The organism is Ignavibacteriota bacterium (genome assembly GCA_016212665.1).
Classification (GTDB): Bacteria; Bacteroidota; Ignavibacteria; order UBA10030; family SZUA-254; genus FW602-bin19.
Genome location: JACREZ010000008.1, coordinates 1 through 57,671, shown reverse-complemented (window position 1 = coordinate 57,671; position 57,671 = coordinate 1). Strand labels below are relative to the sequence as shown.

The 57,671-nt window shown below is 40.1% G+C and carries 61 protein-coding genes, 1 tRNA gene and 1 other RNA gene (1 of these 63 running past the window's edge); 15 read left to right on the top strand and 48 right to left on the bottom strand.

Annotated elements, in window-relative coordinates:
- From HY960_02785 to HY960_02735, 11 genes are all read left to right on the top strand, one after another.
- Window positions 1–179, top strand: partial view of a hypothetical protein gene (locus tag HY960_02785; GenBank protein MBI5214657.1) — the 3' portion only. The gene continues 1,177 nt to the left of window position 1, outside the view; the window shows 179 of its 1,356 coding nt (coding positions 1,178–1,356); its start codon lies off the left edge, out of view; the stop codon is at window positions 177–179.
- Window positions 180–216: 37 nt separating this feature from the next.
- Complete coding sequence (locus tag HY960_02780; protein ID MBI5214656.1) at window positions 217–1,236, top strand: zinc ABC transporter substrate-binding protein; 1,020 nt, start codon at window positions 217–219, stop codon at window positions 1,234–1,236.
- Window positions 1,237–1,414: 178 nt separating this feature from the next.
- Window positions 1,415–2,917, top strand: a complete 1,503-nt coding sequence (locus tag HY960_02775) for a metal ABC transporter permease (GenBank protein MBI5214655.1) — start codon at window positions 1,415–1,417, stop codon at window positions 2,915–2,917.
- Between the two features lie 119 nt (window positions 2,918–3,036).
- Window positions 3,037–3,441, top strand: coding sequence for a hypothetical protein (locus HY960_02770; GenBank protein ID MBI5214654.1), 405 nt, complete (start codon window positions 3,037–3,039; stop codon window positions 3,439–3,441).
- A 396-nt stretch (window positions 3,442–3,837) separates the two neighbouring features.
- Entirely contained in the window at window positions 3,838–4,530 is a 693-nt protein-coding gene (locus tag HY960_02765; protein MBI5214653.1) for a hypothetical protein, read from the top strand.
- Window positions 4,531–4,816: 286 nt separating this feature from the next.
- Entirely contained in the window at window positions 4,817–5,497 is a 681-nt protein-coding gene (locus HY960_02760) for a restriction endonuclease (GenBank protein ID MBI5214652.1), read from the top strand.
- A complete protein-coding gene (locus HY960_02755; GenBank protein MBI5214651.1) occupies window positions 5,494–7,311 on the top strand; it encodes a hypothetical protein in 1,818 nt (605 codons plus the stop codon). Before HY960_02760 ends, HY960_02755 begins: the two co-directional genes overlap by 4 nt.
- 312 nt (window positions 7,312–7,623) lie before the next feature.
- On the top strand, window positions 7,624–8,166 hold the full coding sequence (locus HY960_02750) for a peroxiredoxin (GenBank protein MBI5214650.1): 543 nt from the start codon (window positions 7,624–7,626) through the stop codon (window positions 8,164–8,166).
- A 37-nt stretch (window positions 8,167–8,203) separates the two neighbouring features.
- The gene (locus HY960_02745) at window positions 8,204–9,247 is read left to right on the top strand and encodes a PD40 domain-containing protein (GenBank protein ID MBI5214649.1); all 1,044 of its coding nucleotides are present in this window, start codon (window positions 8,204–8,206) and stop codon (window positions 9,245–9,247) included.
- 36 nt (window positions 9,248–9,283) lie between these two features.
- On the top strand, window positions 9,284–9,583 hold the full coding sequence (locus tag HY960_02740; protein ID MBI5214648.1) for a hypothetical protein: 300 nt from the start codon (window positions 9,284–9,286) through the stop codon (window positions 9,581–9,583).
- A gap of 10 nt (window positions 9,584–9,593) precedes the next feature.
- Window positions 9,594–11,396 (top strand): M28 family peptidase, encoded by a 1,803-nt coding sequence (locus HY960_02735; protein ID MBI5214647.1) that lies wholly within the window; start codon window positions 9,594–9,596, stop codon window positions 11,394–11,396.
- 83 nt (window positions 11,397–11,479) lie between these two features.
- Here HY960_02735 and HY960_02730 read toward each other — a convergent pair whose 3' ends face one another.
- From HY960_02730 to HY960_02535, 40 genes are all read right to left on the bottom strand, one after another.
- Window positions 11,480–11,959: a hemerythrin domain-containing protein gene (locus HY960_02730; protein MBI5214646.1), complete on the bottom strand. Its 480-nt coding sequence runs from the start codon at window positions 11,957–11,959 to the stop codon at window positions 11,480–11,482.
- Between the two features lie 8 nt (window positions 11,960–11,967).
- Complete coding sequence (locus tag HY960_02725; protein ID MBI5214645.1) at window positions 11,968–12,264, bottom strand: hypothetical protein; 297 nt, start codon at window positions 12,262–12,264, stop codon at window positions 11,968–11,970.
- Between the two features lie 93 nt (window positions 12,265–12,357).
- Complete coding sequence (locus HY960_02720) at window positions 12,358–12,729, bottom strand: metallopeptidase family protein (protein ID MBI5214644.1); 372 nt, start codon at window positions 12,727–12,729, stop codon at window positions 12,358–12,360.
- A 1-nt stretch (window position 12,730) separates the two neighbouring features.
- On the bottom strand, window positions 12,731–13,438 hold the full coding sequence (locus tag HY960_02715; protein MBI5214643.1) for a YIP1 family protein: 708 nt from the start codon (window positions 13,436–13,438) through the stop codon (window positions 12,731–12,733).
- 98 nt (window positions 13,439–13,536) lie between these two features.
- On the bottom strand, window positions 13,537–14,910 hold the full coding sequence (locus tag HY960_02710) for a tryptophanase (protein ID MBI5214642.1): 1,374 nt from the start codon (window positions 14,908–14,910) through the stop codon (window positions 13,537–13,539).
- A gap of 127 nt (window positions 14,911–15,037) precedes the next feature.
- Window positions 15,038–15,178, bottom strand: coding sequence for a hypothetical protein (locus tag HY960_02705; GenBank protein MBI5214641.1), 141 nt, complete (start codon window positions 15,176–15,178; stop codon window positions 15,038–15,040).
- Between the two features lie 14 nt (window positions 15,179–15,192).
- On the bottom strand, window positions 15,193–16,260 hold the full coding sequence (locus HY960_02700) for a cytochrome bc complex cytochrome b subunit (protein MBI5214640.1): 1,068 nt from the start codon (window positions 16,258–16,260) through the stop codon (window positions 15,193–15,195).
- A complete protein-coding gene (locus tag HY960_02695; GenBank protein ID MBI5214639.1) occupies window positions 16,260–16,703 on the bottom strand; it encodes a Rieske (2Fe-2S) protein in 444 nt (147 codons plus the stop codon). Before HY960_02695 ends, HY960_02700 begins: the two co-directional genes overlap by 1 nt.
- 4 nt (window positions 16,704–16,707) lie before the next feature.
- Entirely contained in the window at window positions 16,708–17,637 is a 930-nt protein-coding gene (gene dapF / locus HY960_02690; protein MBI5214638.1) for a diaminopimelate epimerase, read from the bottom strand.
- A gap of 182 nt (window positions 17,638–17,819) precedes the next feature.
- Window positions 17,820–18,194: a transfer-messenger RNA gene (gene ssrA, locus HY960_02685) on the bottom strand.
- Between the two features lie 85 nt (window positions 18,195–18,279).
- Window positions 18,280–19,638 carry a glutamine synthetase gene (locus HY960_02680; GenBank protein MBI5214637.1) on the bottom strand — a complete coding sequence of 453 codons (1,359 nt, stop codon included), beginning with the start codon at window positions 19,636–19,638 and terminating at the stop codon, window positions 18,280–18,282.
- A gap of 89 nt (window positions 19,639–19,727) precedes the next feature.
- A complete protein-coding gene (locus HY960_02675) occupies window positions 19,728–20,180 on the bottom strand; it encodes an Lrp/AsnC family transcriptional regulator (GenBank protein ID MBI5214636.1) in 453 nt (150 codons plus the stop codon).
- 791 nt (window positions 20,181–20,971) lie between these two features.
- On the bottom strand, window positions 20,972–22,513 hold the full coding sequence (locus HY960_02670; GenBank protein ID MBI5214635.1) for an AAA family ATPase: 1,542 nt from the start codon (window positions 22,511–22,513) through the stop codon (window positions 20,972–20,974).
- Window positions 22,503–23,216, bottom strand: coding sequence for a toll/interleukin-1 receptor domain-containing protein (locus HY960_02665; protein MBI5214634.1), 714 nt, complete (start codon window positions 23,214–23,216; stop codon window positions 22,503–22,505). Before HY960_02665 ends, HY960_02670 begins: the two co-directional genes overlap by 11 nt.
- A gap of 125 nt (window positions 23,217–23,341) precedes the next feature.
- A complete protein-coding gene (locus tag HY960_02660) occupies window positions 23,342–23,551 on the bottom strand; it encodes a DUF2283 domain-containing protein (protein ID MBI5214633.1) in 210 nt (69 codons plus the stop codon).
- 2 nt (window positions 23,552–23,553) lie between these two features.
- Complete coding sequence (locus HY960_02655) at window positions 23,554–23,814, bottom strand: DUF4258 domain-containing protein (GenBank protein ID MBI5214632.1); 261 nt, start codon at window positions 23,812–23,814, stop codon at window positions 23,554–23,556.
- A 71-nt stretch (window positions 23,815–23,885) separates the two neighbouring features.
- On the bottom strand, window positions 23,886–24,053 hold the full coding sequence (locus HY960_02650) for a hypothetical protein (GenBank protein MBI5214631.1): 168 nt from the start codon (window positions 24,051–24,053) through the stop codon (window positions 23,886–23,888).
- 59 nt (window positions 24,054–24,112) lie between these two features.
- Window positions 24,113–24,490, bottom strand: coding sequence for a hypothetical protein (locus tag HY960_02645; GenBank protein MBI5214630.1), 378 nt, complete (start codon window positions 24,488–24,490; stop codon window positions 24,113–24,115).
- Window positions 24,491–24,620: 130 nt separating this feature from the next.
- Entirely contained in the window at window positions 24,621–26,654 is a 2,034-nt protein-coding gene (locus tag HY960_02640; GenBank protein MBI5214629.1) for a (Fe-S)-binding protein, read from the bottom strand.
- Window positions 26,655–26,673: 19 nt separating this feature from the next.
- Window positions 26,674–27,579 carry a PhzF family phenazine biosynthesis protein gene (locus tag HY960_02635; protein ID MBI5214628.1) on the bottom strand — a complete coding sequence of 302 codons (906 nt, stop codon included), beginning with the start codon at window positions 27,577–27,579 and terminating at the stop codon, window positions 26,674–26,676.
- A 57-nt stretch (window positions 27,580–27,636) separates the two neighbouring features.
- Window positions 27,637–28,485, bottom strand: a complete 849-nt coding sequence (locus HY960_02630; GenBank protein ID MBI5214627.1) for a DUF4905 domain-containing protein — start codon at window positions 28,483–28,485, stop codon at window positions 27,637–27,639.
- A gap of 90 nt (window positions 28,486–28,575) precedes the next feature.
- Entirely contained in the window at window positions 28,576–29,166 is a 591-nt protein-coding gene (locus tag HY960_02625; protein MBI5214626.1) for an XTP/dITP diphosphatase, read from the bottom strand.
- Between the two features lie 24 nt (window positions 29,167–29,190).
- Window positions 29,191–30,543 carry a DNA repair protein RadA gene (gene radA / locus HY960_02620; GenBank protein MBI5214625.1) on the bottom strand — a complete coding sequence of 451 codons (1,353 nt, stop codon included), beginning with the start codon at window positions 30,541–30,543 and terminating at the stop codon, window positions 29,191–29,193.
- Window positions 30,540–31,433 carry an NAD(+)/NADH kinase gene (locus HY960_02615; GenBank protein MBI5214624.1) on the bottom strand — a complete coding sequence of 298 codons (894 nt, stop codon included), beginning with the start codon at window positions 31,431–31,433 and terminating at the stop codon, window positions 30,540–30,542. Before HY960_02615 ends, radA begins: the two co-directional genes overlap by 4 nt.
- Window positions 31,430–31,735 (bottom strand): DUF1844 domain-containing protein, encoded by a 306-nt coding sequence (locus HY960_02610; GenBank protein MBI5214623.1) that lies wholly within the window; start codon window positions 31,733–31,735, stop codon window positions 31,430–31,432. Before HY960_02610 ends, HY960_02615 begins: the two co-directional genes overlap by 4 nt.
- Before the next feature lie 12 nt (window positions 31,736–31,747).
- Window positions 31,748–32,515 (bottom strand): glycosyltransferase family 2 protein, encoded by a 768-nt coding sequence (locus tag HY960_02605; protein ID MBI5214622.1) that lies wholly within the window; start codon window positions 32,513–32,515, stop codon window positions 31,748–31,750.
- Between the two features lie 2 nt (window positions 32,516–32,517).
- Window positions 32,518–33,708 carry an O-antigen ligase family protein gene (locus HY960_02600; GenBank protein MBI5214621.1) on the bottom strand — a complete coding sequence of 397 codons (1,191 nt, stop codon included), beginning with the start codon at window positions 33,706–33,708 and terminating at the stop codon, window positions 32,518–32,520.
- Window positions 33,709–33,731: 23 nt separating this feature from the next.
- Window positions 33,732–34,856, bottom strand: a complete 1,125-nt coding sequence (locus HY960_02595) for a glycosyltransferase family 9 protein (GenBank protein MBI5214620.1) — start codon at window positions 34,854–34,856, stop codon at window positions 33,732–33,734.
- 5 nt (window positions 34,857–34,861) lie between these two features.
- Window positions 34,862–36,706, bottom strand: coding sequence for an ABC transporter ATP-binding protein (locus HY960_02590; protein ID MBI5214619.1), 1,845 nt, complete (start codon window positions 36,704–36,706; stop codon window positions 34,862–34,864).
- A gap of 3 nt (window positions 36,707–36,709) precedes the next feature.
- On the bottom strand, window positions 36,710–37,528 hold the full coding sequence (locus HY960_02585; protein MBI5214618.1) for a glycosyltransferase: 819 nt from the start codon (window positions 37,526–37,528) through the stop codon (window positions 36,710–36,712).
- An 87-nt stretch (window positions 37,529–37,615) separates the two neighbouring features.
- The gene (locus HY960_02580; protein ID MBI5214617.1) at window positions 37,616–40,192 is read right to left on the bottom strand and encodes a leucine--tRNA ligase; all 2,577 of its coding nucleotides are present in this window, start codon (window positions 40,190–40,192) and stop codon (window positions 37,616–37,618) included.
- 330 nt (window positions 40,193–40,522) lie between these two features.
- Window positions 40,523–40,939, bottom strand: a complete 417-nt coding sequence (locus tag HY960_02575) for a putative toxin-antitoxin system toxin component, PIN family (protein ID MBI5214616.1) — start codon at window positions 40,937–40,939, stop codon at window positions 40,523–40,525.
- Window positions 40,920–41,150: a hypothetical protein gene (locus HY960_02570; protein ID MBI5214615.1), complete on the bottom strand. Its 231-nt coding sequence runs from the start codon at window positions 41,148–41,150 to the stop codon at window positions 40,920–40,922. The genes HY960_02575 and HY960_02570 overlap by 20 nt, the downstream gene beginning before the upstream one ends.
- 239 nt (window positions 41,151–41,389) lie before the next feature.
- Window positions 41,390–42,088 (bottom strand): amino acid ABC transporter ATP-binding protein, encoded by a 699-nt coding sequence (locus tag HY960_02565; protein ID MBI5214614.1) that lies wholly within the window; start codon window positions 42,086–42,088, stop codon window positions 41,390–41,392.
- Between the two features lie 6 nt (window positions 42,089–42,094).
- Window positions 42,095–42,760, bottom strand: a complete 666-nt coding sequence (locus HY960_02560; protein ID MBI5214613.1) for an ABC transporter permease subunit — start codon at window positions 42,758–42,760, stop codon at window positions 42,095–42,097.
- Between the two features lie 12 nt (window positions 42,761–42,772).
- The gene (locus HY960_02555) at window positions 42,773–43,624 is read right to left on the bottom strand and encodes an amino acid ABC transporter substrate-binding protein (protein MBI5214612.1); all 852 of its coding nucleotides are present in this window, start codon (window positions 43,622–43,624) and stop codon (window positions 42,773–42,775) included.
- Window positions 43,617–44,930, bottom strand: a complete 1,314-nt coding sequence (locus tag HY960_02550) for a transporter substrate-binding domain-containing protein (GenBank protein ID MBI5214611.1) — start codon at window positions 44,928–44,930, stop codon at window positions 43,617–43,619. Before HY960_02550 ends, HY960_02555 begins: the two co-directional genes overlap by 8 nt.
- Window positions 44,930–45,376, bottom strand: a complete 447-nt coding sequence (locus tag HY960_02545) for a nucleotide-binding protein (GenBank protein MBI5214610.1) — start codon at window positions 45,374–45,376, stop codon at window positions 44,930–44,932. The genes HY960_02550 and HY960_02545 overlap by 1 nt, the downstream gene beginning before the upstream one ends.
- 10 nt (window positions 45,377–45,386) lie before the next feature.
- Window positions 45,387–46,115, bottom strand: coding sequence for a class I SAM-dependent methyltransferase (locus HY960_02540; protein MBI5214609.1), 729 nt, complete (start codon window positions 46,113–46,115; stop codon window positions 45,387–45,389).
- Between the two features lie 330 nt (window positions 46,116–46,445).
- The gene (locus HY960_02535; GenBank protein MBI5214608.1) at window positions 46,446–46,835 is read right to left on the bottom strand and encodes a hypothetical protein; all 390 of its coding nucleotides are present in this window, start codon (window positions 46,833–46,835) and stop codon (window positions 46,446–46,448) included.
- A 1,112-nt stretch (window positions 46,836–47,947) separates the two neighbouring features.
- On the opposite strand from HY960_02535, the gene HY960_02530 reads away from it, so the two are divergent.
- Genes HY960_02530 through HY960_02520 form a run of 3 tightly spaced genes read left to right on the top strand, consistent with a single transcriptional unit; the run spans window position 47,948 to window position 50,414 of the window.
- Complete coding sequence (locus HY960_02530; GenBank protein ID MBI5214607.1) at window positions 47,948–48,295, top strand: DUF4296 domain-containing protein; 348 nt, start codon at window positions 47,948–47,950, stop codon at window positions 48,293–48,295.
- Entirely contained in the window at window positions 48,292–48,981 is a 690-nt protein-coding gene (locus HY960_02525; GenBank protein MBI5214606.1) for a response regulator transcription factor, read from the top strand. The genes HY960_02530 and HY960_02525 overlap by 4 nt, the downstream gene beginning before the upstream one ends.
- Complete coding sequence (locus HY960_02520; GenBank protein MBI5214605.1) at window positions 48,978–50,414, top strand: HAMP domain-containing protein; 1,437 nt, start codon at window positions 48,978–48,980, stop codon at window positions 50,412–50,414. The genes HY960_02525 and HY960_02520 overlap by 4 nt, the downstream gene beginning before the upstream one ends.
- Window positions 50,415–50,489: 75 nt before the next feature.
- Here the strand turns inward: HY960_02520 and HY960_02515 are convergent, their stop codons facing one another.
- From HY960_02515 to folP, 7 genes are all read right to left on the bottom strand, one after another.
- Window positions 50,490–51,857 carry an FAD-dependent oxidoreductase gene (locus HY960_02515; protein ID MBI5214604.1) on the bottom strand — a complete coding sequence of 456 codons (1,368 nt, stop codon included), beginning with the start codon at window positions 51,855–51,857 and terminating at the stop codon, window positions 50,490–50,492.
- 10 nt (window positions 51,858–51,867) lie between these two features.
- Complete coding sequence (gene der / locus HY960_02510) at window positions 51,868–53,178, bottom strand: ribosome biogenesis GTPase Der (GenBank protein ID MBI5214603.1); 1,311 nt, start codon at window positions 53,176–53,178, stop codon at window positions 51,868–51,870.
- 85 nt (window positions 53,179–53,263) lie between these two features.
- Window positions 53,264–53,686, bottom strand: a complete 423-nt coding sequence (locus tag HY960_02505; protein ID MBI5214602.1) for a response regulator — start codon at window positions 53,684–53,686, stop codon at window positions 53,264–53,266.
- 376 nt (window positions 53,687–54,062) lie between these two features.
- Window positions 54,063–54,137 (bottom strand) — tRNA-Pro (locus tag HY960_02500).
- Between the two features lie 49 nt (window positions 54,138–54,186).
- On the bottom strand, window positions 54,187–55,161 hold the full coding sequence (gene miaA, locus HY960_02495; GenBank protein MBI5214601.1) for a tRNA (adenosine(37)-N6)-dimethylallyltransferase MiaA: 975 nt from the start codon (window positions 55,159–55,161) through the stop codon (window positions 54,187–54,189).
- Between the two features lie 19 nt (window positions 55,162–55,180).
- Window positions 55,181–55,831: a protein-L-isoaspartate(D-aspartate) O-methyltransferase gene (locus HY960_02490; protein ID MBI5214600.1), complete on the bottom strand. Its 651-nt coding sequence runs from the start codon at window positions 55,829–55,831 to the stop codon at window positions 55,181–55,183.
- The gene (gene folP / locus HY960_02485) at window positions 55,809–56,693 is read right to left on the bottom strand and encodes a dihydropteroate synthase (GenBank protein ID MBI5214599.1); all 885 of its coding nucleotides are present in this window, start codon (window positions 56,691–56,693) and stop codon (window positions 55,809–55,811) included. The genes HY960_02490 and folP overlap by 23 nt, the downstream gene beginning before the upstream one ends.
- A 386-nt stretch (window positions 56,694–57,079) precedes the next feature.
- On the opposite strand from folP, the gene HY960_02480 reads away from it, so the two are divergent.
- Entirely contained in the window at window positions 57,080–57,244 is a 165-nt protein-coding gene (locus HY960_02480) for a hypothetical protein (protein MBI5214598.1), read from the top strand.
- 123 nt (window positions 57,245–57,367) lie between these two features.
- On the opposite strand, the gene HY960_02475 is transcribed toward HY960_02480, so the two are convergent.
- Window positions 57,368–57,671: hypothetical protein (locus tag HY960_02475; GenBank protein MBI5214597.1), on the bottom strand; the 304-nt coding region annotated here is incomplete at its 5' end.

The window sequence follows — 57,671 nt, the reverse complement described above, 5'->3', positions numbered from 1 at the left end:
TCACACAATCATTTGCCGCGTACGCAAGTTACTACACATCCGAATATTTTCGGTTGCGGCTCGGCTACGAACAACGGTGGAGCGACATCGAACAGGTCAATGCGCTTGGCTCGCTCTTGTTTGAAGTTAATTTTGTCTTCGGTTCGCATCCAACAGAACCGTATTGGGTGAATCGTTGAATCGTTATCAGTTATTAGTTATTCGAAAGGAAAAAACATGAAGAGTTATTCACTTGTATTAATTTGTCTTTTGATTTTTGGAAGTTCAATCGGTGTTTGCCAAAATAAATTGAATGTGCTGACAACGCTGAACTATCTCAGGTATGTTACACAACAAGTTGGCGGAGAGAAGGTTGAAGTCTCTGCGCTTGCGAACCCGAAGCAAGATCCGCATTATGTTACTCCGACGCCTCGCATGAATCAAGCGGCGAACGGCATTGACTTATTTATCGAAAGCGGATTAGGACTTGATTCATGGGCGAAGAATGTCATTGATGCTTCCGGCAATCCGAAAATTCAGCCGGGGAATCCGGGACATTTGGTTGCCACAATCAATGTTCCTGTGAAAGAACTTCCGACGGAAGTATCGCGTGCGTGGGGTGACATCCATCCTCAAGGAAATCCCCACGTTTGGCTCGACCCGTTGAACATGAAGATTGTTGCAGAAAATATTGCAGAACGGTTATCCAAACTTGATGGGACAAATTCGGCATACTATCAACAGCAACTTGAATCCTTCAAACATAGAATTGATGTAGCACTGTTCGGAGATGAATTGCTGAACACAATCGGAAAAAAAGCAGGAGATATTTTATCACGGAAAGCAAAGAACGGTGATTTGCAATCATGGCTGAAATCGAAAAAACTTGATACAAAGTTAAACGGTTGGTTCAAGAAAGCAGAACGATTGAACGGGACAAAAGTCATGTCGTATCATAAAACGTATGTCTATTTTTCCGAACGATTCGGATTGAATATCGTCGGTGAGTTGGAAGAAAAACCGGGAATTCCTCCGCCGCCGAAACACCGTGATGCAGTTGTTGAACAAATCAAACGAGATAATATCAAAGTTATTCTTAACGACAATTTCTACTCAACTGAAGCGGCTGATTATATCGCAAGTAAAACTCAGGCAAAAGTGTTTCTCACATATATTGATGTCGGCGCAGCTCCCGAAGTTGACACGTACGAAAAATTAATCAATTATCTTCTTGATAAATTGCTCACAACAAATTAATCTGATGGATTGATGGAGTTTTGGAGTGTTGGAGTACTATGCTCATTGGAGTAATGGATTGCCGGAGTATTGGAGTGTTTCACAGTACGATAATATCTCAACTACTTAACTACTCCAAAACTCCGCTACTCCATTACTCCTCATGTAGTAGAAAAATGAACAAAGTAAGGAACGAATAATGAACGAACTGTTTTATCTCCCACAGAGTATGCTATGGCCACTTGTGTCATGCCTCGTCCTTACGGGGATTCATGTATATCTTGGAGTTCATGTAATAGCGCGTAAAGTAATCTTCGTTGATTTGGCGCTTGCACAAATTGCGGCACTCGGTACGGTTGTTGGAGTGTTGCTTGGGTACGAAGTCGGGAAAGATGCGAACGCGTTGTATCTGTATTCATTAGCGTTCACCATTTTCGGAGCGTTTGTTTTTTCCATTACACGAATGAAGGCTGAGCGTGTTCCGCATGAAGCAATCATCGGAATTGTTTATGCGGTAACATTTGCAACAACGATTCTTGTCCTCTCCAAAAGCGCTCTCGGTCCGGCGGAACTTGACCACATCATCAAAGGCGAACTGCTGTGGGTGCAACCTCCGACCGTCATCAAGACGGCAATCATCTACGCTCTTGTCGGTTTGTTCCATTTTATTTTTCGAAAGAAGTTCATGGCAATTTCCGTTAATCATGACCACGCGGAAGCATCGGGAATGAACGTGCGGCTTTGGGATTTTCTTTTTTACATGTCGTTCGGATTTGTCATCACAAGTTCGGTAGCGATTGCTGGAGTGTTTCTTGTTTTCAGTTATCTCGTCATACCGTCTGTTGGCGCGATGCTTCTTTCAGACAAACTCAGCACTCGACTTACCATAGGATGGGTTGCAGGTTCCATCATTAGTTTTATTGGAGTAAAACTTTCGTGGAATACCGGCTTGCCGACAAGTCCGCTTGTTGTCGTATTACTTGCGTGTGCGTTAGTCGTTGCAGGCTTGTATGATTATTTCAAACATACAAAACCGCTTTTCCGCGCTGTTAGAAATCTTGCCGGAGCAGTTACCGTCGTCCTCCTCTTTCTTGGCGGAGTGTATTTCTTCCGCGCTCATCAGGAAGACCCGCTTGAACATACGCTTCACATGCTGGCAAGTCCGCTTGGAACTGACCGCTTGTCTGCTCTCTCCTATCTCGAATCATTCCACTCAAATAAGGAACAATGGATTCCGCTCGTGATTGAAAAGTTGAAAGATGAAGATGCGCAAGTTCGGAAATCGGCAATTGTGTTGCTTCAACATGCTAATGCGCAATCTGCCTTCAGTGAAATCCTCTCCATGCTTCATGACAAATCAGACGAAGTGAAGAATGCATCGCTCGATGCAATCAAACTCATGGGTGATAGTTCCTCCGCAACGTTGCTGATTGAAAAAGCACAAACAGAGGACGACCCGGAATTGCAACTTCAATTACTTACTACATCGCTCAGTCTGGGAAGTGTATCAGCCCTTCCTCCGCTTCTCCATATTATTCAGGAAGATGGGATTTTTGCTGAAGATGCTTGGGAGATTCTTAAAGAAAGAATTCCATTTGATTTTGATGAGTTGAATGTTGTAAAGATAGAAACGTGGTTAAAAAATAATTCTCAATATTTGAAATGGAATGTTTCAACTAAGGTTTTTGAATTGAACCGTTAGCCATAGAGTGTTCATTTTCAAATATTATGATGTCTGCTTCGGCTCATAATCATTATTGAAGTTGGGCGAAGAGAGTCCGGTATTTCGTCCCTCGCAGATAACTGAAAGGGAGCATGGGAATGAGAGTGAATCTCGATGCAGGAAAAGTGTGTTTCCGACCTAAAATAGTGTTTCTCCCTGTTGGAAAAATGGGTCTTCTCGTTGGGAATATTTCTCTCCTCGTTAATAGTATGTTTCTCCGGTCTGATACAATGCTTCTCCGAGTTGGAAAAGTGTTTCTCCACGTCAGGAAAATGTTTCTTCTCGTTGAGAATATTTTTCTCCTCGCTAATACTATGTTTCTCCAGTTTGAAAAAATGTTTCTCCGCGTTGGAAAAGTGTTTCTCCGGTTTGGGAAAATGTTTCTCCTTGATGAAAGTGAAGTTCTCCGAGATGAGTGGTTGTTGGAAACTGAGTGTCCCTATTGCATTCCCACGCTGATAACTGATAGGGAAAGTTCTTATAACTACCGAGAGCAAATTTGATTCACAAAATGAATGATGTATATTTACAGGAAATAATACGGTACCTATTTTACTTTATCTCAAGTTCGATTCAGAAGACAAAACTTAATCACACAGTAAATTATTATGATGATAATAACCGCTATTCATTTCATCGTAAACCTGCGTATTCCTGCAATATGGATGCTGGATTTGCGCTTCTTAGGTTAACATGGATACGTATATTTAAATGTTATGCCCAATTTTAAAACGACACGACAAAGAAGAAAATAAGTAATGATTAAAAGAGACTATTATTCAGTAAGGACAGGGAAAATCACACCCGACCAACAAGTAAACTTTGAAGTGTTGAAGAAACTTTTTTTCGTAACTTATAACAAATTAAATGCTGACGGCTATTTTCAAAAGTATTTCGGTATAGACTGCACTGACGGATTTATTTCTGGAGAATTGGGAGAAGAAGTTGAAGCGATAATTTTCGTGAATTTAAGGAAAGACAATTTATATCCTATTTACAAAAATTTGCCCAACTACTCCGAAGACGATTTCTTTGACGTAATTGAATTTCTTCACGACCATTGCTCAAAAGGACTCAACGGACACTTTCACAGTTGGAACAATTGTGGCTACCACTATGAAGAATTTAATGACATTGAAGGTCAAAAACGCTTTAGAGAATTATTAAACCCAATTTTGAGAGAATATAAAGACGGCTTTGAAATTTCTGAAGACGGAGAAATACTAATTCTTTCCGACAATGGACTTTCAAACTTGTTTGAAGCGGACATTCCCACAAATGACAAGGACAATATCTCAAACAAAATAAATTCTGCAATTCTGAAATTTAGACGACATAAATCAACACTTGATGACAGACGAGAAGCAATTAGAGAATTGGCGGACGTTTTAGAATTTCTTAGACCCGCAATTAAGGAACATTTAAACAGGAAAGACGAAAGCGACTTATTTAATATCGCTAACAATTTTGGAATTAGACACCACAATAAAGACCAACAAACAGAGTATGATAAAGCAATTTGGTATAGTTGGATTTTCTATTACTATTTAGCAACATTACACGCTGTATTGAGAATGACGAACAAGAAATGAAAAGTAAAATTGGGCATAACCCGGGTTTTGCGTCAGGCGGGGTTACGTGCAAACTTGGAGTTTTGTGCTTCTATTCGAGTTCGGTGAAAGTGTACAGTTTCGTGCTCCAAAACCCGCCCGAACGCAAAGCCCCAAAACGTTATCCGCGACCCTATGGCGACCTTGTGTCAAACGAACGAATAACAAAACTCAAACAGTTGTGGACAAAATTTTTTTTACTTTTATACGACAAACACGAAACGACACATTTAAATATTACGTTAGCAACATTATTTTCTGATAGACATTGAAGCAAAAATTAACAATAAAGAAACTGATTGAAGAAGCCCATATTTTTTGTGTTTCTCAATCAAAACTTCAACATAAAGAACTTTTCGGAGTAACGGATGGTAAAGCCGTTGGAACTTTCATCGAGCAGAAGTTCCAAAAGCATCTGAATGACAACTATGAAGTAACGGTTGGCTCTTCAGCAAGTGGAATTGACTTACCATCGGCTGACATTCTTACCGACATCAAAGTAACTTCAATTAAGCAACCTCAATCTTCGTGTCCTTTTAAAGATGCTAAACAAAAAATTTTCGGACTTGGTTACAACTTACTTGTTTTCGTTTACGATAAGGCAGACAACCCAAAAACTAAAACTGCTATTCTGAATTTTGTCAGTTGCTCATTCGTTTCAAAAGAACGAACTGCTGACTACACTACTACTTTTCGGCTGAGAGAAATGATTAAGGACAACGCAAATGAGGCTGACATCATTGCTTATCTGAACGATAAAAATATTCCTGCCGATGAAATAACTTTATCAAAATTGGCAGAGCAGATTTTACAATCACCGCCGGAGCAAGGATACCTTACTATTTCTAATGCGCTACAATGGCGATTACAATACCAAAGAATTGTAACATTGGAGAAAGAAGTTAAAGGAATTACAAAAATTATAAGTTTCTATAAACGCAAGCGATGAAAATATTTGAAGCAAATATTACTCATCAGGTTTCAGATTTCTTACGCAACAAACTGAACAGGACGACAACGCTTGTAACAGCCAATCAAAAAATGTTTGATGCTTGCGGCATCAAACATTTTTTTGAGAGCGAGATTGAACTTGAAGCATTGAAAGAAATTATTTGCTCTCACAGTAGTTTAATTGCAGAACCTGACAGAGCTGAATATGGAGATTTTCAAACTAATCCTAATTTAGCATCGAATGTTGTTAAGTTTTTAAAGCAAGTTTCTTCAAATCCTGAAATCATTGTTGAGCCGACGTGCGGAAAGGGAAATTTTATTGTCGCTTGTCTAAGCACATTCAAGCGAATTGAAAAAATATTTGGAGTCGAGATTTACAAACCGTATGTGTGGGAAACGAAGTTCAACATTCTTCAATTTTTCATTGATAACCCTGACACAAGAAAACCGGAAATCGAAATCAACCACTTTAATGTTTTCGATTTCGATTTTGGGAGAATTTGCAAAGAACATTCAAGAAGAGAAATATTAGTTATTGGAAATCCTCCGTGGGTTACAAATTCCAAATTGAGTAGTTTGGGTTCGGGCAACCTACCGATAAAGTCAAACTTCAAAAATCATAGTGGTTTGGATGCCATGACAGGGAAAGGAAACTTTGACATTGGCGAATACATTACGCTTATGATGTTTGATGCTTTCCAATATTCACATGGACACTTTGCTTTTCTTGTTAAAAATTCTGTGATAAAAAATGTGGTGTTTGACCAACAACAACGCAACTATAACATTGCCGACTTACAAAAACTAAGTATTGACAGTAAGAAAGAATTTAATGTTTCGGTTGAAGCATCATTACTTTTTTGCAAGTTGAATGGAATCCCTGAATTCGTTTGCAACGAATATAATTTTTACAACCATGCTACACTGCTCAATCAATTTGGTTGGGTTCAAGATAAATTTGTTTCAAGCGTTGAACTCTACAAACACAGCAATGATATTGACGGACGTTCTCCTTTTGAATGGAGACAAGGAATCAAGCACGATTGTTCTTCCATCATGGAACTTGAGAGAGTCAACGGACATTTTGTTAATGGACTTCAACAAGAAGTAATTATAGAAGAAGATTTGGTTTTCGGTGTACTGAAAAGTTCTGACCTCAAAGAAACGGTAATTGACAAGACGAGAAAGTTTACAATCATTACACAGAAAAAAGTTGGACAAGATACTTCGTTTATCAAAAAAGACTTCCCAAAAACTTTCCACTATCTACACAAAAACAAAGCACAATTCGATTTACGCAAATCAAGCATCTACGACAACAAACCCGATTATTCAATTTTCGGAATTGGTGATTACTCTTTTGCCCCCTATAAAATTTCTATTTCGGGTTTATATAAAAACTATTCTTTCAATTTGGTGTTGCCACAAAACGGAAAGCCAATCATGCTTGACGACACCTGTTATTTATTAGGCTTTGACAAGTTGGAGTTTGCCGTTTACACACTCATACTTTTAAACTCTGGCAAGTCAAAAGAACTTCTGCAAGCAATTACTTTTTCTGATGCAAAGCGAACTTTCACTAAAGATATTCTCATGCGAATTGATATTCTGAAACTTGCTTTACAGTTTACAAATGTGAAAATCCAAGCCGAGCTTGATGAAATTAACAAGCAATTCAAACAGAATATCAAACTTGACAAGTGGGACGAATTTATTAAGACGATGATGCCTGTTCATTCTCAGCAGTTGATATTATTAGAACCGGAAGTGAAATACAAAAAGAGAAGAATGCAACATGTAAGGACTGCATGACTTGTCCAAGATGCACTCACCGCTACGACAACTCTCACCACCCCTCCGTTTCAATTTCCAACAGCACAGGCAACCCAATATAATTTCTCTTACCTGTTGGTTTTCTAATTTTTATGGTTAGATGTTCCATATAATGATTATTGATTATTCAACTGCACAATTTTACAAATACATACGTTCAAAAACAATTTCCGGAATGATGTATTTTGAAATGAATAAGGGGAATTCCCAAAAATGTTCGTATATTCATACCCGTCTATGCGCACAAAAAACAGAGACTATCAGGCATCAACACTTCAAGGAAATTTCAGTATGAAATTTTTCGTTCTTTTTGTATTCACGTTTGCTCTACCATTCGCTCTCCTCTCACAACAATCATCTCAAAAGAGTTTAGCGGTGGGAGATGCGGCACCCGATTTTTCCCTGCCGTATGCTACACAGGATTCTGTCGCAAGTGAGGATTTGAAACTCTCATCGTTTGCCGGGAAACGAAATGTTGTTCTCGCCTTCTACCCTGCCGATTGGAGCGGCGGTTGCACGAAAGAAGTCTGTACGTTGCGGGACAATTTCTCTGCATTAGCAAATCTTGATGCCGAAATACTCGGCATCAGTGGTGATTATGAATACTCGCATCATGAATGGGCAAAACATCATCAATTGCCTTTCAAACTTGTCTCTGACCACAACCATAGCGTTGCCAAAACATATTCGAGTTTCAATGAATCAGGATACAACAAGAGAACAGTCTATGTCGTGGATAAATCGGGCAAGATTGCATATATAGATTTGCAATACAGCGTTCGCACACCTGATTCATTCAACAAATTACAGGAAGCACTCAAACAACTCAAATGAATTTTAATTACACATAATCAACATGAACATGACAGGTATGAAATCAACTATCATTCTCCTACTATTTACAATCATCAATCTTACTTTTGTTCTTGCTCAATCCACAGATTCACTTCGCTTCCCCGATGAAAAGCATTTGAAAAATATAAAGCAATTGACCTTCGGTGGTCAAAATGCTGAAGCGTATTTCTCATTCGATGAATCGAGACTAATTTTCCAATCAGAACGTGATTCATTTCGATGCGACCAAATATTTTCGATGAATGTTGATGGAAGCAATCTCATGCTACTCAACAGCGGAAAAGGAAAAACTACCTGCGCATTTTTCCTACCCGGCGATACAACATTTCTTTTTGCATCAACACATTTAGGTAGTGATGATTGTCCGCCCAAACCGGATTACTCAAAAGGATACATTTGGTCACTTGTGAAATCGTTTGATATTTTTATGGGAAAGGTTGGAAGCAAAGAATTCAAACGAATTACAACAACGGATGGTTATGATGCCGAAGCGACTGTCTCACCAAAAGGAGACAAAATTATTTTCACTTCAGTACGGGATGGAGACCTTGAATTATACTCTATGGATTTAGAAGGAAAAAATGTTCTGCGTCTGACAAACGAAATCGGCTACGATGGCGGCGCATTTTATTCATGGGATGGTTCTAAGATTGTCTTTCGCGCAAATCATCCAACAGATTCAACAGGACTTTTAGACTACCAACAACTGTTAAGAGACGGTATGATTCGTCCGGGCAAGATGGAAATCTTTGTGATGAATGCAGACGGTTCAGGCAAGAAACAGATTACAGATTTAGGTACTGCAAGTTTTGCTCCGTTCTTCCACCCGAACGGGAGTCAAATCATCTTCTCCACAAACTACAGCGACCAAAAAGGTCGGAACTTTGATTTGTACCTGGTAAATACAGACGGTTCGGGTTTGGAACGAGTAACTTACAATAATACTTTTGATGGCTTTCCGATGTTTACTCGGGATGGAACAAAGATAGTCTTTGCATCAAACAGAAATGGAAAAGTACAAGGCGAAACAAATATTTTCATTGCTGATTGGGTGCCGTAATTGAAAAACCTCCACAGGAGAACATTGCTCTCATCCATGTTTTTCATTCTCCTCCTCGCGGTTCCTTCGTGCCTTTCGGTACAACGAACTGTTGACCAGATAGAAAGTTTTGAACTTTCGGGAATGATGCATTACACTTCCGTTGAAGGCGGTTGCTGGCAGTTTATCGGAAATGATGGAGAAACATACGAATTAACAGGTTCTCGTGTCGTCATCCTTCTCAGAGAAGGTTTACGGGCAGACCTTGTCGTTCGTGGTCCTCTTGACCTCGCAAGCGTTTGTCAGGTCGGAGAGGTTGTCGAAATTTTAGAAATCATCAGAACATACACAGATTAACAGGAATACCATGAAACACCTTTCTTTAGCGATTATCATTTTATTGTTCTTCACGCTCTCCGCGTTTTCGCAGGACGATGCCGGAATTAATTCAAGCAATATTACAGTTCAGGAACTTCAGGCACTTGTAAAATTTCTGACATCGGATGAACTCGAAGGTCGCGGCTCAGGAACAAAAGGAAATGAGATAGCAGCGAAGTTTATTGAAAGTGAGTTTAAGAGTTATGGTTTGCAACCGAAAGGAACGAACGGTTACTTTCAGGAATTCGATTTCATTTCGACAGTTAAAATCGGTGACGATAACTCGCTCTCGATGAAGGTGAAAAGTCTTGCGCTTGATTTCAAATTGAATGAACACTTCCGTCCATTAGGATTAACCATTGATACATCAATTTCTGCCTCTCTCGTTTTCGTCGGTTACGGTATTTCTGCAGAGTCGCTCAAATATGATGATTATGCAGGTGTTGATGTCAATGGAAAAATTGTAGTCATGATGCGTTACTCACCGAACGGAAATAAAGATACTGTCTTTAACAAGTACACACCGATTCGGATGAAAGCAATGACAGCACGAAACAAAGGGGCAATCGGAATGATTCTCATCAACGGACCGGTTGATGAACCGGAAGGAAAACTTGTAGCATTTAATTTTGACCGGGGCTTCGGAACATCAGGAATTGCCGCACAAACAATGAAATGGCAGGCTTTTGATTCCGTTCTTCATTTTGTCGGCAGGGATTTCAAATCAATTCAGGAACAAATCAATGCGATGAAACAACCGCAATCGTTTGAACTCGCTGACGTAATGGCAACCATGCACACGCAAACCATTAAAGTTCATGCGAAGACATCAAACATCATCGGCTATCTTGAAGGAGGCGACCCGAAGTTGAAGGAGGAAATCGTTATCGTTGGAGCGCACATGGACCATCTCGGAATGGGTGGAGAAGGTTCGATGAAACCTGACACAGTCGCAATCCATCATGGAGCGGATGACAATGCATCCGGCACAAGCGGTTTGTTGGAACTTGCTGAATATTGTGCCACCCATAAAAACGATTTCAAACGAAGTCTTCTCTTCCTCTCCTTCTCAGGCGAAGAACTTGGAACGCTCGGCTCAACATACTTTGTGAACAATCCAACAATTTCTCTCGAGAATGCAATCGCCATGTTGAACATGGATATGATTGGACGAATGAAAGAAAGCACTCTCGTGGTTGAGGGAATGGGTACATCACCGAACTTTGAAAACCTCGTGAAGAGTTCGAACGATGACCCTTCAATCAAACTCACCTTGAAACCCGATGGTTACGGACCAAGCGACCACGCACCATTCTACTCGAAGAATCTTCCCGTGATGTTTTTCTTCACCGGCACTCACCGGGAATACCATACGCCTGCTGATACGTGGGAAAAAATACAGTATGAAGGTGAACAGAAGATTGTTAGTCTTATCTCAAAAATCACAAAAGAAATTGCAAACCTGAATGAAAAGCCTGCGTTTACAAAAGCTGCATCGAGTCCGATGGGTGGCGACAGACCGGGCGCACGTGTAAGTTTGGGAATCATTCCTGATTACGCTTCGGAAATTGCAGGATTGCGTATTGGCGGAACACGAAAAGACAGTCCCGCAGAGAAAGCAGGATTGAAAGAAGGCGATGTCATTATCAAATTCGGGACGAAAGACATCAAGAATATTTATGATTACATGTATGTCTTAGGTGAATATAAACCCGGCGATGAAGTTGATGTTGTTGTAAAGCGCGGAACCGAAGACATCACGGTCAAAGCGAAGTTAGAGGACAGAAAGTAAACATTCCAGACTTTAGAACATGAAAAACCCCGAATGACTCGGGGTTTTCTTTTTCACTAAAATACTGAGTACTCAAAGACTCTTTACAGCATCTTCCTTGCAACTTCCCTCAACTCATCTTTCGTAAGAAGTTTCTGAACGAGCGGGAAAAGAATGTAATTCTCTTTGTGTATGTGGTTGACAAACAGTTGAACGACGCTTTTTGCAACTACAGACAAGCGTTTGATTGCCGAGAAACTATCGGGATTTGCTTTAAGCCGCTCTATCGCTTCGCGAAGAGAAGTAAATCCTTTCCGTAATTGCTTGTGGTCGTTCCGCATCAACTTCGTAGGACCTTCAACATACGTTTCAAGAATCGGGAATAATGCATCCTCCTCCTTCTTGTTATGTTCCTTCACTTCCCTTTCAATATAGCGAAGAGAAGCATCTAATTGCTTCCCGATTTTTGAGGTGTAACCGTTCAGACTTAAAGCCCCGACCGCAACATTTAATTTTTTCAATTGCTCTAACGCGTCATTGTGTTCTTGTAAAAGAACAGCAATCGGGTCAAATCGTTGTGCCATTGAAGAAACTACTCAACTTCTACAAGAGTTGAGTATTGCATTTTTCCGTCGTCAAGAAGTGCGTTGATTTTTTCTACCAGGTCACTGGTAATATCATCGTGGTCTTCGAGGTGGTCGAATTCATCTTGACTGTTACAAACAAATATCTCTGAAAACTTGTTTGCCTTGGTTTTATTCTCATAAATTGAATAATTTTTACCCATTTTGCCGGAGAGATGTGCTTTCATCTTTCCAGCAAGTTCAAGATAATCTTCTCGTTTTTCCGGTGCTATGCTGTATGTAATCTTAAAAATAATCTTTGCCATTAAATTTCCTTAATTTTTCGTGCCATAAATATACTAAAAAACTTCTATTCCATGCCATAGTTTTTTCATTTTTTTTGAATATTTCTTCAATCCTTAGTAGCCTGCTGCTCTGACTTCTTCTTCATTCATGCCAAAATGGTGAGCAATTTCGTGAATTAAGACCTCAGTCACCTTACTATCGATTTCCTGTTCAGAACTACAGGCGGCTTCAATATTCTTTTGAAAAAGCGTAATTTTGTCAGGAATTACCGCCGTCATTCCATAATTCGTATTCCTTTTTGTTAACGGTACACCTTGGTACAATCCTAATAAATGTTTTCGGGAACCGAGTTTCATCGTTCTGACTATTTCATCATCTGGGTAGTCTTCAACCACAATTATAGCATTAGTTATTAATTCTTGAAAGTATTCAGGGAGACGCTCGTATGCGCTCTCTACAAGTTGATGAAATCTGTCTGAATCCATACTACTGAGGTAGTGTAAAAAAGATGAAGGTTCCGGCAATTGTAATAACAGTAAGTCCGATTGCTACAATGCTGAATAATAAGGCTTTACCAAGGCTACAATCAAGTAGAGTCCGAATTCCAATAACATAAAGAAGAAAACTCCACAGCGAGAGTATTGCATCGAAACTAAAAAGAAAGATTGCAGATTGAGGCAACAACGTAAACGGATTCGGCGCTTTTGTAAAAAGGAAAATTCCGAACGTAATCACTTCAATCGGGAGTATTAGGAAGGCAGAAATTATCAATGGAACAAAAGAATACGATACAACACCCATCAAATTTCTAAAAGATACCACGTTACCTGTTGCGCGCATCAGGATTCTTAGAAAAAAGAGGTTGAGAAAGAAAATAATCAAACCGACAACCGGGCTGACTGCAAGCCATGCTAACATAAGTTCAACGATATGATTAGCAATATCACCTGCTTTGATAAGCCAGAAGATTAATGCAACAAAAGCGTAACCTGATAATGACCCCAGCAGCAACGAATAGTTTTTGTGCGTTGCAATGGCAATAGCATGAAATGCTTTTTTCGGGGTTTCAATCAATTTCCAGATAGTTCCGAACAGATCAAGCGTGTCAACCTTTTGTTGAATGTAACTCCCGCACGAAACACAGGAGATTTTCAGATGGTGATTTGATGTGTTACAGACAGGGCAAGTTATCATTTATCGGTTTTTGGTTACGGGTTACAGGTTCGAGGTTACAGGATATTTGTTGTTCTGAGATATGTGACCCGTAACCAGAAATCGGTGACCTATCAGCGTTAATAAGGTAAAAATCTAGCAGTAAAGTGTCTTAACATCGGTGCTTCATAAACGATTTTGTAGCCATGAAGTTTCGAGCGGTTGTTACATACTTCAATAACACATTCGACAACATAATCAATATGGCTTTGTGTATAAACACGTCTTGGAATTGCCAACCTTACTAGTTCCATCTGTGAAGGAATAAACTTCCCTGTCTCTTTTTCGGATTTCCCGAACATAACACTACCGATTTCAACAGAACGGACACCCCCGACCTTAAACAGTTCTGCAACAATCGCTTGTCCGGGGAACTGTTCAGACGGAATGTTTGGAAGGAATCGTTTCGCATCGAGATAAATTGCATGACCACCCGGCGGTTCAAGAATCGGAACTCCGGCTTGCACCAATTTCTCACCAAGATACTCGACCGAACGAAGACGATACTGTAAATAATGTTCATCAAGAATCTCATCAAGTCCTTGTGCCATCGCTTCTAAGTCCCGACCAGCTAAACCACCATACGTCGGGAATCCTTCAGTGACGATGAGTATGTTCCTTGCGTTTTGTGCAATCAGGTCATCGTTCAAAGCGAGAAAGCCGCCCATGTTGACAAAGGCATCTTTCTTCGCGCTCATCGTACAGCCATCGGCGTACGAGAACATTTCCTGAACGATTTCTTTTACAGATTTGTCTTGGTATCCCTTCTCTCTTTTCTTGATAAAGTATGCGTTCTCAGCAAACCTGCACGCATCAATAAACAATGGAATACCATACTTCTGTGCCACTGCTTTTGTCGCCCTGATGTTTTCCATTGAAACCGGTTGCCCCCCGCCTGCGTTGTTTGTCACCGTAATCATCACAAGCGGAATGTTTTCTTTTCCTTTTTCCTGAATGAACTTATCAAGCGCATCAACATCCATATTTCCTTTGAAGTCCGCACGTGCTGACGGGTCTTTTCCAATGGGAATAAGTAAATCGTGCGCCTCTGCTCCCGAATATTCGATGTTCGCACGAGTAGTATCGAAGTGGGTGTTGTTAGGAATGAACTTCCCCTTTCCCCCAACAATTGTGAAAAGAATTTTCTCCGCCGCCCGTCCCTGATGGGTTGGGATGATGTACTTAAAACCCGTAAGTTCCTTTGTTATCTTTTCAAAGCGATAGAAACTTCTCGCTCCGGCGTATGATTCATCACCATCCATAATTCCCGCCCATTGTTTGGCGCTCATGGCTGATGTTCCGCTGTCGGTTAGAAGGTCAATCAAAACGTCTTCTGCCTTGACCAGAAAGAGGTTATAGCCCGCTTCCTGAAGTATCCGTTCCCTTTCTTCCTGAGTAGTAAATCGTATTGGTTCTACAGATTTGATTTTAAATGGTTCTATTATCGTTCGCATGGTTTACAGTTTTCTGTTTCCTGTTTTCAGTTTCTAGTTGTAGTTAATTAGCAATATACAATTGACCAATCACTATTGGTAATTGTTAATTTGTAATAATTCGAAATTGGCAATTCGCAATTCGAGTTTATTCATCTTCCTTCATCTTGAAATAGACCAACATTCCAAGTATTGAAAGAACAAAGAAGGTGATGAAGAAAAGAGCAAGCCGTTCCCCGAAGGTTGGCAGTGATGATTGAAGAACTTGTGATAAACTATCTGATAGCATGAAGTTAATGGTAATTAGGAAGTCGTGTAAGCAAGTATGATTGTGATAACCATATACAAAATTCCCACAACCCCACAAAACGTAATAACCTTACTCGATTCGTTTCTCTCTGCTTTTCTGTCAATGAACGGGAGAAACATGACTGCCAGACTCAAAATTCCAACGAATGAATTTACAATCACTTCGCTGTTCATTCCAAAGATTGTTGACGGTACAAACTTTAATGTTTGAAAAAGCGGGAGAAAATACCATTCAGGTTTAATTCCAACAGGAGCAGAAGCAAAAGGATTGGCTTTTGTTCCTAACTCTGCGGGGAAAAATATCACCAAAGAAAACAAAAGAAAAAATCCTGCAATCCAACTTAAAACATCCCGGTAGATATAATTCGGGTAAAAGGGAATCCCCTTCTCTTTCGGTTGAACTCCAATAGGTGTGCTTGAACCGTGAACCTGATTCAAAACAAGATGGAAAATGACAACCAATAGCGTTGCAAGCGGTAAGATAGCAACATGCAGAGCAAACATTCGCTTCAAACTTTCGCCATCAACGAAGTCGCTTCCCCGTAATGTCTTGACTACTATTTCGCCAACAAGGGGAATGGTTTTCGGAATTTCCGTTCCGATTTGTGTTGCGAAGTACCCAAGCGTATCCCAAGGCAGAAGTGAACCGGTAAATGCAAACCCAAGCACGAGAAAGAATTGCACGACTCCGCTCATCCACATCAACTCTCGCGGCTTACGGTATGAACGCAAAAGCATCGTGCTAAAGAGATGAACGAAGACGCTCGCTATCATCAGGTTTGCCGACCATTTGTGCATCGAACGAATCAACCACCCGAACGGTACTTCCGTCATGATTTGGGTCATGCTTTCGTGCGCCGTTTCGGGCGTTGGACTGTAATACATCAGCAACAACATTCCCGTACCAAGTTGAATCACAAAGAAAAAGAGTGAAAGCCCACCAAATAAATACCAGAACGAATGTTTATGCTGAGGAACTTTCTTCTGATGCAAAAAATCAAGAACCAGATTCAAATGCATCCGTTCATCCACCCACGATTGTACTTTCGAAAAGAACTGCATCAGCCCTCCGAAATCAAAATATCCGTGGAGGTTAGTTTCACCCGGTACGGTTTTAGCGGACTTGGCGCCGGTCCGGATAGGTTTTTTCCATCCTTATCAAACACACTGCTATGGCAATTACAATGAAACTTCTCTTCTTCTTCCCGGTATTCAACCACACATCCAAGATGTGTACAAATCAATGAGAATGCTTTTACTTGCCCTTGCTCCGAGTTCATTACAATAATAGGCTTTTTCTTCAACCGGATAATCTTGAACGAGTTTTGAGGAACTTCAGAGAGTTTGGCAATAGGTAAATCTTTGAGTGTTACCTCATTCTTTGTGCGAGGATAGATATACTCAGCAAGAACATAAAATGCTGGAAGGATTGTCAGGAAGAACCAGCCAAAGAGAACTTCTCTCAGGAAACTTCGCCTCGTCTTTTGTGGGGTTGATGTTGCCATAATGCTAAGAACAAATTTTATGATGTTGTGAATCGTACTTGATTGAACCGGAGAATACGACTTTTGCTGAACCTGTTAACTCTATATCTATAAAACGATTACCATCTTTATTGAATCCAACAATCAGCGTTTCATTGCTTTGTGTTTGAACTTGAATCGGTGATGAATAACCATTAACTACATTCGTAATAACCGCGCAGGCAACTGAACCGGTTCCGCACGCTAATGTCTCTGCCTCGACACCCCGCTCGTATGTCCGCATCTTTATTGGTTGCTGTTTTTGTTGATTTGTCATTCCGAATCCCGCTTCAGCGGGTGAGGAATCTCTTTCATAGTTCTTTAATAAACTTACAAAATTTACATTCGTCCCATCACTTTGAAACGCTTGATGATTCCGTATCAATCTTCCGAGCCGTTCTATTCCCTTTTGATGAATTTCCTCTTGAAAGAGTTCCGGCAATTCGCTTTCATAAATTACTACATGAGGTGAACCGGTGTTAACATAATGATATTTGACTGTGTTACCTTCAATTTCAATCTCTTTACCTATCTGCAAGTCGGTTGGATTTTTCATCGAAAGCGAAACATTATCCCCCGATTTCCTTGCAGAGTAAATATAATCCAATGCCTCAAACTCAACTTCCGGTTTGATAAGCGAATCAAACATAAACATTGCAGAACATCTTCCTCCGTTACCGCACATTCCCCCGTAACTTCCGTCTGCGTTGAAGTAATTCATTCGGAAATCGGCATTGCTACTTCGTTCGATGACAATCAACCCATCTGCTCCGATTCCATAATGACGATTGCAAAGGACTGTTGCCGCTTTACTCCAATCTAAAGACAACTTCTCGCTACGATTATCAATCATAACGAAGTCGTTTCCGGCGCCGGTCATTTTAGTAAAGAATATTTCAACAATGTGTTGATTCATGGTTGTTGAAAATCAGATTTTTTATTGAAAGAAACAAACCTTCTGTCCGTCACCCTGAATTTATTTCAGGGTCTATGGGCGTCGAGACAGATGCCGAAATAAATTCGGCATGACCTTGTAAGGGGTTTTCTTAGAAACAAAAGTGCCACTCATTCCGCCCAGGCGGGAGTGAGTGGCACTTAATGTGGAGATGCGGGGAATCGAACCCCGGTCCGAAGAGAAGACCACCGAAACTTCTACATCTATAGTTTATTCATCATTTTCTCGATTGCGAACTATGGAATAAACACACTATCCGCAATCCAGCTTAATGATTTCATTCCGAACCCTAAGCATGATTCGGAACTATCCCGATTAAAGCGACACCTCTTGCCATCCACCGGGCATAATGACAAAAGATGCGTTGCTTATTTAATTAAGCAGCGAGTGCGTAGTTATAGTTTGCACTTATATTTTTCCGTCTGTTTTCTAGTGCCGCCGAAGCGGCAACGTGAACTACGGAGATCACGAGATGCTATTCCGACCATCCTACACTCCGTCGAAACCATGTCATCCCCAACATGAATTGTCAATTATCAGTTAACTTTTGACCATTGACAATCTTCGTATCAATATACTTGAATTTTCTTAAGGATTCAACATTTAATACTTCTCAAGATACTGGTCAATTTCCCACGAAGTAACCTGCAAACGGAATTCATCCCACTCTGTTGTTTTGAGGTGAAGAAACTTCTCGAACGCATATTCTCCGAGCGCTTCTTTGATTAACTCATCTTTCTTAAAATTATTCAATGCGTCATATAAATCTCTTGAAAGCGTATCAATCTTCCTTTCGCTTGCTTCCCGCTCGGAGAATTCATAAATGTTTTCTTCAACCGGTGCGGGCGGCGTGAGTTTCTTTTGAATTCCTTCCAGACCTGCCGCAAGCATAACCGCAAACGCAAGATACGGATTTGCCGCAGGGTCAGGACAACGGAGTTCGGCACGTACGGCTTTTTCTCTTCCCGGTGTATATCGGGGAATGCGAATGAGCGCTGACCGATTCGTCTGTCCCCAAGCAACATAGACAGGCGCCTCATAACCAACAACCAAACGCTTATAAGAATTAACTGTAGGGTTAAGAATTGCATTCATCCCTTTGATGTGCGTCAGTTGTCCCTGAATGAACGAGCGGGCGCATTTGGAGAGATGATAATCATCCTTCGAGTCGAAGAACAAATTCTTTCCCTCAAGATTGAAGATGCTTTGATGCACATGCATTCCCGAACCGTTAATGCCTGCAATTGGCTTGGGCATAAACGTGGCGTGTAAATCTTTGTGTGCGGCGATGTACTTCAAGGTGTATTTGAATGTCGTGGCTTGGTCAGCCATCGTAAGTGCGTCGTTGTATTTGAAATCAATTTCGTGCTGACCCGGCGCGACTTCATGGTGAAGCGCTTCGACATCAATCCCGAAATCCATCAATGCAGTCGTCATCTCCTGACGAATATCAACTGCTAAATCTTGTGTCTGGTCGAAATACCCTGCTGTATCGTGCGGAAGCGGAATGAGTTTATGGTTTTCCCTTTTGAAGAGAAAGAACTCAAGTTCAGGTCCGACATTATAGACATAACCGAGTTTCTTTGCTTTCTCAAGTTGACGTTTCAAAATATATCGCGGGTCGCCTTCGAACGGTTTTCCATCGGGCATATACACATCGCACATGAAACGGGCGACGATTGGTTGGTTTCCGGTTTTCGTCCATGGAATAACAGCGTACGTATTCAAATCGAGTTTTAAATACATATCGCTTTCAAAGATGCGAGTGAACCCTTCGATGGAAGAACCGTCGAACCAAAGCCCGTCGTCAATAACGCCGGAGAGTTTGGTAATCGGGATGGTGATGCCTTTGAGGATTCCGTTCAGGTCGGTGAATTGTAATTGGATGAACTGTACTTTATCCCGCTTAGCAAATTCGAGAATGTCTTTTTTGTTAGGAGTTGATTTGGTGTTTTTAGCCATGATAGTTTTATGTTGATGTTGATAGTGTGGTTGATAAACGAATTGACGATGTACGATTGAGTCATTGATTCATTCTTCAATTATAAAATTTATTTCACCTTTATACGCGTTGTTTCTTTTGATGATGATAAGACCAAATGTGTTTTTGTTCCGATGACTCCTTGCCATGCCTGAATTTTGCTGAGAAGTTTTTCGAGCGTGGAAGTGTTTTCTGTTCTGATTTTGATGATGTGCGAACCCTCTCCTGTTACCGCATGACACTCGATGATTTCATCAACGTGCGCGGCGTGGTCGAGGAAGGATTGGTAGTGTTTGGATGAATCAACCGAGACGAAGATGAAGGCGGTGATGTCTTTACCGAGTTTCTTCGCATCGAGTTTTGTGTAGTATCCTTCGATGATGCCGGCATTTTCTAATTTCAGTAACCGTTCGCTGACTGAAGGGAGAGAAAGCCCAACTGACTCTGCAAGTTCGTTTCGCTTGATTCTGCCGTTTTGTTGGAGCGAATCCAAGAGTTTGATGTCTATCTCATCTAAAACCATGCTATAAATAAGGAATAAGTTAGATTTACTTTAATTATTTAGGTATTATTGATTATTCGCCTGCCAATATAAGGCATATTTAGAAAACAAGCAAGTAATATTCAGGGTATGATAAAATATTTTTACCTTCCACTCGATTTTGATGTAATTTTCTGAAAAATTATAGTTGAATTGTTCCCAAGATTCCTACAATTGTTGGGAACTCTTGTGCAATTCTTTCCTACTTTTCTGCAATTCTTGGGAACTTTTGTACAATTCCTCCCTACTTTTCTGCAATTCTTGGGAACTTTTGTACAATTCTTCCCTACTTTTCTGCAATTGTTGGGAACATTTGTACAATACTTCCCTACTTTTCTGCAATTCTTGGGAACTTTTGTACAATACTTCCCTACTTTCGTGTAATTGTTGGGAACTATTGTACAATACTTCCCTACTTTTCTGCAATTGTTGGGAACTTTTATACAATACTTCTTTACTTTTCTGCAAATATTAGGAACTATTGTACAATACTTCCCTACTTTTCTGCAATTGTTGGGAACTTTTATACAATACTTCTTTACTTTTCTGCAAATATTAGGAACTATTGTGCAATTCAGTCATATATTAAGGATATTGCAGGAAACATTAATATCAATAAGTCAGATATTATTACTGATATAGGAGTCATTAACACTAATATTCCATTTATTAGTATTGATAATGGAAAGATTAGCACCATGCTTAGAGATTGGAATTACAATTATTGAATTAACTGCCCTACCTAATCAGTAAATTCACCTCCAATGGGAATGTTATTTTTCTTTTGTGTACTTATTCAACAGATTAATGAAGTCATCATCCTGAAGATAATTCTTCCAATCTTGATCATCCTTCACATAAGTAGCCGTTATTCTTCTCTTTTGTAAACTTAGCTCTAAATGAAAGAAAGCTTCCTTTTTGATTTCTTTTGCTGCATACCAACAAGCTAAATTATAGCACTCTCCACCTAATTCCAAAGCCTTTTGGTATTTTTCAAATGCCTCTTTTTGCAATACTTCTGCTTCATTCCCGGTTTTTGTCTGGGCTAAATAAACTAAAACTAAACCCCAGTTTGCATATGCTTCATGGAAATCCGGTTTAATGGATAGACTCTTTTGGTATTTTTCTATTGATTCAAAATATAATGAGTCTGCTTCGTTCCCCGTCTTTGTCTGTGCTAAACGTGCCAAAGAATTACCCCAACTGATAAAAGCACTATTGTTTGTCATATCTAATTCAGCTGCTTTCTCAAATTCTACTGCAGCCGAGGCATAATTGGATTCGCGGTCATATTCATATCCTTTCAATATATGTGAAGTGGCAAGTTTTCTATTTTTTTCTATTTCCTGAGGTGATAATATTTCCCAGATAGGTTGTTCATTTTCAACAAGTCTATAAAATTGTGCATAATGATAGGATATAAATAAATCATTATTCGTGTCCTCGGTTAGCACCGGAATATTTTCTCCATAGGCATGTTCAGGCTTATACGGTATTTTGGCAATATTGAAATAGTTAACCAACTTACATTCGTCAAGCATGTATGAACTTTTCATTAACGATTGAAACTTTTCGGTGTATTTCTCTATCCAATCTTTCAATGCAATATAATTCTGGTTGTCTATTCTCGAGGGTAAAGGTAAAATAGTTAACTCTCTATCGTCATGAGATTCGAAGCGATAAGGTATACTTTGTTGTGCTACATCGAGAACACCGTTTATATTTTGATTACTTAATGCAAACACTAATACTAATATTTGAGGCATTAACATCGTACATATCCCACCGGTATCGGACAATCCTGTTCGAGAGTCAATTAAAATATAATCGTATTCCGTCTCAAGGTACTGAGCGAATGTTCTAAAGAACGATGGTGATTTTCTATAAAATTCCATCCAATTTATTGCCGTAAGTCGGGTGGTATATTCATCATCAAATTTGCCAGCCTTCATTATATCTAATCGGAATTCGCTCTTAGCAATTGGAACATCTTTTTGTATGTACTTGTGTATATTTCCTGATAAGAAATCAATATATCCTCCTTCACTGTTTTCTGATTCACTTTGAGGAAAGTTCATTAAGTCAGTTATGAAATCCAGTAAACCCAGGTCGTCCTTTTTCACAACATCAAGAAAATAAGAATGAAGACCGGGCGCTTCCAAATCCCAATCTATGAGTAATACTTTCTTTTTTTGTTGTACCATAAGGCATGCAATATTTACTAATGCCATACTTCTCCCAACTCCACCTTTGTACGAGTAAAACGTAATCGCTTTGCCCTTCATACTTGTATTCTGTTGTTGGTTAATATTCATTTTTCTTCATTCTTGGCGGGTTATTGGATTCAGTTACTCTTTGTTGTTCTTTTTGCTCTCTTATCCATGCTTTTATTTCATCATCTGTAGGAATAGGTATATCGGCACACAATTCTGTGAAACTTACATCCGCTGTTAACAATTTAAAATTCTGCAAAAATATTTCATAGATATCATCTTTAAATTGTTCTAATGCAGCACTTGATTTATTACTTAACACAATGTGCCTTAGAAGTTTTATCTCTTTTGCATTTTTATTCCCGATACACGTTGGAAATGCACTTGCCGAGCCTCGATATATGATTGGAAGAATAAAACAATAACCCTTTTCATGATTATCGCGTATCTTTTTTTCCACTTCAATGGCTCGATACAGTTCCTTCGCGCACCAAAGGTTATCTTCATGTAAATAAGTGTTATGATAAAACGGGATAAAAAAATAGCAGGCGACTATTCCATCATAAATCTTCTCATCAAATTCATTCCCCCATTGAATTGAATTTTCATCAAAAAATACATTTTTAATATTTGTAACTTTAAAGGCTTCCGATGCAATGATATCCTTAAATTTTTTCATAAATACTTCATCGCCGTCATTTCGCCTATAACTTATAAAACTTGAATACTGGAAATTCGAAACACGGGTTTCTTGAACATTACGTTTTTCATGTTCTGTATTACGCATGTTTTTTTGTTTACTCATATTACGTCCTCATCGGTTTTATCTGATAACCGAATCTATTTAACCATTAAAATAATGGAGTTATTTGTATTATTGTTGTGTTTAATTTTCCCTGCCGCATTTAATGTATTGAAGCAGGTATGAAGTTATGCAACTTGTAGCACCTTCTTATTAAATCCTATTTCGTTTAGCCTTCCTACTTTCTTCGAGGCATTCAATATTTCGATGGAGACGAGAGAGCCATCTTTATCAAAGTCGGCGATAACTCCGGCTCTAATTTCATCCGAATCTTCAATTGTATTTTCTAAAAAAACAATCGAAAGACTATCTGTTTCCTTGTCGTATTTTATATCCATAATTATTTCCAATATCGTGTAATTTGTGAAGTACTATAAACTGTAATAACAACAATTTCTGAAGAGTCCTCTTCGACAATGACTCGAAGCAATTTTTGTTTTCCGCTCTCTTCGATGAGCGATTGATGTATTTGCCTGTTGATATCATCCTCATCGGGAACAATTTGTTCAGGATTTCGAACGACTTGTTCAATAGTGCTGTGTCGTAACTTGCGAGCAGCAAGTCGTTCTTCAGCATGGAGCGAAAATCGAATAGGCTTCAAGTTTAATTCAAGTTAAGTTAAAAAATGAACAATTAATATCAAATAAAGAAGAACTTTAAAGAGTAATTTCGCTATTGAACATTCTTCAATTTCCTCACCGCCTGCGTAATATTCTTCTGAGAGAATATCGCATTCTCTTCCACTAACACATTCGCACCGGCTTTGATTAATTCGGGAGCGGTGGTACCATCAACGCCGCAGTGAGACTCAAAGTTTTCATCGAGATTATAGATGTTCATCTTGTTTCCACTTCCCTATCAAGTATTCAGCATTGGAATGTATCAATGCAAACCACGAATTATGCCGATGCTAAAAATCCGCCAATCACCGACAACATCGGTTTCAGTTTCTTCTGAACCGGATCAACATCTACCCCAAAGTTTTCTAATGCTGTTGCACCAAGAAGAAAAAGTGAATTGGGTGGTCCAAAAATAACAGGGCAGGGAATTTTTCCTTCCAACGATTCTATTTCAAAGGTACAAAAGCCAAATAATCTAAGGTCTTGCCGTCCATCTGCAAGAATCAAATTTCGTTTTCCAATCGGCTCTACATGTATCCTTTTCAAATAATCTTCCGGTATGAATGAATACAATGCTCCTGTATCTATCCAAAAATCAGCCTCAAAGTTTTCATCGGGATTATTGCTGTTTGAGACTTTAATTTTTTTTTGAAACATTCCCATAACTTCTTCTTATATTTTTTGTTCTACATGTCTGTGCGCTTGAAAAAGTAGAAATATTCTAAGCGAAAAGCAAAGCTAGTTTTGAGTGATAAAATCCATTCACGGACAGGCTCAACTAATAAATTTAATGAGAGGAATTGATTGCTTCCAGCACTAACTCTGCAATATCCTTCACTTGTACGTTGTCTGAGGCTTCTTTGTCCTTCACACCATCTGTCATCATTGTCATACAGAAGGGGCAGGCGGTTCCAATGACATCGGGCTTGAGTGTTAGGGCTTCTTCTGTTCGTTCGATGTTGACACGCTTGCCTGTGGTTTCTTCCATAAACATTCTAGCGCCTCCTGCGCCGCAACAGAACCCTTTGTCACGCGTGCGGTTCATCTCAACAAGTTCGACTCCCGGAATTGTTCTCAGTGTTTCACGGGGCGAATCATACACTTGATTATATCTTCCGAGATAGCACGAATCATGATATGTTATCTTCGCTCGGTTCTCGTTCGAGAGTTTGAGTTTTCCCGTAGTAATCAGGTTCTGAATAAAATCGGTATGGTGAACAACTTCATACTTCCCTCCGAGTTGCGGGTATTCGTTCTTGAATACATTGAAACAATGCGGGCAGGTTGTAACAATCTTTTTGACGTTGTAGTTATTCAATGTCGTCAGATTATCCATCATCAGCGTCTGCGCTAAATATTCGTTCCCTGCTCTGCGAGCTGGGTCGCCGTTACATTTTTCTTCTGTGCCGAGAATAGCAAAATCAATGTTTGCAATGCGCATTAATTCGGCAAATGCTTGTGTTACTTTTTTATATCGTGCATCGTACGAGCCCGCACATCCGACCCAGAACAAATATTCGGCGTTCGGTTTCTCCGACATTCGGGGAATGTTCAATCCCTCCGCCCAATCCGCCCGCGAAGCATGGCTGAACGCCCACGGAGTGAAGTTCCGTTCGAGATTCGTGAACGTCGTCTGTAATTCTTTCGGAAAGCGGGATTCATTCAACACAAGATACCGTCGCATATCAACAATTGAATCTACATGTTCAATCTGCACGGGACATTCCTGAACACACGCCATGCAACTTGTACACGCCCAGAGTTCGTCCTCTGTTATGTAGTTGTCAACAAGTTGTTTTGTAAGTAACCCGGTTTGAGGTTCGGGGTTTGAGGTTTGTGAGCCGTGAGTCGTGAGTCGTGAGTTGTTAATTAGTAATGGCGCCTTTTCCATCAGGCGGTGGCGGATATCAACAATGATTTTCTTTGGAGAAAGCGGTTTGCCGGTGATGTTCGCGGGGCACGAGTCAGTGCATCGTCCGCACTCGGTACAAGCGTACCCATCGAGAAGTTGTTTCCATGTAAAATCTTCTACATCGGACGCGCCGAACTTTGTAAGAGTCTCATCAGCGAGATTAAGCGTTTTGAGCGTTCCGCGCGGTTCGTGTTTTGCAAAGTACACATTCGGAATCGAAGACATAATATGGAGATGTTTCGAGTTCGGGAGATAGTTCATAAACCCAAGCACGAATCCCATGTGTATCCACCAGAACATCGTAAACCACACTTCTCTCCCTCCTTCCGAAGTTCCTGCAAACAGCGAAGATAACGAGGCGGAAATTACTCTTGCGCTATTCCCTTCATCTATTCCCAAACCGATGCGTACTGCATTTTGCCCGAACATTGAAAGCATTATCATTAATATCATCATCAAAATTAATGTCGCATCGAATTGTGCATGTCCGGTTACATCCAACCGTTTCGGTTTCGAGATATATCTTCGATACAAGGCAATTCCAATGGAAATAATTACCAAGCCGCCAACAATATCCTGAAGAAAAACTAACGGTTTGTAAAGTATTCCGAGAAATGAAAAAGAGAACCCAGGGAAAAATCCTTCGCCGATAGATTCGAGAATGGCGAGGAGAAGAATGACAAAGCCCCAGAAGATAAAGAAGTGCATCACCCCGGCAAGCGGTTCACGCAGAAGTTTCGTATGTCCGAACGCAATGGCGAGAACATTGCTGATTCTTTTTTTCGGGTTATCGTTCCGTGCTTCCGGTTTCCCGATGTTTAAAAAAGTAATCAGCCTGCGGACACTCAGTCCGAAGTTGATGAATGAAGCGAGAAGTACAATAGCAAAAATTACAGGCTGTAAGGTCATAACTACTATCAATTAATGTTTAGTCGGGAAGACGTAATTCGCCTTCAAGCACAGTGATTGCATATCCGCCGATGATAACTCCGGTCGGTTGGTTTTCTTCGGTTACAACTTCAACATCCAACCTTCCCTTTCTCCCTACAACATCGCCTTGTTCCGCCTGAAAAATATAACGCCCGTTCTTGTTGGGAATCAATTCTTTTTCGTGCAAATATAGTGCGAGTGAACAGTGTGTAAAGCCGGTGACCGGGTCTTCATCAATACCGACGTGCGGAGCAAAAACCCGTGAATGAATTAACGATTTTCTCTCTATTGTTTCGGTGGTGAAAACACACAATCCTTCAAAATCTCTTTTACTCAGGAAAGAATTGATTGCATCAATATTGGGTTTCAGGTTGAATAAGGTATGAAGCCTTCTGAGGGGTGCAAACAAAAAACCGTTTCGCTGAATTGTCAGGAACTGGTCGAACTCGCCAACAGAAATATTCAGAAGCCGGATGAGGTCAACTTTATATTGACCGGCTTTTTCATAGTCCGGTGGGGCGAAGCGTACGGAAACATAAATTGAATCCTGATTTTTTTCGATTATTGCCGGAAGAACTCCATCGTTCGTTTCAACAGATAAACGATGCTTCCCCGGCTTATTCATACCGAAGAGATTCTCCTCTGCAAGAGCATAGAGTGCGGCAATCGTCGCATGTCCACTCATGGTTAATTCACCAAGCGGAGTAAACCAACGGATTTTCACATCCGCATTCTTATGTTTTGGTTGCAAGATGAACGCGGTTTCTGCCAGATTCATTTCCCTCGCAACAGATGCCATTTGAGTATCTGTCAACCCCTCGGCATCAAGAACAACAGCCGCGGGGTTTCCGTTATGCGGAGTTTTTGTGAATGTATCAATGTGCTTAATTCGTATCGTAGTCATAGGTATCAAACAATATGATGGTGATAATAAATTAGTTGCCCTATATTATTCCACACGTTATTCAATCGCTCTAACTGCGATGAGACATTTTTTGTTTTTGATATAGTAAACAATCCCATGCATTTCCATAACAGAATCCGGAAGCGGAATCCTCAGCTGTTCGTTTACTATGTCCTGATAGAGAAGCCGACCCTCTCTATCTGCAATGATAATATGTTGCTGAAGCGACATATTGCTGTTACCTTTTTCCTGAACCGGACTATAGTACGATAGAAGCAGTCTTCCATTCCGTTCGCACCATTCCATCGGTTGAGGATTCTTCAGAATCTTTGATGGTAACTTCTGATAATTCTTTTTCAGCGTTTCGACATCTTCCACTTCCTGCAAAAAAGTAATTTCTGTTGCAGTCGGTCCAAACGTTTTCGTTTGAAGTTGTTGAAATTCAAGTGCGCTTACTTCTTCAAGGACCGTTCCGTTTGAACTATCAAGACGAAAATATTGTCTTGATTCAAATCCGCTCTTGGAACCATAAACGTGCTGTCCATCCGCAAAATGAAATTGCAGTTCATCGTTCATCCACAGTATTTGTGCCGTGTCAATTTGAATAGCATAAATCTTTTTGTGGTCTGGCATATCAGGCGTTGCAAACTCATGCAAAAATAAGATGTTGTTGGAGACGCTTTCAATGCTCATCCACCATGGTTCGGTGAACGAGAGATTATTCCATAGAACTTTTCCGTTCCTTGCATCGAGACAAAAGAATGTAACTTGCTTCGTTTCAAGATTTCTGTCTTCACCGACAAATAAATGATTCGTCGTCGGTAGCAATCGCCACAGAACCCCGTTCGTTTCGTATTTCCATGAGTAATCTAATTTTGCTTGCTTGAAAATTTTCAGGAAGCTCATTCTGTTCGTCAAAAATGTCGGATAAAATAACAACATCAGAGCGGATAGACAAATTTGTGAACCATTAGCGATGATTGGAGGAATATTACTCTATTTGATACAGGAAAGGTGTTTTTTCAATTGCATCAATGCCTGAGCACGATGACTGATTTTGTTTTTTGTCTCCAATGTGAGTTCGGCAAAAGTTTCTGAGAAGCCACTTGGAACGAAAAGCGGGTCATAGCCGAATCCATTCTTGCCCCGTTCCTCCTCGAGTATACTTCCTTCACAAACTCCTTCGAAGAGTCGTTCCTCCGTTGGAGAGATATATGCAATCACGCATCTGAATCTTGCCTTCCGAAGTTCGGGCGGGGTGTTCTTCAGTTCGTTGAATAATTTTTGATTGTTTTCTGCATAGGTAATATTTTCTCCCGCGTAACGTGCCGAGATAACTCCGGGCATCATATTCAAAGAATACACTTCCAAGCCGGAATCGTCTGCGATAGTAGGAATGTTTGATGCCATGAAAACCTCCCGTGCTTTCTTCAAGGCATTTGCTTCAAGCGTTTCTCCATCTTCCACAACTTCAGGAATGTTCGGAAATTCCAAGACTGAATGTATCTCAAACGGAAGCCCGGAAAGCAATGCAGAGATTTCTATCAGTTTGCCCTTATTGCGCGTTGCAAGAAGAAGTTTATGCATAATGAATTGTTTTTGGAATGAATTCTACTTCAACAAAACATCAACGGCTTCTTCCACTCTCTCTACTCCGATAATTTCGATGTCGAGATTTTTCAGAACGCCTTTCATTCCGTTTTGCGGAACAACGATTCTCTTGAAGCCTAACTTTGCCGCTTCCTGGATTCGTTTCTCCAATTGACTGACTGTTCGCACTTCACCGCTCAACCCGATTTCTCCAACAACTGCGCTCTGAGAATCAATCGTTTTATCGCGCAAACTTGAAACAATGGAAACCGCGACTCCCAAATCAATTGCCGGTTCATCTATCCGTAATCCGCCCGCGATGTTCACAAACACATCCGAGCCACCGAGTAAAACACCAACGCGTTTCTCCAACACGGCGATAAGCAGTGCAAGCCGACGCAAATCAAATCCTGTAGCGTTACGTTGAGGCGTTCCATAACTCGTTGGTGTAACAAGCGCCTGCACTTCAACCAAAATCGGGCGCGTGCCTTCGATGCTTGCAACCACCGTCGAACCGGAAGTTCCCGATGCCCGCTCAGATAAAAATACTTCTGACGGATTCGGTACTTCTGTCAGACCCGATTCCCGCATTTCAAACACTCCGATTTCATTCGTCGAGCCGAAACGATTTTTTAATGCCCGCAAGATTCGATAACTGTAATGCCGTTCACCTTCAAACTGAAGAACTGTGTCAACCATGTGCTCAATCACTTTTGGTCCGGCAATCACTCCCTCTTTCGTAACATGTCCGATAAGAAAAACGGGAATGGATTTCGTCTTTGCTATCTTCACAAAGGCAGACGTACACTCACGGATTTGTCCTAAACTTCCCGGGGTGCTTTCAAATAAGGGACGATACATTGTTTGGATTGAATCAACAATCAGAATGTCGGGAGGTGATTGTTCAATCACCTCGTTGATGACGTCTATGTTCGTCTCAGTGAAAAGCAGCAATTTCTTTTGTCCCTTCATCCCAAGCCGTTCAGCACGAAGTTTAATTTGCTTAGCCGATTCTTCACCCGAAATATATAGTACAACATAATTTTGAAGTTGACCTGCAAGTTGCATCATCAATGTTGATTTACCCACGCCCGGGTCACCGCCTAACAAAATCACCGAGCCAAGAACAATTCCACCGCCAAGCACGCGGTCAAACTCCGAGTTCGATGTTTGTATCCGTTGTCCTTCATCAATAATGATTTCATCCAACGGAACGGCTTGCAATTGAGTTTGCTTGACTGTTTTCCTTGCAGAAACTTTCTGAGCGACTTCTTCCTGAAACGTATTCCATTGTGAACAATTGGGACATTTCCCTATCCAGCGCGGCGATTCGTAACCACACGCCTGACAAATGTATTTTGTTTGGACTTTCATTGTACCGTTCTTTGTGTCCGAATATCTTTCCCCCACTGAAGTTTTGCTCTTAACAAATCATAGTATGTTCGATGCTTCCGCTTGACAAGTTTGATGTTGTAATCGGCTTTTCGAACGAGAAACTCTGTCGGTGTGTCATAAAATTTTTCTACTTGTCCGTCGGCAGTGATGTGAGCAAAATGTCCTGTGGATTTCACACTGACTTTTATCTCACTCGAATCAGAAACAATCACCGGCCGTGCCGAGAGTGTATGCGGCGCAATCGGATTGATGGTAATTACTTTGCACGAAGGATTCACAATCGGTCCGCCGCTTGCAAGCGAATACGCTGTTGAACCGGTAGGCGTGTTGAGAATTATTCCATCAGCAGAATACGTCACCATGTAATCATTATCAACGGATGTTTCCATTTCAATTACGCGAGGCAATGCGCCTTTATCAATCACAATTTCATTTAAAGCGTAAAACAGTTCGTTATCGGAAAGACTTTTCGCTTCCAAAACCATTCGTTCTTCCAGAAAATACCTGTCGGAAATAATATCATCAATACACTGATGCGTTTCGTCAATCGAAACTTCGGCAAGAAATCCCAACTTCCCGAGATTGATTCCGAGAATTGGTTTTCCTTTTGAACCGACGAGACGAGCGGTTGAAAGCATTGTTCCATCGCCACCCAATGCGACGAGCATGTCAGAACGAAGAACAAATTCATTCTCCGAACTAATGTTGACATTCTTCAATAAATCTGTCCCGACATTATTCTTACACCACTCAGCAAGGTCGTTCGCAAGGACAATTTGCAAATTGCACTTGTGAAGATACGCCAGCAAATCAGTAATGATTTCCTTGAGAGCGGGCTTCGTCGTATTTGCTACGATGCCGAACTTCATGACGCAGTTGCAGGTGGTTCTTCTTTTTTTGTCGATTGCGCTTTCGTCACTTCATCAACGTAGTTCAGTCGTAAATCCTGCAGTACCGTTGTGAAGATTTTCTCTTCTTCCGTGTCAAGATTTCCTTTCATTCTCGCTTGTAACATTTCAAGCATGTCAATGGCGAATTGCGCTTGTCCCAAATCCTGCCCGATTTGGTTCGTCACAGGATCTGCCATCTTTCCCATGTGTTGCATTGCCGCACCTTGAAAGATTGCTAAAAGTTGAATTAATAATATTTGATCTTTTTCTTTTGAGTCCATATTCATCTCCGATTAGTTCTTTTCTGAATTATGTCTGTAAAGTTCCCACAATTTTCCGTATTTCACAAATACATAAAAAGCGGAGACTGCCGAGAGAATAAATCCGTGCATCCCGTCAAGAAATCCAAGCCGGAGAAAATACATCTTGAAAAATAAAAACGGTGGACGAGTCAATACATCCCATAGTGAATAATTTCTACCGGATTTTTTCATCTCCTCAGCCGCGAGGGAAGTGTAGTTGTTAAATTTTGAGAAGTAATGAAATAAATTATCATCCGTATAATGAAGCAGGTCGTGCTGTAGTTGTCCGAAAGTACCAGCGATTTCCACTTTCTCATGCACAAGCGATTGAGTGAACTGAGCGGAGTCTTTTTTGAATAATCGTACAACATACCCCGGATACCAGCCACAATGTTTAATCCATTTACCAAGAAAATATGCCCGGCGGGCAACTTTATACGCAGTCATTTCTCTTGATGATTGTATCGTCAGTTTGATTTCATCAGCAAGTTCTTTCGGCACTCGTTCATCTGCATCAAGCCAGAATACCCATTCGTTGGTTACTTTTGTCAAGGCAAAGTTTTTTGTCTCTCCGTACCCTTTCCACTCGATGACAAAAATATTTTCAGTAAACTCACGGGCAATCTCTACAGTTCTGTCATTGCTCTGAGAATCAACAACAATAATTTCATCAGCCCACTTCACCGACTCAAGGCATTCCCGAATATTCCGTTCTTCATTTTTCGTTATCACAATAACGGAGAGACCAATAGTTTTCATATTCACTGTGTACGTTCCTGATGATTGATAGCAATAACTGCAAGAAGAAATCTGAAAAGCATCCCGTTCGTAATAGAGCCAGTCGGTGTGCCGAAACTACCCAATACAAGATAAGTAATTACCAGAAGCACTCCCATCAATGGCACAGCAGAACTACTATGGTTTATTTTTGTTCGTCGAATTGTTACTACTGAGACATATACAACTGACCCAATCATAAAGACAAAAGCGCTAACACCGAGCAAGCCGCTTTCCATATAAATCTGAATAACATCATTATGCCACGCACCGATTCCTTTATCATCAATGTTCATTCTATCATTAAACACATGATGAAATGTTTCAGGACCGAAACCAAAGAATGGATGTTCATCAAAATGCGTCACTGCATTTTTCCAGAGTGTCAGTCGGTCGCTTGAATGGTCCCAGGGATTCATCAAGGTTGTAACACGCTCGCGTGCGTAAGGAACCGAAAGAACGATGACGCTTACAAACACTATGAAACCCAAAACCATTTTTTTGTTAAATAAGGAACCATAGACGAGTAGCGCAATTGAGGTTGCAAGCCAATCACCTCTTGTAAATGTAAATGCCAAACCGATGCTCATCGAGAGAAACAATAACCAAAAATGAAGAGGCGCTTTGAATATTTTCTTTTCTTCTTTCAAACAAAGCGCTACTACCATCGTGAGACTCAGGTGAGTGGCAAGTGTTCCACCGCCGGTAAATCCTCTCGCTCGTTTTGTCAGTCCGACAATTGTTATTCCCGAAGCAACAAGTGCAACAATCGCTGTTGAAATAAATAACCAACGTAGTACTGCATTTCTCTCCTCTTCGGTGGCATGTTGCAAATAGAATACCGTCGCGTAGAAACTTGAATAGAATATCAATTCCTTCGTAATGGTGTTGAAACTCTCTGAAGGATATTCTGAAAAAATAATAGAAAGTAAGCGGGCAAGAACAAAAACAAGAATGGGAATATCAAACCGCGTTGGTTTGTATCTCGCGCCTTGCCGATACAACAGTATGCTGAAAATGAGAAGAAAGCCGAACAAGATTTGAGCCGCCGCAATCGAAACCATCAGACTAACAATTTGAAGTTTTAAAGTCAATCCTGTAAGTTGTAATAAAAATTCTCTCGACTGTAACATCGTCTGTATATTTGTTGGACTCTTAAAAAACTTATTCATCATTTCTTCACACCTCGAACTATCACTCAAAGATAGTTCTGCATTTCCATTTCCTGAATGGTGTGAAGTACTTGCTCAACGGTTAATTGCTCCATGCACGTTGCAGGACGGTTATCCTTGCAATAATTCCATTGCTGTGGTTTCGGTTCTGTTTCCGTGCAGGGACTGCATGGTAATTTCACCCGGACAACTTTTGATAATCCGGAATCATACGGACCCGTTTTTACCGGGTCAGAATAGCCCATGAGCATCACCGAAGGAATTTGCAATGCCGTTGCAATATGAATCGCGCCCGTATCCGGTCCGAGGACAAATTTCGACAATTTCAAAACAGCCATAAATTCCCGAAGCGATGTCTTTCCTGCAAGATTTACCGACGCGTGTTTCATCTGTTTCTGTATCATTGCAATTTCGTGTCTATCTCGTTTCACTCCGGTGAATACGATTTGGACTTGATACAGTTCACTCAATACCTCTGCCAAACGCGCGTACCGTCCAACAACCCATTGACGAACAGAATCTGGTTCATTGCATCCCGGATGAAAACAGAATATTCTTTTTCTTTCCGTTACTCCTTCACTTATTAATAACTCTGTTCCTTTATTGATTTCTGCTTCGGTGACATACAGTCGCGGGAAATCTGTATTCGCGTTCGTAGTCCAGGTTCTTACTGTTTCAAGTTCCGACTCCACATGATGGACACCGTCTTTCCATGCGAAGGAAATATCGGACAGAAAATCCCACGAGTTCTGAAACGTGACAACATATTTTGCTTGTATCAACGGAGACATGATTGAATAATGCGTGTTCGATTCGAGGATGAGTGCGACGTCATAGTGTTCGTGCCGGAGTGTAATGTACATTTTCATTTGTTCTTGAAATGATGCTTGTGAACGTATCCATCGAATCGAATGTATTGATGGATGATGACGAAGAATCTCTTTCGATTGTTCGCTCACAATCACATCTATGGTTGCATCGGGAAATGTGTTTGACAATCGTTCCAACACCGGCGTAATGAAAACACAATCGCCAAGTAATCCATTACGGAGAACAAGTATTTTTCTGACGTTACTCTTATCCTTGATAAATTCATAAAATTGTGCTTCTCGCTTACGCTTGCTTTGTGTCAGAATTTTCAGAAGCCGCATATTACTTAAGAGCGAAATTGTAATTCGTACAACTTCCTGTACACACCGGACTGATTCGTAATGAGTTCAGCATGAGTTCCGGTTTCAACTATTTTTCCATCACTTAACACAATTATTTTATTTGCGTGTTGAATAGTAGAAAGCCGATGAGCAATCACAATCGAAGTTCTGCCGGACATCAAATGGTCTATCGCCTCCTGGACTAATATCTCAGATTCTGTATCAAGCGCGGAGGTTGCCTCATCAAGAATTAATATCGGTGGATTTTTCAATATTGCCCTTGCCAGAGAAAGCCGCTGACGCTCACCGCCGGATAATTTTACTCCACGTTCACCGATTATGCTTTGATACTGTTCGGGCATCTCCATAATAAACTTGTGTGCATTTGCCGCTTTTGCTGCCGCGATAATCTTTTCATCAGAGCAATCATCCAACCCGTACGCGATATTATTTTTCACCGTGTCATTAAAAAGAATCGTCTCCTGCGTTACTATTCCGATGTTACTTCTGAGTGATTTCACATCGAAATCACGTACATCAATTTCATCAATTGTAATTCCGCCATTTGAGACATCATAAAAACGCGGGACTAAATCTACTAAGGTCGTCTTTCCACTTCCGCTTGAACCAACGACCGCAACAACTTCTCCCTTGTCAATCGTCATTGAAATGTTATTAAGAACAGCATCAATTTCATTATACGAAAACGAGACATTCTTAAATTCAATCTGCGATTTGAATTCTCTCAACATCTTCGGATTCTCATTGTTCCGAATACTTGGTTCGGTGTCAAGTATCTCGAAAATTCTTTTTCCAGCCGCGCTCGATTCCTGAATACGATTATTAACATTGGTTAATTCTTTCACCGGCGGCATAATTTGAAATATTATGAACAGGAATCCAAGAAACTCACTCGCTCGTAAACTTTGCTCAAGTAAGACTTGTTGTCCGCCAATCCAAATAATGACTGCGCCTGCAATCACGCTCATCAATTCCGTCGTTGGTGACGCAATATCGCGTATGCGCGTAATCTTGATAAGCGTGTCAAAATAGTATCTTGTATAACGATTGAACTTCTTGTTTTCAAATTCCTCCATCCCGAACGCCTTTACAATCTTCACTCCGGAAATTGTTTCCTGCAACACGGAAGTAATATCGGCTAATTGTTCCTGAGAAACTCCCCGCTCTTTGTGCAATCGAATTGCAATAAAGCTGATAATGGACAAGGCGAATGGAAAAACAATCAACGAGAGAAGTGTCAGTTTCCAACTTAATGTAATTGCCAAACCGAGATACACAATAATCAACAACGGTTCGCGAATCAGCGTATTAAAGAACGCGCTGACGCCGCCATTGATAAGATTGACATCATTAATGATGCGGGATATTAGTCCGCCGGTTCGCTCATTGGAAAAATACGCCAATGGTAAATTGTGCAGGTGACGATACAATGCGTTGCGTAAATCCTTGATAACTCCTTCTTCTGCATAATTCATCAGGAAAGATTGAAAATATCCGAACACATTCTTGAAGAAAAAGGAAAGCACGATAATCAAACAAATCTTAAACAGCGCATCCATCTGTGTTCCGCTGAACACAAACGAAAGTAACGCCTCCTTCAAACTACCGAACACACTCTCAAGTCCGAAGGGAACGGAAAGTGTTTCCGGCGCAACTTGTTGCTGCATCTTTTCAGGATGGAAAAGTATATCCAGCAACGGGATGAAAAGAAAAATCGAAACGCCGCTGAAAAGTGAATAAAACACCGTACATGCAATCGAGCCGCTGATATGCTTCCAGTATGGCTTTGCATACAGGAGAATCCGTTTGTATATGGAAAATGCGTTCATGGATTAGTCGAGTTTCTTCAAACCGTGTTTACAAATCATTTCACGTGTTGCCACAATATGTTCATATAAATATTTGTTCTCATCTCTTCCATCGGTTCTGCTATGATATAAATGAATTTGTATTGCAAGAAATCTAATGGAGACCATGCGAACGCCTAATAGTCCTAATCGAAATGCGATATCCGAATCTTCTCCCCTTCCCGGTGCCAGATAATCTTCATTGAATCCGTTTATCTTTTCCAAGAGTTCCTTCTTCACCGAAAAATTACAACCCAGAATTCTTCCTTCAGGTTGAACAAATAATTTTCTCATCAATGGTGAAGTAATTCTCAACGATTCTTCTGTATTAATACTTTGTGCTTTCAAACCGTCCAAAAATAGTCGCCAAGTAAGCCGTTCAAATCTTCCTGTTTGAATATCTTCCAGAGTTAATTGTTCGGTCAATTGTTTACTTAAATTTACACGCTTACCACACAACAAACCATGTTCCTGACGATGGTTCCAGTGGTCAGACAAAAAGTCTTTATGCGGCACACAATCTCCATCAATAAAAACCAGATAATCCGACTGTGAAGCACGAATAGCGTTGTTCAGCATAATGTTTTTCCGAAAGCCGTTGTCTTCATGCCAGAGATGTTGAATCGGAAAATAAACTGATGGACGTATTCGTTCGATTAATTCTTTAATTTCCGGTCCCGACCCATCATCAGCAACAATCACTTCAAACTCTCTGAACGATTGCCGCTTCAACGCTTCAAAAATAAATTCGAGATACCTGACAGCATTATAAACCGCAATCACTAATGTAATTGATGGCTTCATCGTTTTATTATCCCATATCCTCCCCTTCTCTTGAAAAGAGAAGGGGCCGGGGGATGAGTTCCGTGTAGCCAGAGAAAAATACCACTCCTACTTCACCACCAAATTCACAAGCCGGTTTTTCACAACAATCGCTTTCACAATCTGTTTGCCATCAAGATTTCGCTTCACTGCTTCATCCGCTAATGCCATTGTCTTCAACGCTTCGTCATCCAATCCAATCGGCGCCTGAAACTTTGCTTTCAACTTCCCATTGAACTGCACAACAATCTCCACCGAATCATCTTTCGTCTTCGCTTCATCGTATTGTGGCCATGGTTCATATGCGATTGATTTTTTATGTCCCAACTTCTGCCACAACTCTTCCGCAATGTGCGGAGCAAACGGAGAAAGCAACTTCACAAACATCTCCATCGCCGACTTTGATTTCGGATTCAACCCGTAAAATTCATTTACAAAAATCATCATCTGAGAAATCGCCGTGTTGAAGTTCAGCGTGTCAACATCTTCCGTTACTTTTTTGATTGTCTTATGAAGCAACCGTTCATGTTCTGTCGAAAGCGGAACATTCCCGATTGTGCTGTTTAATGTTCCGTCCTCATTCACCATCATACGCCACGAGCGATTGAGAAAACGAAACACTCCTTCCACTCCATGCATTGACCACGGCTTCGTATCCTCAAGCGGACCCATGAACATCTCGAACAACCGGAGCGAATCCGCTCCATACTCTTTCACAACATCATCAGGATTGATGACGTTGCCCCGCGACTTCGACATCTTTTGTCCGTCTTCACCCAAAATCGTTCCTTGATTAATCAAGCGGGAGAACGGTTCCTTCGTCGAAACATATCCCAAATCGAACAACACTTTATGCCAGAACCGTGCATACAACAAATGTAACACTGCATGTTCCGCACCGCCGACATACAAATCAATCGGCATCCAATACTTTTCTTTTGCTTTTGAGATAAACTCTTTCTCATTCTTCGGGTCAATGTAGCGCAGGTAATACCAACACGAACCAGCCCATTGCGGCATCGTGTGAGTTTCCCGCCGCGCTTTCATTCCTGTTACCGGGTCAACTGTGTTCACCCAATCGGTGATTGTCGCAAGCGGAGATTCTCCCGTCTCACTTGGCTTGAACGAATCGCTCGGCGGCAACAACAACGGCAATTCCGATTCAGGCAACGCACGCACAATTCCATCTTCCGTTGTAATAATCGGAACCGGCTCGCCCCAATACCGCTGACGCGAGAACAACCAATCGCGCAGTTTGTATTTCACCGCTCGCTTTCCGATTCCCTTTTCTTCCAACCATGCAATGATTTTTTTCTTCGCATCATCAATGAACAACCCGTCAAGAAATCCGCTGTTGATTGCCGGACCATCTTCCGTAAATGCCTTCCCTGAAAAATCCGATGGGGGTTGAACCGTTCTCACAATCGGCAGATTATACACTTCAGCAAATTCCCAATCCCGTTCATCCTGCCCGGGCACCGCCATGATTGCACCCGTTCCATACGAGACTAACACATAATCAGCAATCCAAATCGGTATAGGTTTTTCGGTTGCAGGATTTATTGCATACGCACCCGTAAACACGCCGGTCTTTTTCTTCTCCAACGCCGTCCGTTCCATCTCGCTCTTTAATTTCGTCGCCTCACGATACTCACGTACAGCATTCAAACATTCCTTCTCTACGAGACCGTAGGTCGTCGTTAACTCATCCACCAGCGGATGCTCAGGCGCAAGCACCATATACGTCGCCCCGAAAATTGTATCAGGCCTTGTTGTAAACACTTCCAATCCGCGAACCTGTCCTGAGTGAACCGAAGGATCGGTATTCAGCAATCCGAAATCCGAAATTCGAAATCCGAAATTAATAGTGGCTCCCTCCGATTTCCCAATCCAATTCCGTTGCATCTCCAAAATCCCGGGATGCCATTGAAGTCCCGCCAAATCCTCCTCAAGCCGGTCAGCGTACGCAGTTATCCGAAGCATCCATTGCTTCATCATTCGCCGCTCGACTTTGAATCCCTTCTCAACCCACTCGTCAACTTCCTCGTTCGCAAGAACCGCGCCCAATCCCGCGCACCAGTTCACAGGCATTTCCGCCTGATACGCCAAACGGAACTTTGCCATATACTCATGCCGCTCCTTCTCCGATAAACCTTCAGGCACAGGCAATTCCGAAATCGGGCGGGCTTTTTTCTCCGCCGCATCGTACCATGAGTTAAACAACTTCAGGAAAATCCATTGCGTCCATTTGTAATAGTTCGGGTCGGTAGTATCCACTTCCCTCTGCCAATCATACGATAAGCCAAGCATCTTGATTTGCCGGCGAAACGTATCCACATTCTCCCTCGTCGTGATGCTCGGGTGAATCCCCGTCTTTACCGCGTACTGTTCCGCAGGCAGACCGAACGCATCCCAACCCATCGGGTGAAGAACATTGAACCCGCGCATCCGTTTGAAGCGGCAATAAATATCCGTCGCCGTATATCCCTCCGGATGCCCGACATGCAATCCCGACCCCGAAGGATACGGAAACATATCAAGCACATACAATTTTTGCTTCGATGCGTCTTCAGTGACAGAAAATGTTTGATGTTCGTCCCAATACCGTTGCCACTTGGGTTCAATTTCAGAAAATGGATAATTCATGTATGATGATATTCGATGATAGTATGTTTACTGTCATGTTGAGTATTTCGTCATGGTGAGCGAAGTCGAACCATAAAGTGCATCAAAAATACAGATTTTAGGAAGGAGAAACAAACGAAAAATATTCCCCTCTTGAGAGGGGTTAGGGGTGTGTGCACTATTTGAAAAAACTAACCATGTCATTCCGACGCCTGCCTGCCGCAAGCATGGCAAGCCGGAATCCGTTTGGTCCCTCGGATTAAGGATTGTTATTATTTATTGAAAAGTAACATCCTCCATTCCTCCATTCCTCCATTATTCCATCACTCCAGTACTCTGCTCCTATAAATGCTAAGGACGATATTGTTCCCAATATTCTTTCGGTGTAACGATTTTAGTTCGCTTGTACACCTGCATCGTAAAATCGTTTGTATTCCCGGTTATAAGAAAATGAGATTTACTTTCTTCAGCAAGTTCCAAAAATTTATTATCATCAACATCGCCAATGATTGTTACTTTCGTTTTAGGAGAAAATTTTCTCGCTTTTGCATCAATATCTGCAAGCAATGTTTCTGCTTTTATAATAAATTCGGGATACTTTGAAAATTTTTTCCGGGTGAGAACTTCGTAGTATTCCTGCATCACTTCCTCCGAAATACAGAGTTCGACTGCTCCTTCAATAAAAAGTTCGTTGACAATACGATAAGAGTAACCTCGTTGAATGAGCGAGGAAACAAAAACGTTTGTATCAAGGACGATGTTTTGCATTTCTTCTCACTGCCCGTACTTCTTTTGAAATGTCTTCCATTGTCATTTTGGAAAGCCCATACTTTTCCGCAAGGTCAACGCATTGGTTCAGTGTTTGACGGGTAAGTTCTTTGCTCACAATTTCTACAAAATCTGAGAACGTTAATGTATCGTTCTTTAATCCGAATTTGTTGTATTCGATATTGGAAATAGAAATACTAAGAGTTTTCATGGTTGTATTAGTTAATTTTCAAAAAAAATGGGCATCATGCTTGTCTGCGTATGATAAGAGACCAATTCATGATGCTACTATATTGTTGATAAATAGTGCATAAAAAAATACAGATTTTAGAAAGGAGAAACAAACGAACCATACCTCATAGGAGATAGTTCAATTCTGTTTCATAGTGTTCGATATCATTTTCCCACTCGAGATTATTAAATGGAATAACGAAACGAGATACTATTGAATTATAATGTGCCTACAAATTTTCTTACTCTTTCATTCACTGGATTTAACAAAACCTCCTTATTACCAATTTCGACTACTGTTCCTTTATCTATAAATACTGTTTGATCTGCGATACTCTTAGCAAAGCCTAGTAGGTGAGTTACAATCAAAATACAACAATTGTTGTGTTTAAGCTCTTTGATCAATTCACCCACTTTATTTGCAAATTCTACATCTAAGGAGGATGTAATTTCATCTAACAATAAATATCTTGGCTTTAGCATCAGAGATCTTATCAATGCAACTCTTTGTTGTTGACCTACCGATGACTGATTTGGGTAACGATCAAGGATGTCTTCGACTTCAAATAGTTTTGTTAGTTTTACGAAATATATATGATCAATTTCTATTCCATTCAATTCAAGGGGTAATAAAATATTTTTTCCTAGTGTCATATTCGGCCACAAATAGAGTTGTTGGAAAACCATTGTTATTTTGGGCCAAAGAAGGTCCGAGTTCATTCCATTTTCTGCATTTATATAAACCACCTCGCCGCTAGTTGGTTTATCTATATTAGCAATAATTCGCAAAAGAGAAGATTTGCCTGAACCACTCGGTCCAATCAAAACTGTAATTTCAGAAGGTCGAAGGTCGAAGCTAACATCTGATAGTATCTTCCGACCATTAAGAAGTTTGCAAATATGTGATATCTTTATCATTGGATATTAATTTTGAGATATATCTCTTGTAAATTTTTTCTCCAACAGATATCCCAGTAAATTAAGTGGCACACAAATTACCAAGAATAATAATGCTAACGCCGTATATATTTCAACTGGCCTATAAACAAGAGAATTAATGTTTTGGGACACTCTAAAAATTTCATTCACCGAAATTAAGCTTGCAAATAGTGTAGCTTGCAACATACTTACTTGTAAAAAAATTATGCTGGGTAATATCTGACGTAATAGAATTGGCAACTGAATATGTGAAAAGATTTGTTTTCGGTTTAATCCACACACCTTGGCTGCTATAACGAATTGATTTGGAAAATTTAGTATCGCTCGCCTTATTACATCAGAAACAGAAAATGTATTTATAATAGTGAGGGCAGTGGCCGAAGTTACAAACGGATCGATAATAACTCCCAAGATTGTCTGCAATGGGTAATGAAGCCAAAATAGAAATACAAGGATAGGAATTCCTGACAAAGTAAACGATACTACCCATGAAGGTATTCCTATTGCCTTGTTCCATTTTGCACCAGCAGAACCAAGAATGGCACCTAAAATTAACCCTCCACTCCAAATAATGATACTTAGTTTAGAGGTGACAGAGATTCCATTGAAAAAAGCATCTTGGTATTTAGTAAGAATATCAAACAGATTCAATCTTTCGATATCCTACTTGTTGGGTTTATAAGCGTAGTTAACTCGATACAGTGAACCCGGAAATTTTTCATATTTTTCAATTACTTGATCTACGAAGCCAGTGTTAATAAGTTCTTCTAGTGCCGTGTTGATCATCGTTGTAAACTTATACTCTCCCTTTTTAAGCAAATAGGTATTAGGCGTTACTCGTAGGGGCTTGTCTTTAGCAATATTTCTGACAGAACCTGGATTTGCTTCCAAGAATTGATTTGCTACATAAGTTTCAACAAATGTTACATCTGCTTTGTTTTGTGATACATTAAATAAAATTTGATTGAAATCTGAAAGTTGAGGAATTGATACTTTTTTTGCTTTAGGAAATTGTGAATTAGCAATCAATTCATTTATTTCACCGTCCATGGTGCTGACACGGATATCAATATTATTGATTAGAGAAAGATCGTTATTAAATCTATTATCATTTGTTCTCACATACACTCCCACACCGCTATAATATAAGGGCACGGAAAAATCTGCTCTTACTGCTCGTGCTGCATTGGGCCAGACTCCTGTAACAACAATATCATAGCGATTTGCTTCTAACCCTTCAATCATTGTGCCCCAGCCGACCTCTTCGGTCCATTCAATTTTAAATCCCATATTTTTTACCGCTTCTTTTATGATGTCAACAAATATACCACTCAGTTCACCTGTGTTGGGATCCTTTATGGTTGCAGGAGGATACGGAATATACGCACAACGTAATTTCTGAGAACTGACAACGTTCTCATAAACGGATTCAGATTGCTGAATTTGTTCCTTTTTTGTATTGCAACAGAAAAAAACGAAACTGCAAAGAAGAATTATGGAGGTTTTCTTAAACATATTGCTTTCCTTTAAAGTTAGTAATATTTATAGCTTTATAATTTGTTAACTCAGCTCGGTCACGTTCTTCAATATATCTGTCGTTTAATAGGTCTTCTAATTTCTCGTTGATTTTATCTCTAAAAACAATTTGATTGTTCTTTACAATAAAAGTGTTGTTTCCCCACCTAAGGGGATTTTCATAACCGAACTTGACGACAAAATTTTCGTGATCTCTTTTTTCACATATTCGATAAAGGGATAAAGCATCACATACAATTATGTCTGCTCTATTATCATCAAGTAAGGATACAAGCTTTTCAATATCCTGTGTCCCTTCTAAATATACGAATCTTTCCTTTTCCATTGTTTCTCCTTCCCTAAGTAATGTTTCTTCAGCCCAAACATATCCAATTTCTCCCTTCAAGAGACCTATTTTGATCCTATCATCAGTGATTAGTGCTTCAATGGTATCAGGAATTCTGGTATTACTTTTTTTACAAAGACCACAAATTGGAACCTGATGGATAGTTCTACAACTTCGTCCAAGTTGTGTTCGGTAACCTGTTGCAAAAACACTTATCAATATATCAAAATCTGTAGTTATTGCCCTGTATAGATTATCCCAATTCACTAATTCCCATGAATATTTCATCTTCGCTTCTCTATTAAAGCTCTTGATTATCTTTTTTAGCAATATCGGATATAATCCTTCTGCATCAATTATTTTTTCCATTTCATATTTAGGTGTACAAAAAGGCGGATAATCAACTATACCAACTTTCAAATGCCATTGATTCTTGTCTTTTGACAATACTCTATCGTAATAAATATCCTCTTCCGATTGTTGTTTAGCAAGAATAGTTTTTATTCTCTCAATGATTTTGCCTGCTATCGGTGATTCCTGCTTGTTTGATAAATAAAAGGGAGAATTATCAATTTGTTCTGGCAAAGGATATATTTGGTGATCATCAGAGAGGTAGACTAAAAAACATTTTTGGGGACCTAGCCTTTTTGAAAAGTACCCTAATTCGAAATTCATTTTATTGATTTCCTTAATATCTTCCCTGTTCATTTTTGATATAATATCTTTTTTGTTGATTTCAATCTTGTCATACACGAATACAGCAAAATTGATCTTGGTAGATCTTTCAGCTAAACTATCATATTTGCTTCCACCGCCAGAGTAGATATCTGAAGGTGTCTCTATTATACATGTTAAGTCTTTTGTTTTTTTCTTGTTGAACGCTTCAATTAAATTATCTATCAACTTGTAATTTGTCTCGTTTAACTTTTCACTAAAACTCAAATAAATATGCACATTCATTATCGGATTCCAATTTTTTTTAATATGGTGTTTATTTCCGTTCTAATCGCAACCGCAATATTCGAATACTGATGCGGAAAATTATAGGGATCGTATCCTTTCAAATCAGAAGGAAGGTTTATATGCATATTATCAGGTTTTATCATAAAGACATTATCCTTACCCAGTTTTGAAATAAAAAATCCCAGCTCGAAAATAATATTATCTCTCAAAGAATAATATTCCGCACCCATTGCATCATGATTTTGCTCATTGGTTAGAATAAAAATGGCATACTTAACCTTGTTCAATGTTGTGATCAATGATTCTAAGTTAGAAATAAATCCGCCTGTAAATTCTCCTATGTACCAAGGGACAGGTTCAATGTTTTCATATTTTAGATTTTCTAAAACTGCATCGGAAATATGAATACTTTGTTTTGAAGATCCGATAAACACCTTTTCCATTTAACTCTCCTTATTTTTTTACTATTGATTTAATTACACACTCCATGTGCTCTCTTGCTAATCTCTGAACACTTGTGAAGCCAACTTTTTTCATTTGTTCAATGGATGTTCGTTCTTTCATTACTAATTTTGGCGACTCATCTCTAATGTAATGTACTACCCATTCTTCCAATATATCATATCGTTTCTGGGAACTAAAAATTTCAAAGAACTTAGAAACTTGCCATTCCAACTCTCTGTTCTGAACAATTTCATTATCCCATGCGTACTTGTCTGCATTAAGGAACAATCCACCGGGCTTAAGTGTCCTATACATCTGCTTGTATATATTAGTCCTATAGTTTTGCTGAAAATTATGGATAACCCACGAAGAAAAATAGATGTCTATAGAATCGTTCGGAAGTTTTCTTAAATATGTCAACGCATCAGTAAGGACAACGGTAGTATTTCCATTGGCTATGTATTCTTGTAGGTATTTCTTCGCTCGCAGGGTCATATTTCTCTCATTGTCCAGTGCAACAAGTTGAAGATTGGGGCATATCTTCAAAACAAATTTAGCACAAAAACCATAACCTGTCCCGATATCAATAACGTTGATATCTCTGTTCGGTTTGTCCTTGCAATACTTCTTTACTTCCGAAGCAATTCTATTGACAAACTTTTCATAATGAGGTGTTCCTTTAATGAAATGTTCGTATTCTTCAGCTACGATACCACCAAACCGCTTTTCAGATTTCATGATTTTATTCTTTCAGTCTCGCTCCTGCGTTGTCCATCATTAAACTTCATCATTCAAACTTCTATATTCATCATTCATTATTCTCATCACCACTCACGGCGTTCCAACTGGTTCCCTAGCTCCAATCATCTATCAAGCATGGGAATGTATCATCAGACGCTCCTCGTCCTTTATGGAGTAGAATCCTATTCATAGAAATGTTCCACATTATTTACCAATCCGCAATCTCGTAGCGCAGCGAAAATCCCGCCTTGGCGGAATAAAATCTCACATCCCATATCGCACATCTCACATCATCATCAATCCGCAATCAACATCCGAAATCCGAAATCAAGCCGCAGGTTTCTCGTCCTTCTTCTTCCTCGGCTTCCGTTTCTTATTCGGGTCAATCCCAAACTCGCTCAGTATGTCAAGGTTATCCTCAAACACATTCGCGGCAGTTGTCAAAACACTGGCTGTTAACGTAGCTAATTCCTTCCGTGCCGCATTTCGGTTCTTCGTTGCATTCTTAGAAACATGCTTCGAGTCCTCCTGGTCCGTATCAACCCCAATCAACTCGTCATGTATCTGCTGCAATTTATCAATATGTGTTTGCTTAATGCCGCGCTTGCCAAGTTCTGTTTTGTACTTCGTCGTCTGTTCAACAAAATACTCAAGTTCCGTCGTCATTGCGCTCACACTCTGCGGGTTATTTCTCCCCACATGAAACTCCCCTAGCATAGCCTTATTTATTTGGAAATAAACTTGCACAACTAATTTTTTTTTGAAAATGAAAACAATGTTAAAAAAAGAAATGACCGCCTACCAATTAAACTCAACTCACGACTGCGGTATTACTATCTCGTAGGCAATACAAAATCATTCGGAACTAAAAACTTGCCGTAATTTAGAACTCTTTTTGAAATAAGCAAGAAAAAAATCATAAAAAAGTCAATTTATTTTTATATTTTATTCACACGCACAAATCATTTATCAAGAGTGAAAAGTATCATCTGCCGCTTCGCCTAACAATTACAATGTCTTGTCCATAGTCCCCTTCAGAACCACAACACTCAATTCCAGACCTGTGCCAACTTCACCATCGTTAAGTACATAGACGTAATGGTACATCCACTTTTCGGGAACGCCGACAACAAGGTTCGGTTCTTCACCATCGAACGGGGAACGGGAAAGCCATCCAAACCTTCAATTATGAGCCAATTTCAAATATTTATTCTGAGAATTCGCGTATTTTTCCTATTTACATACAAATAAAAAGGTTTATTTCGCGAATAACACCTTTTTCTTCGGCTATAAATACCTTTTCTTTGGCTGTAAATTCCTTTTCTTCGGCTGTAAATACCTTTTCTTTGACTGTAAATACCTTTTCTTCGGCTGTAAATTCCTTTTCTTCGGCTATAAATACCTTTTCTTTGGCAGTAAATACCTTTATTTTGGGTGTAAATACCTTTTCTTTGAAAAGAAATCCTTTTTTCTCCGGAAGTTTATCCTTTTTTTCAAGAAGATATTCTCTTCATCGAAAAAAGAATAACTGCCTCCTCCTCCCGCTCAATTTCCCTGAACGCATACCATATTTCAAAAAATCAAATATCAAGTAAAGAATTATTCTCATACCAAAGCACAGACAGATTGACTGAAATCGAACTACAACATTTCCTCACACTCACGCTTTCAGTTTTACTTTTAATAGTGAGATTGCTTCAGTCGCACACAAGAACCATTCATCAGCACGTTCATGAAAGAGGCAAAACCCTCCAACACATTAACAGAACTCCATTGCAATTTCGCATGACATTCATTTTTCGTATCTTCGCACTGTCGTCATACATCAAATGAAATTCAATCGCACCATATTGTTACTTTCACTTTTCCTTCTCGTTTCATGCTCAGAACAGAGCGTGAACCGGAATCTCATTCCTGAGGAAACATTTGTACAATTTTATACTGATTACATGATTGTTCAAGAAGAAATCAGTTTGAACTCGCTCGATTCGTTACAGGGAAAACAAAAGTACGACAGTCTGTTTCAACATTACAATCTTTCACCAAAGCAAGTGGAAGAAACAAAAAAAGAATACAACAAAGATTTGAACCGGTGGCAAAAGTTCTATGACAAAGTTATTCTTCGCTTAGAATCGTTACAAAAACCTCAGGCAAACAAATCCGGGAATCAGCCATGAAGAAGATTTTAATAGTTGATGACGAACAGGATATTGTTCAACTTGTCAAATACAATTTAGAAAAAGAGGGATTTGCCGTCCTCACCGCCCGAAACGGCAAGCAGGCGCTTGAACAGGCTGAATCAAAACCGGAACTGATATTGCTTGATGTGATGATGCCCGAACTCGATGGGATTGAAGTAATCAAGCGACTAAAAAAGAATTCTCACACAGAAAACATCCCGGTTATTTTTCTTACCGCAAAAAGTTCGGACTTTGATGAAGTTCTTGGTTTGGAACTCGGCGCAGATGATTACATTATCAAGCCAATCAGTATTCCCAAACTGATTGCACGGGTGAAACATGTGTTGAGAAAACATGAAACCAAAGAGACGAAAAAAGAATCTCCGGCATTGTTACAGCTCGGTGTTATTGAAATCAACACGTCACAGCACATTATTCGAATCAAAGGGAAAGAACATTTCTTTCCCAAAAAGGAATTTGACTTGTTGTTGTTTCTTGCTAAACGTGAAGGTGAAGTTGTTAACCGGGACACGTTACTTACTAACATTTGGGGAAGCGAAGTGATTGTCGGCGATAGAACCATTGATGTTCACATCAGGAAAATCAGGGAGAAACTTGGGAAGTATGCCGACTACATTGAGACAATCAAAGGTGTCGGTTACAAACTTCGCGTTGTAGAATGAAAATCCAATCCAAGTTAACAATATTGTTGTTGCTTCTCTCCAGCGGGGTCATTATCGCCGCGGGAATTTTTTCTACCATCTCAATTGATAATTATTTCCGTGCGCGCATTATCAATGAAATGACAACTCAAGCAAACGAATTTGAGTACGTCATTCGAACCTTTTCCGACACCGACTCATTACGTTATGACCACTTGAAACAACTTGCACACTCTGCCAACCTGCGACTTACACTGATTGATAATCAAGGAAAGGTTTTATTCGAGTCGGAACTGCCGGAGTCTCAACTTCCAACAGTCGAAAATCATCTCGGCAGACCGGAAGTCCGGGAAGCAACGACGAAAGAATTTGGGACAAATATTCGCCACAGCGCAACCATTAACATTGATATGTTATATCTTGCAAAAAATATCCGAACACCCCTTCCTGCTGAAAGCGGATACTCGAATGTGAAATTTCTCCGTCTCGGTGTACCGCTTACGTTCGTGAACGAAGTGATGCGTGATATTCAAACCAAAATAATTTTTACCAGTGCATTTGTATTGTTCGTTGTTGCCGCAGTGACATTTTTCGTTTCGAGAAGAATTGCAAAACCAATTTCAACTATGGCTACAATTGCGGAAGAAATTCGTTCCGGAAATCTTGATAAAAGAATTCCCGTCCGCACTTCCGATGAATTGGGAAGATTAGCGGAAAGTTTGAACAGCATGGTTGACAAATTGAATGAAGACATCAGCAAGTTAAAAAAACTTGAACGAGTACGGAGCGAATTTCTCGGTAATGTTTCGCACGAACTGCGCACTCCGATTTTTGCCATGCAAGGAATGTTGGAAACACTTCTTCACGGAGCGCTCGATGATAAGGAAGTCAGCAGAGATTTTGTTGAACGAGCATTGAAGAACGCTGAGCGGCTTAACACCCTGCTCGGCGATTTGATTGAAATCTCCCGCATCGAATCAGGCGAGATGAAAATGAGTTTCCGGTATTTTGATGTGAATGAGTTTCTTTCAAACATTATTACTGAAATGAAACAGTTTGCCGAACAGAAAAGTATTTCAATTCTGTACGAAAAGACAGGTTCTTCTCTATCGGCTTTTGGAGACCAGGAACGTCTCAAGCAAGCCGTCATCAATTTGATTGATAATGCAGTTAAATATACTCAACCCAAGGGAACTGTAACTGTTTCGTCATTTCATTCTGATGGAAAAATAAAAATCGTTGTGAAAGATTCCGGGATTGGAATCGCGCAAGAACATCTTGCGAGAATCTTCGAGAGATTCTATCGCGTTGACAGAGAACGCTCACGCGAATCGGGCGGGACAGGACTCGGTCTTGCGATTGTCAAACATATCATTGAAGCGCATGGAAGTCATGTCGAAGTTCAAAGTGAAGTTGGTAAAGGGAGTGAGTTTAGTTTCGAGTTGAAAAGTTAAATTGAAAAGATTCAGTTCATTGACAAAAAAACGGAACTGTTTGTCACTCAAAGTGGAATTCGTAATGTGCTCAGGCTACGATAATTTCTTCTTTGCCTGATTTGCAGCAACTAAAATCGGGTCCCAGAGTGGAGCAAACGGTGGAGCGTAAATCAAATCAAATCGGGAGATATCATCGAGCGTCATCTTGTGTTGGATGGCAACTCCAAGTGTATTTGCTCGCATTGCGGCTCCTTCGCAACCTGTAACATTTGCACCAAGTAAGCGTTTCGTTCTCCGGTCAATAATAAGTGTTACCATAATTTTTGAATTCCCCGGCATTGCGGCTACCCGCGAGTTCGTCGTGACAGTTTCTTTCACAACTTGAAATCCCGCTTCTTTTGCTTCATCTGAATGTAATCCAACAGTAGCAACTTTCAAGTCGAATATTTTTACTGCCATTGCACGAATCGCTCCTTTGAATATTGCTCTCCCTCCTGCCGCATTTTCACCTGCAACCCACGCCGCACGACTTGCTACAGTTGCTAAAGGAACATACATAGTCTTTCCGGAAACAATATTTTTTACTTCGCAACAATCGCCAGCCGCATAAATTCCATCAACATTTGTCTGCTGTCGTTCGTCGGTGATGATACCTCCAAGTTTGCCGGTTCTGATTTTTGCAGTCTTTGCCAATTCTGCATTCGGCTCAACTCCAATGGCAACAATAACAATGTCCGCTTCATACGAACCTCTGTTGGTGAAAACAAATTTTACCTTGCTTTCTTTAGTGACCTGAAATCCTTCAATTTTTGCATTGCTGACAAACTGAACCTGATTCTTTTCTAACTCCTGAAGAATTCGCTCGCTCGTCTCTTGTTCAAGTGAAGACATCGGCAAACGATGACGATGAACAACGGTGACATCCAATCCCTTCATCCTAAGCGCTTCAGACATTTCCATCCCAACATATCCTCCGCCAATAATTACTGCTGACTTTGGCTTCTCCATTTTCAGGTAATTCATGATTGCCAACGTATCTTCTCTTGTGTGAAGATGAAAAACATTCCGTGCATCCTCACCTTTGATATTCAACCGCTTCGTTCTCGCACCGGTTGCAAGAATCAGCCTGTCATACTCATATTGCTGAACTGTTTGATTTTTTATATCGCGCACAGTAACTGTTTTTTTTGTTGGTTGAATCTTTTCAACCCTGTGCAAGATTTTTACCTGAATTCCCTTTTCCTCCTGAAGTCGTTGCGGCGTATAAACAAGTAGTTTACGCTCGTCCTGAATCACGCCGGAGATGACATACGGTGTCTCACAAATGCCATAGGAAATAGTTTCTGAAGCCTCGAACATTGTTACTTCCGCATTCGGATTGGTGCGGACAGACTTTGCCGCCGCGCTTGGTCCGGCGGCTAATCCTCCAACAACAACGATACGAAGTTTTTTTACAGGCATACTACATCACTTATTTATTTTTCTTTTTGAAGTAAACATAAACGGGAACACCCTCGAAGGTAAAGTATTCGCGAATTTTTCTTTCAAGAAAACGCTTATAGTTTTCCTGAACAAGTTTCGGCTCGTTGCAAAAGAACGTAATTGCCGGTGGATTCACTGCAACTTGTGTGACGTAATTGATTTTAATTTCCTTGCCATTCACTGCTGAAGGCGGACTTTTTTTAATATCTTCAAGCAAGAGTTTGTTCAGTTTGTTGGTGGAAACTCTCTTATTCATTTCAGAATGTACGTGTTGCGCATCAGTGATGACGCGGAAGATTCGTTGCCTTTCTAAAGCGGAAATAAAAACGAGCGGGATATAATCATAAATTCTCAACAATCCGCGTATTGTTTTTTCATATTCGATTGCTGTCTTGTCATCCTTCTCCACCGCATCCCATTTATTGCAGACAAGCACGACTCCTTTTCTTCGCTCGATAATCTGGTCGAGAATACGGAGGTCTTGTTTATCCATTCCCTGTACAACATCAATAACTAAGATTGCAACATTACATTGGTCAATACTTTTTAATGCACGTAGAGTGCTGTAAAATTCGACGCTCTCCTTCACACGACTTTTCCGTCTTAATCCGGCGGTATCAATTAACACAATTTCTTCTTTGTGATATTTGAGTATTGAATCAATTGAGTCGCGGGTTGTTCCGGGAATATTGGTAACAATACTTCTGTCTTTGCCAAGCAGTGCATTAACAAGAGAAGATTTCCCTACGTTAGGCTTTCCTACTATTGCCAGCCGTAATTGCGTATTATCAATTTCAGATTCTCCCTTGGGAAATGATTCGGTAATTGCATCAAGGAAATCACCAATGTTTCTTCCAACGAGTGCGGAAACTCCAACCGGTTCTCCCAGACCTAATTTGTAAAATTGTGCCGTTTCAACTTCTTTTTTTTCACCATCAACTTTGTTCACTACTAAGAATAATTTTTTCTCTGTTTTTCTTAAGATTGATGCAATTTCTATATCAAGAGAAGTTGGTCCGCTCAAAGCATCAACGACAAATAAAACAATATCAGCCTCCTGAATTGCAATTTGCGCTTGTTCTCGTATTGCCTGTTCAAATAAGTCCTCGGAGGCAGGAACAAAACCTCCTGTATCAATAAGTGTAAATGTTTTGCCTGCCCATTCAGCAGTTGCGTATAACCTGTCGCGAGTTACTCCGGGCTCATCATGTACTATTGATTGACGAGCGCCAAGGAGACGATTAAATAATGTGGACTTTCCGACATTCGGTCGTCCGACGATTGCTACGATTTGGGACATGATTACAATTTCTTGGTAAGATAATACAAATTAATCGTTTTACATCCAATAGGATGCAAACGATACAATGTTTGAGAAAGAATAGTTAGAGCGAAAGGTACTGTGTAACGTTACTGATTTCAGAACTGAATTTGCTGAAATCGCTTGATTTACTAATATAACCAGCCGCTCCGAATTCGTAGGCATACGTAACATCTTCTTCTCTGTCAGAGGTACTAACAATGACTACAGGAATTGATTTAAGAACAGGGTCCTCTTTCACCAACTTTAAAACCTCCCGCCCATCACGTTTTGGGAGATTAAGGTCAAGCAAAATGATGTGTGGACTGGATAACTCTGTTTTTCCCTCTTCGTCTTTTTTCTTAAAAAGATAGTCAAGCGCTTCCTGTCCATCCCGAACAACAGTAATACGGCTATCAACTTTATTTTTGAGCAAGACGTATTGAGTCAATTTCAAGTGAGCAACGTTATCTTCAACAATCAATATTTCGTAGGGAGGATTTTTCATGACTTAGTTACGAGAAAAATTATTGTGAAGGTACAAAGTTTCGGAAATTATCATAACGGTTTTCATTTGCGGCAAAAAATATGTAAAGAATTATGCCAACAATTCTTGGTCAAAAATTCACAAAAAGATAACTATTATGAGATTGATGGTTTCGTTTTAAGAATATCGTCTCATAACAAGACTGTTGGTTGCAAGCAGTCACTTATTTTACGTATTGAGTATTTGTGAAGTTGAATAGAGGTAGGAATTTCATCTGTGGGTATTTTATCGAACTGAAATTGAATAAATATTTATAAATCTAAAAAATCACCCCGATAATAATTTTTCCCTAATAAAATCAGATTTCTTAATAAGAAATCATTCAAATTGAAGATTGTCGGGGCGACTGGATTCGAACCAGCGACCTCTTGGTCCCGAACCAAGCGCTCTAGCCGGGCTGAGCCACGCCCCGATTACAACTTCAAAATTTCGGTGTTAAAATAAGAAAATGAATCGTCTTTTCAAAAGGATTGATTTTGGAAGTGCTTTGTAATTTCGTCAGATACTTGCAAAAGATCTGACTCATTTCCTGTTTCAAACCATTTTATTCTTGTATCGGCACGAAACCAAGTAAACTGACGTTTCGCGTAACGTCTTGAATTACGCTTAATGAGTTCAATCATTTGTTCACGCGGCAATCCTGTCAGGATATGTTCAAACACTTCTTTGTAACCAACCGTTTGAAGTGAATTCAATTCCGAGGAATATCCTAATTTATAGAGTTCCTTAACCTCATCTATTAATCCTTCTTCTACCATTGCATCTACTCGGCGATTGATTCTTTCGTAAAGTAATTTTCGCTCCCAAGTTAATCCTACAAAATAGGGAGTAAAATTTGCGGCAACATTTTTCTTTTGTAACTGAGAAATAGGTATCCCTGAAACATAAAATGCTTCCAAAGCACGGACTATCCGCTTCTTATTTCCGGAAACCATTGAAGTTGCGGCGAGTGGGTCAACCTTCTGCAATTCCTTGAGTAATACCTCCGCTCCCTCCTTCAGCAATCGCTCATTAAGACGACTCCTTACTTGATTATTCGTAGAATCAATTTCAAAGAAACCATCCACAAGCGCTTTGATATAAAGCCCTGACCCGCCCACAACAATTGGGAGATTTCCTCTAACAAAAATTTCATCAATCACTCGTCGAGCTTGTTTCGAATATTCACTCGCGTTATAATCTTGATTTGGTAACAAAATATCTATGAAGTGATGACGAACTTGTTGCAATTCCTCTTTTGATGGCTTTGCTGTACCAATATTCATGAACCGGTAAACTTGTCTTGAATCTGCCGATACTATTTCACCGTGAAGTTGCTTTGCAAGATTGAGTGAAACAGAAGTTTTACCGGAAGCAGTAGGACCAACCAGAACAAGTACTTTTTTTTCTTGATGAACGTTAGGAGAGTCTGGATGAGAAATGTTGTTACCACTCATAACTCAAACCACATCAAATTTACTTCCATCCCTTCTTTCCAATGAGTGGAACAAACTTGAAGCCAATTATTTTCCTTGTAGAAAAATTTTGACCGCGGCGTTTCACAATCCACAAATCTTGAGTATTTATTTCGCCAACCGGGATGACGAGATTTCCACCTTCATCCAATTGCTTTAATAACGTATCAGGAACTTCAGGCGCGGCTGCTGTAACGATGATACCTTGGAAAGGAGCAAACTCACTCCAACCAAGCGTTCCATCACCTACCTTTGAAACAATTTCATAACCAAGTTTTTCTAACCGATGCCTCGCTTCATTCAACAAATGTGCATGTCGTTCAATAGTAAAAACACGCGCACCCATTTCTGCAAGTATTGCCGCTTGATAACCTGAACCTGTTCCGATTTCTAATATCTTGTCCCCTTTTTTCACTTCAAGTAATTCAGTCATTACTGCAACAGTGTAAGGTTGAGAAATTGTTTGTTCGTTTCCGATTGGTAAAGCACAATCTTCGTACGAGCGATTAACAAAAGGCAAATCAACAAACCTATGTCGCTCCACAGTAAACATTGCATGTAAAAGTTGCTCGTTTTTGATGCCTCTTTGTTTCAGCAATTCGAGCATTTCCTCCCGTTCAGAACGAAATCTATTTATTCCCGCTTTGGTCATGTTGACTCATTTTCATTGAGTGGATTGATTGTATGGCGTCAACTACATTTGCCACTCGTTTCATTTCTTTGACGTCATGAACACGGACAATATTTGCACCCTTCATAATTGAAACAGCAACCGCCGCAGATGTTCCTTCTAAGCGTTCGTTCGCCGGCAAGTTTAAAATCTTTCCGAGAAATGATTTCCGGGATGGACCGACAAGAACAGGATAATGAAACCGGTGAAACTCATTTAATCTTTGGATAATTTCAAGGTTGTTCTCAAGAGTTTTTCCAAAGCCAATTCCCGGGTCAATGATTAGTTGTTCGATGTTATTTTTTTCAGCAGTCTGAATGCTTTTCCGAAGGTATGAACAAATATCTTCAATTACATCTTTGTACAGAGGATTCTCCTGCATCGTCTTTGGGGTTCCTTGAATGTGCATCAACACAACGCGTGCATTCATCGAAGCAATAACTTCCGGCATGTGAGAATCAAACTGTAAGCCGGTAATATCATTTACAATGACAGCGCCTGCTTCCAATGCTTGTTTTGCAACTTCCGATTTGTACGTATCAATGGAAATTGGAATGTGCGTGTGTTTCGATAATTTCTCAATGACCGGAATAACACGAATCAATTCTTCATCAATGGAAACATCCTCAGCACCGGGGCGTGTTGATTCACCACCAACATCAATAAAATCAGCCCCTTCGTCAATCATTAGAAGTCCACGTTTAACAGCATCATCAACCCGAAAATGTAATCCTCCATCCGAAAAAGAATCCGGCGTTACGTTAAGAATTCCCATGATATGAGTACGAGAACTCAAATCATACGTCACGGAGCCAAACCGATATTTCCAATTTCCTACACTCATTATATAAAACTGAAAAGGGTATCTATGACCGATACCCTTTCAATTCAGGAAGCCTTTTTCTCTTTTTTTAATTTAAGACTTGCTTTTCTCTTCGCTTTCGTTCGTTGGATAGCTTTCGAGTGCTTTTTGTTAGCCCTCTTTTTCTTTTTGTTCATTTGTTTCCTTTAATGGTTATGGTTCACTGCATGAATGATAAAATCCACACTTAGTACAAATTAATTTGCATTTCCTGCTTTCAAGGCGTGTTCCGCAATTAACACAAAACTGCCAGAAATGTTCTAAAACTTTGTTTTCAGTTTTGCATGATTGAGGCTCACCTTCCGAAGTAAACTTTACTTTATGAATAACTTCGTTGTCCATGCGGTGCAAAAATACAATGATTTTGGATGATTAACAAAATTCTAACGTTCAGTTTAGTCACTACTCTGATGGTGGCAGGAGCGATGCTTGCAAGCAGTCTCTCCGTAGTTACAAACTCCTTGCGACTACGTGAGACGAAAGGGAAAACATTTCAGAAGGTTTTGGAGATTCTTGTGCCTTGGAGGGAATAAGTACTTTGTAACTCTGTGCTCACTGTGCCTTTGTGGTTAGAATGTTCCTGTTGCCTCATAATAAAATGTAACCCAAAGAGTTGGAAAAAACATAAGAAAAAAGAGGATAAAATAATAACTGGATCAGCATGACGGAGTGAGTCCTTTCGTGAAGAGAAGAGATGAAGGTTGATGAAGAGAAACAGGTACGGGAGAACAGATAGCGTTCGTAGCAGAGGAAGCAATCGTCGTTTTGTCTTGTTGTTTCTTGGTTGAAGATTTCAGAAAACGAAATTGATGAATCTTATTGATTTTACTTTTCATTGCACGTTGTAGTTCAAAAGGATTGAGAGGTGCAACGAGTTCTCGAAGTTCAGCTTTCTTCGCTCTCGGAATTTCTTTGGAGTGGAGCAGACGCTGAAGTGGAGTCAAGGGTTGGTCGTGAAGT

Excerpts from the sequence above, each read along its gene's own strand:
- HY960_02730 (MBI5214646.1), bottom strand. The coding sequence starts at position 11,959 with ATGGCACAACGATTTGACCCGATTGCTGTTCTTTTACAAGAACACAAT.
- folP (MBI5214599.1), bottom strand. The coding sequence starts at position 56,693 with ATGAGTGTAGGAAATTGGAAATATCGGTTTGGCTCCGTGACGTATGAT.
- HY960_02650 (MBI5214631.1), bottom strand. The coding sequence starts at position 24,053 with ATGAACATCTATAATCTCGATGAAAACTTTGAGTCTCACTGCGGCGTT.
- HY960_02590 (MBI5214619.1), bottom strand. The coding sequence starts at position 36,706 with ATGAACGCATTTTCCATATACAAACGGATTCTCCTGTATGCAAAGCCA.
- HY960_02700 (MBI5214640.1), bottom strand. The coding sequence starts at position 16,260 with ATGCAGTTCTTTTCGAAAGTACAATCGTGGGTGGATGAACGGATGCAT.
- miaA (MBI5214601.1), bottom strand. The coding sequence starts at position 55,161 with ATGAGTGGTAACAACATTTCTCATCCAGACTCTCCTAACGTTCATCAA.
- HY960_02515 (MBI5214604.1), bottom strand. The coding sequence starts at position 51,857 with ATGCCTGTAAAAAAACTTCGTATCGTTGTTGTTGGAGGATTAGCCGCC.
- HY960_02735 (MBI5214647.1), top strand. The coding sequence starts at position 9,594 with ATGAAACACCTTTCTTTAGCGATTATCATTTTATTGTTCTTCACGCTC.
- HY960_02525 (MBI5214606.1), top strand. The coding sequence starts at position 48,292 with ATGAAGAAGATTTTAATAGTTGATGACGAACAGGATATTGTTCAACTT.
- HY960_02780 (MBI5214656.1), top strand. The coding sequence starts at position 217 with ATGAAGAGTTATTCACTTGTATTAATTTGTCTTTTGATTTTTGGAAGT.
- HY960_02565 (MBI5214614.1), bottom strand. The coding sequence starts at position 42,088 with ATGATAAAGATATCACATATTTGCAAACTTCTTAATGGTCGGAAGATA.
- radA (MBI5214625.1), bottom strand. The coding sequence starts at position 30,543 with ATGAAAGTCCAAACAAAATACATTTGTCAGGCGTGTGGTTACGAATCG.
- HY960_02600 (MBI5214621.1), bottom strand. The coding sequence starts at position 33,708 with ATGATGAATAAGTTTTTTAAGAGTCCAACAAATATACAGACGATGTTA.
- HY960_02540 (MBI5214609.1), bottom strand. The coding sequence starts at position 46,115 with ATGAAATCTGAAAAGCGGTTTGGTGGTATCGTAGCTGAAGAATACGAA.
- HY960_02645 (MBI5214630.1), bottom strand. The coding sequence starts at position 24,490 with ATGTTTCAAAAAAAAATTAAAGTCTCAAACAGCAATAATCCCGATGAA.
- HY960_02480 (MBI5214598.1), top strand. The coding sequence starts at position 57,080 with ATGATTAACAAAATTCTAACGTTCAGTTTAGTCACTACTCTGATGGTG.
- HY960_02505 (MBI5214602.1), bottom strand. The coding sequence starts at position 53,686 with ATGAAAAATCCTCCCTACGAAATATTGATTGTTGAAGATAACGTTGCT.
- HY960_02740 (MBI5214648.1), top strand. The coding sequence starts at position 9,284 with ATGTTTTTCATTCTCCTCCTCGCGGTTCCTTCGTGCCTTTCGGTACAA.
- HY960_02550 (MBI5214611.1), bottom strand. The coding sequence starts at position 44,930 with ATGAATGTGCATATTTATTTGAGTTTTAGTGAAAAGTTAAACGAGACA.
- HY960_02545 (MBI5214610.1), bottom strand. The coding sequence starts at position 45,376 with ATGGAAAAGGTGTTTATCGGATCTTCAAAACAAAGTATTCATATTTCC.
- dapF (MBI5214638.1), bottom strand. The coding sequence starts at position 17,637 with ATGAATCAACACATTGTTGAAATATTCTTTACTAAAATGACCGGCGCC.
- HY960_02625 (MBI5214626.1), bottom strand. The coding sequence starts at position 29,166 with ATGCATAAACTTCTTCTTGCAACGCGCAATAAGGGCAAACTGATAGAA.
- HY960_02580 (MBI5214617.1), bottom strand. The coding sequence starts at position 40,192 with ATGAATTATCCATTTTCTGAAATTGAACCCAAGTGGCAACGGTATTGG.
- HY960_02610 (MBI5214623.1), bottom strand. The coding sequence starts at position 31,735 with ATGGACTCAAAAGAAAAAGATCAAATATTATTAATTCAACTTTTAGCA.
- HY960_02665 (MBI5214634.1), bottom strand. The coding sequence starts at position 23,216 with ATGAGTAAACAAAAAAACATGCGTAATACAGAACATGAAAAACGTAAT.
- HY960_02775 (MBI5214655.1), top strand. The coding sequence starts at position 1,415 with ATGAACGAACTGTTTTATCTCCCACAGAGTATGCTATGGCCACTTGTG.
- HY960_02710 (MBI5214642.1), bottom strand. The coding sequence starts at position 14,910 with ATGCGAACGATAATAGAACCATTTAAAATCAAATCTGTAGAACCAATA.
- HY960_02660 (MBI5214633.1), bottom strand. The coding sequence starts at position 23,551 with ATGGATATAAAATACGACAAGGAAACAGATAGTCTTTCGATTGTTTTT.
- HY960_02675 (MBI5214636.1), bottom strand. The coding sequence starts at position 20,180 with ATGGTTTTAGATGAGATAGACATCAAACTCTTGGATTCGCTCCAACAA.
- HY960_02615 (MBI5214624.1), bottom strand. The coding sequence starts at position 31,433 with ATGAAGTTCGGCATCGTAGCAAATACGACGAAGCCCGCTCTCAAGGAA.
- HY960_02770 (MBI5214654.1), top strand. The coding sequence starts at position 3,037 with ATGAGAGTGAATCTCGATGCAGGAAAAGTGTGTTTCCGACCTAAAATA.
- HY960_02630 (MBI5214627.1), bottom strand. The coding sequence starts at position 28,485 with ATGAGCTTCCTGAAAATTTTCAAGCAAGCAAAATTAGATTACTCATGG.
- HY960_02595 (MBI5214620.1), bottom strand. The coding sequence starts at position 34,856 with ATGCGGCTTCTGAAAATTCTGACACAAAGCAAGCGTAAGCGAGAAGCA.
- HY960_02725 (MBI5214645.1), bottom strand. The coding sequence starts at position 12,264 with ATGGCAAAGATTATTTTTAAGATTACATACAGCATAGCACCGGAAAAA.
- HY960_02605 (MBI5214622.1), bottom strand. The coding sequence starts at position 32,515 with ATGAAAACTATTGGTCTCTCCGTTATTGTGATAACGAAAAATGAAGAA.
- HY960_02705 (MBI5214641.1), bottom strand. The coding sequence starts at position 15,178 with ATGCTATCAGATAGTTTATCACAAGTTCTTCAATCATCACTGCCAACC.
- der (MBI5214603.1), bottom strand. The coding sequence starts at position 53,178 with ATGTCCCAAATCGTAGCAATCGTCGGACGACCGAATGTCGGAAAGTCC.
- HY960_02720 (MBI5214644.1), bottom strand. The coding sequence starts at position 12,729 with ATGGATTCAGACAGATTTCATCAACTTGTAGAGAGCGCATACGAGCGT.
- HY960_02585 (MBI5214618.1), bottom strand. The coding sequence starts at position 37,528 with ATGAAGCCATCAATTACATTAGTGATTGCGGTTTATAATGCTGTCAGG.
- HY960_02635 (MBI5214628.1), bottom strand. The coding sequence starts at position 27,579 with ATGACTACGATACGAATTAAGCACATTGATACATTCACAAAAACTCCG.
- HY960_02530 (MBI5214607.1), top strand. The coding sequence starts at position 47,948 with ATGAAATTCAATCGCACCATATTGTTACTTTCACTTTTCCTTCTCGTT.
- HY960_02520 (MBI5214605.1), top strand. The coding sequence starts at position 48,978 with ATGAAAATCCAATCCAAGTTAACAATATTGTTGTTGCTTCTCTCCAGC.
- HY960_02535 (MBI5214608.1), bottom strand. The coding sequence starts at position 46,835 with ATGCTAGGGGAGTTTCATGTGGGGAGAAATAACCCGCAGAGTGTGAGC.
- HY960_02570 (MBI5214615.1), bottom strand. The coding sequence starts at position 41,150 with ATGAAAACTCTTAGTATTTCTATTTCCAATATCGAATACAACAAATTC.
- HY960_02745 (MBI5214649.1), top strand. The coding sequence starts at position 8,204 with ATGAAATCAACTATCATTCTCCTACTATTTACAATCATCAATCTTACT.
- HY960_02490 (MBI5214600.1), bottom strand. The coding sequence starts at position 55,831 with ATGACCAAAGCGGGAATAAATAGATTTCGTTCTGAACGGGAGGAAATG.
- HY960_02750 (MBI5214650.1), top strand. The coding sequence starts at position 7,624 with ATGAAATTTTTCGTTCTTTTTGTATTCACGTTTGCTCTACCATTCGCT.
- HY960_02755 (MBI5214651.1), top strand. The coding sequence starts at position 5,494 with ATGAAAATATTTGAAGCAAATATTACTCATCAGGTTTCAGATTTCTTA.
- HY960_02680 (MBI5214637.1), bottom strand. The coding sequence starts at position 19,638 with ATGGCTAAAAACACCAAATCAACTCCTAACAAAAAAGACATTCTCGAA.
- HY960_02715 (MBI5214643.1), bottom strand. The coding sequence starts at position 13,438 with ATGATAACTTGCCCTGTCTGTAACACATCAAATCACCATCTGAAAATC.
- HY960_02575 (MBI5214616.1), bottom strand. The coding sequence starts at position 40,939 with ATGCAAAACATCGTCCTTGATACAAACGTTTTTGTTTCCTCGCTCATT.
- HY960_02670 (MBI5214635.1), bottom strand. The coding sequence starts at position 22,513 with ATGAATATTAACCAACAACAGAATACAAGTATGAAGGGCAAAGCGATT.
- HY960_02640 (MBI5214629.1), bottom strand. The coding sequence starts at position 26,654 with ATGACCTTACAGCCTGTAATTTTTGCTATTGTACTTCTCGCTTCATTC.
- HY960_02555 (MBI5214612.1), bottom strand. The coding sequence starts at position 43,624 with ATGTTTAAGAAAACCTCCATAATTCTTCTTTGCAGTTTCGTTTTTTTC.
- HY960_02695 (MBI5214639.1), bottom strand. The coding sequence starts at position 16,703 with ATGGCAACATCAACCCCACAAAAGACGAGGCGAAGTTTCCTGAGAGAA.